Genomic DNA, 56,592 nt, shown 5'->3' with positions numbered 1-56,592 from the left:
AGGTCGGGGCGGCGCGCGGCCAGCTGCCAGGCGGTGAGGGCGCCCATGGAGTGGCCGATGAGCACGGCGGGGGAGAGGGCGAGCTGCTCCAGGGCGGCCTCGGCGTCGTCGACGTACGCCTCACGGGTGTAGGGGCCGTCGGCGGGCTTCTCGCTGCGCCCGTGGCCGCGCTGGTCGATGGCGACCGCGCGGTGCCGCTCGGCGAGCCAGCGGGCGGTGCCCGCCCAGTGCGAGGCCCGCCCCATGAGCCCGTGCAGCAACAGCACTCCGCCCCGCGGCTGCTCGGCCTCCCTGGACTTGGGAGGGTCGGCGTACTCCCAGGCCGCGAGGCTCACGCCGCCCGCGCCGGTCACGTCGATGCGCCGCACCATGGTCCCAGGCACCCCCCTTGGTTCCGCTTGGATCCGCTCGGGTTCTCAGCTCACGCTCCCCGGCACGCTATCGAACTATCATTCGAGAGCGGCCGTCTTGCCGCCAACACCCCTCGTTCGGGTGACCATGCTCAAGGATTGACCGCCGTCGCCGAGGGGAGATCTTCATCGGGAGGCGGGCCGCTCGGGGAGACCGGTCCGAGGGGAATGACCCTGGGAGCTCGGGGCTCCGGGTCAGCACAGGGGAGGACAGGCCCCGGCGCCGCGAGGTGCCGGGGCCCTCTGCTGCCCGGGGGTCGCGCTCCGCGTACCCCCGTCCACCAGGCGGGCACATCGTCTGTCCCCTCTCCGGCCGGGCGGTCCGGCCGTCCGGCCGGGACCCGGCGGCCACTCGGCCAAGTCCCGGCACCGGCGCGATCAAGAGCTCTCAGGTCATATGCCTCTCGCGACAGCGTCGCACGCAAATCGTCCCGGCGCTGCGATTCGGCACACTGGATCTTGGGCTCCGACACGTCTCGGACTCGCCTCAACCGCCGCTGTGGTAACGGCCGTTGACGCCCGTGCCGAGGCGGGCCGGAGCCCGGTGCGCCGGTCTCAGCGCTTGGCGACGAAGACGTGCGAGGCCACGTCCGCCGCCAGCTCGGCGGCTTCGCCGCTGCTGCCGACGAGCACGCCGCCCGCCGACTCCGTCACGCTCACCACGGAGCCGGGCTGCACGCCCGCGCGCCGCAGCGTGTACATCAGCTGCGCGTCCGTCTGGATCGGCTCGCCGATGCGGCGCACCACGACCGTCTTGCCGTCCGTGCCCGGGTCGAGGTCGATGAGGGAGACCATGCCCTCGTCCAGGAACGGGTCGGCGCCGTCCTTCTCGCCGAGCTCCTCGAGGCCCGGGATCGGATTGCCGTACGGCGACTCGGTGGGGTGGCGCAGGAGCTCCAGGACGCGGCGCTCCACCGCCTCGCTCATCACGTGCTCCCAGCGGCAGGCCTCGGCGTGCACCTGCTCCCACTCCAGGCCGATCACGTCGACCAGGAGGCACTCCGCCAGGCGGTGCTTGCGCATGACGCGCGTGGCCAGGCGGCGGCCCTCCTCGGTCAGCTCCAGGTGCCGGTCGCTCGCCACGGCCACCAGGCCGTCGCGCTCCATGCGCGCCACGGTCTGGCTCACCGTCGGGCCGCTCTGGTCGAGCCGCTCGGCGATGCGGGCGCGCATGGGGACGACACCCTCCTCCTCCAGTTCGAGGATGGTGCGCAGGTACATCTCAGTGGTGTCAATAAGCCCCGACATGGGTTGCCCCTCAGAATTCGCTCGTGCGCTGGCCCTGCCCTCAATTCTGACCCATACCACTGACAACCGGGTCGCGCCGGGTCGAAGAGGCGCTGTGAGTCCGTATTGACAGGGCGCTGGTTCAGACCGCACCGTGATCCGCGACACGACGGGACGCGGCGGGACGAAGGGGTTTCGCGGATGACCAACGGTACGCGGGACGGCGGCGCGGGCGGGACCGGTGGTGCCGGGCTCGCCGGACGGTACCTGGACGCCGCGATCGGGCTCCTGGAGCGGGTGCGCGACGAGGAGGCCGCCGCCATCACCGCCGCCGGTGAGCTCATCGCCGACGCCGTCGCCGCCGACGGGCGGCTCTTCGCCTTCGGCGCCGGGCACTCCTCGCTCGCCGCGCAGGACGTCGTCTACCGCGCGGGCGGGCTCGCCCTGATGAACCTGCTGTCCGTACCGGGCGTCGTCGGCGTGGACGTCATGCCCGCGACCCTCGGCTCCGCCCTGGAGCGGGTCGACGGCCTCGCGGGCGCCGTCCTCGACTCCAGCCCGGTGCGGCCCGGCGACGTCCTCGTGATCATCTCCCTGTCCGGCCGGAACTCGCTGCCCGTCGAGATGGCCGTGAACGCCCGCGCGCTCGGCCTGCGGGTCATCGGCGTGACGTCCGTGGCGTACGCGGAGGGGACGAGGTCGCGGCACTCCTCCGGCACGTTCCTGAAGGACCACTGCGACCTCGTGCTCGACACGAAGATCGCTGTCGGTGACGCGGAGCTGACCCTCGACTCCGTCGAGACCCCCTTCGGGCCCGCCTCCACGATGGTCGCGAGCGCGCTGATGCAGGCCCTGATGGCGACGGCCGCCGCGGGGCTCGCGGAGCGCGGGATCCAGCCGCCGTTGCTCCGCTCGGGGAACGTGGACGGGGGGCACGACTGGAACGGCCGCGTCTTCCAGGAATACGGCGACCGCATCTTCTACCGCCACTGACCCCCGGCTCCGCCGGGCGCGGAGCGCACCCGCCCGCCCGGCCGGGCCCCGACGCGGAGCGCTGCGGCTGAGCGGACAGCTGCCGCCGCTACCGCGGCGGTCTTTCCCACCCGCCCGCCCGAATCTCCGGAGCTTCGCCGGACTCGGCCCGGAGCGGAGCCCTGCGGATCCCCACCCCGGGGTGGGGGGCGGGTGGGCGGGACCACCCCGGCAGCGCGCAGCGCGGCCCCGATGCTGGGCCCTCGCGGGTGGCGGCCCCACGATCCCGTGCCCTCGGGTGGGGGCGGGCGGGTGGGACCGTCCCGGCGGCTTGCAGCCAGGCCCCGGCGCCGAGCGCACGCGCGTAGCGGCCCCGCAGCCGCGTCTCGGTACGGAGCGCTGAGGGTGGGCCCCATGCCCCCCGCTGTGGGCAATCGTCCCGCAGGGCGGGACGGGTGGGCACAGCCCCAGGCGCCGAGCAACCGTTGAGTAGGGGCCCGGACGTCGCAGATGCCCAGGCCGGGCCCGGGCCCGGGCCCGGCGGTGGCGGCGCGGCTCCGTGGTGGAGGCCTACGGGGGCCCTGCCCAGGTGGGCGGGACCGCCCCGGCAGCGGGCACCGCGGCTCAGCGACCGCCCCGACGGTGGACAGCCTGGCCCCGGGGGCGCCCGGGCCTTGGCGCGGCCCCGGTCAGTCGGGGAGGGTGGCTGCCAGGTCGAGGGCGGCGGCGATGCGGGCCGCCACGCTCTCCGCGTACACCGCGTCCGCCCGCTCGAACTGCGTCCGCGCCCCACCCCGCAGAAACGTCACGACGCCCACCGTGCGCCCCCGGCTGCGCAGCACCGCGCACAGGGCGTGCACGGAGGAGTCGGGCCACTGCCGGGCGGCAGCCCACTCGCGGGCCCGCTCGGGCGCCGCGAGCCCCGCGCTGGCCCGTACGGAGCCCGCGCGCTCCACGCACTGCGTGGCCGGATGCCCCTCCGGATAGCGCACGGGAAGCCCGGCCTTGTCGGCGGGCAGACAGGGCCCGGGGGCGCCGGCGGGCGTCGCCGCGGCCCGGACGAGCCGCACCGCGGGCTCGGCGGCGGTCAGGAGGTCGATCAGGGCGTGGTCGGCGAACCCGGCGAGGGAGAAGTCCAGCTGCACGGTGGCGGCCTCCATCGGGTCCTCGCACTCGGCGGCGGCCCGCGCGGAGCGGTGCAGCTGCTGCGAGCGGAAGCGCAGCTTCGCGGCCTCCTGCTCGGCCCGCTTGGAGTCCGTGACGTCCCGGAAGAGCCAGCCGACGCCCAGCGGCACCGGCTCCTCGGCGAGGGGCGAGCCGAGCCGCAGGAAGCCGCTGCGCCAGCACCGGCTCTCGGCCTCGCCGCCCTCGCCGCGCGTCGTCACCCACATCTCGGCGGGCGCGGGCGGCGCGCCCTCGGCCAGTACGTGTGCGAGAGCGCTCTCCAGCTCCTCGACGCCCTGGAGCAGCACCTCGCCGAGGGGCCGCCCGAGCAGCGCGGTGCGGCCGAGGCCGAGCAGCCGCGCCGCGTGTTCGTTGACGACGGCGGGCCTGAGGTCGGCGTCGACGAGGACGACGCCCCAGGAGGCGTGCTCGAACAGGGCCTCGCTGAGGGCGATGGACCGCTCCAGGTCGATCTGCGCGTGCACTTCGCTGAAGGCGCAGTACACCCCGGCGGGCTTGCCGTCGCCGCCGGGCACGGCCGCGGACTGGGTGCGGACGAGGACGCGCCCGCCGCCCTTGGTCAGGAGCGCGAACTCGTGCACCTGGCGGCCGGGGGCGTGCATGGCGGCCAGGAGCCGCTCCTCGACCTCCTCGGCGTCGGCGGGCCGCACGGCCCACCCGGCGAACCCGCGCCGCCCGACGGCCTCCGCGGCGGACCAGCCGAGGATCCGCTCCGCCTCGCGGTTCCAGTGCGTCACGACCCCGTCGGAGTCGAAGGCGCACAGCGCCGCGTCCATCCCGTCGAGGAGCGCCGCGAGCAGTTCGGAGCCGCCGGGCTCGGGCTCTTCCGGGCCCAGTTCGTCGGTCGTCCCGCTCTGTCGGGAAGCACTCACCTGGAACCCCCTGCAGGCCGCGTCGTCTTCCGCATGAGCTGAGTCTGCTGCACGTCAGATCATTCAACTCGAACGTGACGCGGACCACAGTAGGTTCCCGGAAGTTGAGGCAAATCGTTGTGAGTCCCGGCACGCGGAAAAACAGTTGAACGGCCGTGGCCCGCTTCCTAGGGTGAGTGTTACTTCGGAGAGGAGGTGGTTCGGCAGATGTATGGAAACCGGACGGAAGAGGTGGCTGCGGGCTAGCGGCCCGCCACCACATTCAGTGCGGTGCCGGACCAGCGCGTGAGACAGGCGCGCAGCCGGCCGGAATTCACAGCAGTCACCCGACCCGCGAGCCGCCGGTGCGTCCGGCCGGCTCCTCCCGCCCCCAGGGGCCAGGAGGACCAGGCTCGCGGGTTGCTGCGTTCCCGGGCCCCGCCGTGCGGTTCAGCCCCTGCTGACCGCCGTGAGGATCTCCGGCAGCCGCGCGGCCACGCGGGGCGCCGCGAGCCGCAGTCCGAGGGCGGTGACGGCGGCCCCGTACCCCGTGCCGACGGGCAGCAGCAGCCAGGACCAGGACTCGTGGCCCGAGGCGTGCAGCCAGATGGCGAGGGCGATGAGGGGCGCGCACAGGGCGGCGGCGCAGAGCATCCCGCCGAGGAGGGAGATCCAGACGAGGCCCCCCTGGCCGGGCGCCGCGTTCTTGTAGCCCTCCTGCGGGATGGAGTACGGGAAGCGGGCCGAGGCCCAGGCGCCGGTGGCCAGCATGGCGCCGAGCAGCGCGAAGGTGAGCCCGAGGGCTTCGGGCAGGCTGCGCCAGGCGCCGAGCAGCGCCGCGGTCATGACGGTCACGAGGGCCGCGTAGGGGAGCGTGACCACGAGGAGCGCGTAGGCGCGGCCCCGCAGTTCGTCGTAGGCGTCGCGCGTCGAGGCGATGGTCATGGCCACCATCCAGAAGGCGGACGTGTCCTGGCCGAACTGGTTGTACATCTGGATGCCGAGCATGCCCGCCGCGAAGCAGGCGATGTAGACGGAGCCGGTGCCCTGGAGGGCGTTGAAGAGCGGCACGATCAGACCGATGGCGAGCAGGGTGACCCAGGCGGCCTTCGTCTTCGGGTCGCGCCACACGTAGCGCAGGGTGCGTTCCATGACGGTTCCGGTGCGGCCTGGCGGGAGCAGTCCCGCGAGGCTGCCGCCGCGACGGGTGCGGGACGGCTCGGCCGCGGCGAGCGTGGAGCCGTCGGGGGTGGTCATCAGGCGGGTCAGGCTGCGCTGCCACAGGCGCAGCAGGAGCACCAGGGCCACCACGGAGAGGGCGAGTTGGGCGGCGGCGATCCCGTAGCGGGCCTCGCCGGTCTCGTGCACGGCGGACAGGGCGGAGGCGGGCGGGATCCAGCCGACGACGTCCGCCGCGGGGTCCAGCTCGCCCAGGCCCGCGTCGGAGGAACCGATGCGCTGCGCGCCGAAGTTGACGAGCTGCGCCCCGACGGCGATGACGAGGCCGCTGAGGACGGCGAGGTCGCGGCCCTTGCGGCTGGTGAGGAGGCGGATGTTCGCGGCGGCGACGGCGCGGGCGAGCGCGACGCACAGCAGCAGGACGAGGGGGACGGCCACCGCGCCCACCGCGACGGCCGCACCGCCCCGTGCGACCGCGATCGCGGTGCCGAGCGCCAGGCAGAGCGTGAACAGCGGCCCGATGCCCACGAGGGAGGACACGAGCAGCGCCCGCACCAGTGGGCGCGGGCGCAGCGGCAGCATCACCAGGCGGGTGGGGTCCAGGGTCTCGTCGCCGCTGGGGAAGAACAGCGGGAGCACGGCCCAGCCGAGCGCGAGGACCGCGACGAGGAGCACGGAGACCGTGGCGGCGTGCTCCTCGCCGCGCAGCAGGACCAGACCGAGCAGCTGGAGCGCGGCGACGAGCAGGGCGAACGCCGCGGAGGCGACGTACGCGGCGCGGCGCCCGCCGGACTGGCGCAGGCCGTTGCGCAGGAGCGACAGCTTCAGGCGTACGAAGACGGGGACCAGGCCGGTCGCGACGGGGGCCAGGGGTGCGGCGCCGGGGCCGGGCGCGGTGGTGGGCGGGTGCGTCATCGGGTCCCGCCGCCGAGCCAGTCGAGGTCGGAGCCGGTGTCGCGGCCGTTCGCGCCGACGAGTTCGAGGAACGCCTGCTGGAGGGTGGGGGCCTCGCCCCGGACCTCGGCGAGCGGCCCCTGGGCGCGGATGCGGCCCGCCGCCATGACGGCGACCCAGTCGCACAGGGACTCCACCAGCTCCATGACGTGGCTGGAGAAGACGACGGTCGCGCCGGAGGCGGTGTACCGCTCCAGGACGCCGCGGATGATCTGCGCGGAGACGGGGTCGACGCCTTCGAACGGCTCGTCGAGGAAGAGCACTTCTGGGTTGTGCAGGAGCGCCGCGGCGAGGCCGATCTTCTTGCGCATGCCGGTGGAGTAGTCGACGACGAGCTTGTGCTGGGCGCCCGCGAGGTCGAGCACGTCCAGGAGCTGGGTCGCGCGCTTGTCGACCTCCGTGCCGGGCAGGCCGCGCAGCCGTCCGGTGTACGCGAGGAGTTCGCGTCCGGACAGCCGCTCGAACAGGCGCAGGCCCTCGGGCAGGACGCCGATGCGGGCCTTGACCTCGGCGGGGTCCCGCCACACGTCCTGGCCGACGACCTCGACCGTGCCCCGGTCGGGCCGGAGGAGGCCGGTGACCATGGAGAGGGTGGTGGTCTTGCCCGCGCCGTTCGGGCCGACGAGGCCGACGAACTTCCCCGCCGGCAGGGTGAGGTCGACGCCCGCCACGGCGACTTGCCGGCCGAAGGCCTTCCACAGGTTCTCTACGCGTACTGCCGCCTGGGTCACCGGGGCCCCTTCGCCGTCGCCGTCGTCCGTGTGCGCACGATACGTCGGCGGGAACGGCGGGTCCTTCAGCGGCGGCGGGCCTCCCTGCCGCAGGCGTAGGCCAGGGGGGAGATGATTTCCTCCGCGTCCGGGAGCCAGCGGTTGGCCGCGGTGGGGCGGCAGGCCCACTGGACGGCTCCGGAGGCGCCGAAACGCGTGGGCGGCGCGGCCACGTACGCGCCTTCACCGAGGGTGACGAGGTCGAGGGTCGCGGGCGGCCAGCCGAGCTTGCGGACGAGATCGGGAACCTTCGCGATGGCCCCGGGAAGGACGAAGAACTGCATGCGCCGGTCGGGCGTGCACGTGACCGGGCCGAGCGTCAGCTCCATGCGCTCCATGCGGGCGAGGGCGAGGAACCCGGCGGTCTCGGGGACGTCGATGGCGTCGAACGTACGGCCCGTCGGAAGGAGGATCGAGGCGTTCGGCTGCTTCGCCCAGAGGCGCCTGGCGACGGTCGCACTACCGGTGGCCTGCGTGGGCCAGTCGTCGCGCACGGCGTGCGCGCCGGGCGCGGGGCAGCCCGCGTCGCCGCACGAGCAGCGCCACGTGCCGTCGACGGACTCGAGCCAGGCGCCGGGGAAGACGTCCCAGTGCCGTTCCTCCGCGTACCGTACGGCCGAATCCTGCAGGGCCTCTCCGCGCTGCTTCGGGATCTGCGCGGCTGACGTGACTCCGATGGTCTCTTCCACGGAGTCCTCAACTTCCCCTCGTCAGCTCCGGTTACGGCCCGTCATGTGCGCGGGGGAGGAGCATCGTTCCCGCTACGGGGCGCATGGGTGCACGAATGGGGGCGCGCATGGGCAAGGGGGTCCGGGCGCGGGTAGCCACGTCCAGGGGCAGTCGGAGTTCACCCAAGTTCACCCGGCTCGCTGACGTGTGACGCGTTGTGCCATGTTGCGATGTATTGCGATGCGTTGTAGCAGGGTGTGGTGCGTTTGTGGGTGTTTGTGGTGCATCTTCCGGTTGTTTCCCGGGCATTGATCATCTGGGCGGCTCGGACGGACCAGTCCGGGACCGTTCCTCATTCGTCATCCGACCCGAAGTACCAGATGGTCCACGGTGCACACAGGGGGTACGCCATGGCCGCCAGGCCACTCGTCGCGCGGCAGCCCAATGAACGGCTGCAAGCACTCATTCAGGAAGCCGGCTGCTCGAACGCCGGTCTGGCCCGCCGCGTCAACATGTGCGGGGCGGAGCACGGTCTCGATCTTCGATACGACAAGACGTCGGTGGCGCGCTGGCTGCGCGGGCAGCAGCCGCGCGGTCGCGCCCCCGGCATCATCGCGGAGGCGCTCGGCCGCAAGCTGGGGCGCACGGTCACGATCGACGAGATCGGCATGGCGAACGGCAAGAACCTCGCCTCCGGCGTCGGCCTGCAGTTCTCGCCCACCGTCCTCGGCGCGATCGAGCAGGTCTGCGAGCTGTGGCGCAGCGACGTGGGGCGCAGGGACTTCCTGTCCGGCTCCTCCGTGGCCGCGTCGGCGCTCGTCGAGCCGAGCCGCGACTGGCTGATCTCGTCACCGGACCCGCAGGTGGGCCGGACGGCCGGGCCGCGCGTCGGCCTGTCGGACGTGGCGGCGGTCAAGGCGATGACGGAGGCACTGACGCAACTGGATCACCAGTACGGCAGTGGACACGTGCGACCGGTCGTCGTGCACTATCTGAACTCCGTCGTCTCCGGGCTGCTCGCGGGCTCCTACCGGGAAGCGGTGGGGCGCGAACTGTTCGCGGCCGTCGCACGGTTGACGGAGCTCGCCGGGTACATGGCGGTGGACACGGGCCAGCCGGGTCTCGCCCAGCGGTACTACATCCAGGCCCTGCGCCTGGCCCAGGCCGCGGGCGACCGCGGGTACGGCGGCTACGTCCTGGCCGCGTCGATGAGCCATCTCGCGGCCCAGCTCGGCAACCCCCGTGAGATCGCCCAGCTCGCGCGGGCGGCGCAGGAGGGGGCGCGCGGGCGCGTGACCCCGCGCGCGGAGTCGATGTTCTACGCCGCCGAGGCCCGTGGGCACGCGCTGCTCGGCGACGCCCGGTCGACCCAGGCCGTCGCGGGCCGCGCGGTCGAGGCGATGGAGCGGGCCGTCGGCGGGGAGCGGTCCGGGGACGACCCGGTCTGGATCCGCCACTTCGACCAGGCCTATCTGGCCGACGAACTGGCGCACTGCCACCGTGATTTGGGCCAGGCGGACGCCGCGGCCAGGCGCGCCGAGGAGGCCCTCGCCGGGCATCCGGAGACCCGGGCGCGGCGGCGCGCGATCGGCCTCGTGCTGCTGGCCACGGCCCAGGTGCAGCGGCGCGACGTGGAACAGGCCTGCCACACAGGCCTGAAGGCCGTGGAGCTCCTCGGCACGCTCCGGTCCAACCGCGGCGCGGAGTACCTGGACGACTTCCAGCAGCGCCTGGAGCCGTATCGGGAGGAGCCGGTGGTGAGGGAGTTCGGCGCGCGCGTCGAGTTGCAGGCCGCGTGACGTCGGCGGGAGGCGCGCGTGGGGCGCCCGGTCACACGTGGTGTGGCCGTCGCGCCCCTTGAACAGCGTCTCCCGCGCAACTTCCGTTACTTCCGCGGCGTCTGTGACAAGGGCGTCGTCGGAGTGCTCTGAGCTGCGTGGCAGACGGCCACGGGGACCCGGTAGCGTGAGCCGACGTTCCGAAGGTCCCCCATAAGTAGGAGTCCCGGTGACGCAGCAGAGCGGTCAGGGCGCCGCGTCCTCCGACCCGCGGCAGCCCGCGGAGCGGCACGCCCACGAGGGCATCGTGCTGCCCGCGGACGGTGGCGAGCCCCTGATGCCCGGCGGCCACCAGGCGGCCCCGCCGGTCGGCAGCCCCTGGGGCGAGCCGTGGGGCCCGGAACCCACCCAGCCGCCGGCGGGCCCGGGCCAGGCCTGGGGCGACGCGGGGGCCGAGCCCCGCCCGGCGGGCGGCATGCCGCTGCCCCCCGAGGGCACGCCCCTGCCGCCCAGCGCGCCGCCGCAGCAGTCGTACGGGGGCGGGACGGGCGCGCTGCCGCCGGAGCAGCACGGTTCCCCGGGGCAGGGGCAGCCGCCCCTCGGCCGCGGCCGGCAGACGTACGGTGAGACGTTTCCGCCCGCCGCACCGGGCCAGCACTACGCGATGCCGCCCGTGGGCTCTCCGCCCGCCGAGCACACCCAGGTGCTGCGCCCCACCGGCGCGGGGCAGCCGCTGCCGCCCGTCGGGCACGACGCGTACCTCCCGTCGCCGGGACAGCCGAGCGGCCCGCAGGGCGGGCCCGACGCGCAGGCGACGCAGTACATACCCCCGGTCGCCCCCGGCGCGCTGCCGCCCGAGATGCCCACGGGGAGCACGGGGCACATGGGGCACACAGGACAGATGGGGCACCCGGGGGTCACGGGGCACGCGGGGCACACCGGGCAGGCGGGGGACGCCACGCAGTTCCTCGGCCGCGCCGACTCCACGCAGTTCCTGGGCCAGGCCGCGGACGTCGTACCCGAAGAGCCCGCCTTCCACGGGGACAACGCGCCCACGCAGTTCATCGCCCCCGTCACCGACGACGGTCCGCCCGCCGCGGCCGCCGCCGGGGGGTACGGCGAGCGGCAGCCGCCCGCCGAGTTCGACAACCTCTTCCGCCGCGAGCCCGAGGGCGCCTCCGCCACCCAGCAGATGCCCCGCGTCCCGGCGGCGCCCGAGCCGGTCCCGGCGCCGGAGCCCGTGCCGCGCCGCAGGGGGCGTACGGGATCCAAGACGCCGCTGCTCGTGGCCGTCGGCGTGGCCATCGCCGTGGTCGGCGTCGGCGCGGGGGCGATGCTCGCCGGTGGCGGCGGGGACGCCAAGGCGGAGAACACCGACAAGAAGGAGCCGCTGGCCTCGACCTCGTCGGAGGCCCCGGACGACAAGGGCAGCGCGAAGCCGTCCCCGTCGGCGGACCCCGCCAAGCGGCAGGCCGTCGCCCTGGACAAGCTCCTCGCGGACAGCAACGACAGCCGCGAGTCGGTGATCAGCGCGGTGCGCAACGTGGGCACGTGCAAGAACCTGCGGCAGTCCGCGGCCGATCTGCGCGACGCGGCCAAGCAGCGCAACGGCCTCGTCGGCCGTCTGTCGGGCCTGACCGTTGACAAGCTGCCCGCGAACGGACGCCTCACCGCCGCGCTCAACCGTGCCTGGAAGGCCTCCGCGTCGGCCGACAACCACTACGCCGCCTGGGCCGACCAGGCCGGGGGCAAGAAGGGCTGCCACAAGGGACGCGCCCGCACCACCGCGCAGACGGCGGCGGGCAACCGCGCGAGCGGCGAGGCCACGAAGGCCAAGCGGCAGGCGGCCGCCCTGTGGAACGCGATCGCCGACAAGCACGGCCTGACCAAGCGGAACCCGACCCAGCTCTAGGGCGTGTCCGATGGGTCGGCGCGGCGTCGCGACGCCTGGCACGCACGCTCGCCGCGTTGCCGAAATGTCCTAGTAGCTCCGCTACGAGAACATCCCGGCGCCTTGCGATCGCACGCACCAGACGCCGCTCCTTGCTCCACGCCGACCCATCGGACACGCCCTCGGCGGCCCCGCCGCCGCCTGGCTCAGCGGACGGACTCCAGGGTCTTCCGTACGTTGACGAACGACCTGCGCGTCACCACCAGGCGGCCGTCGCGCACCACCTGGAAGGTCACGTCCGCGTTCACCAGGCGCGGGTACTCACCGGCCGCGAGCATGTCGCCGAAGCGCCAGCTCAGCATCGGTGTGAGCCCGCCGGTGTCCACGCGCAGACCGCGGTCGAGGGCCTTGCGCAGGGCGCGCGACGTCACCTCGGCGCCGTTGAGCGACTCGACGGCCTGCCGCAGCACGGTGAACGCGATCCAGGTGGTCTGCACGCCCGCGTCCGAGGGGTCCACGCGGGTGTCGTCGAAGGCGTGCTCGCGGATCACCTCCCGCATCGGCTCCCAGCGCCTGTCGCTCTCGGCCGGGTACCAGCCGGTGACGTACGCGCCCTCGTACGGGCCTTCCGCGCCGCCGGTACGGTCGACGAGGGACTGGTCGACGCTGCCGAGCACGGAGGCGGTGCGCACCGCCGGGTAGCCGTCCTCGACGCGCCGGAAGGAGTCGAAGAACGTGTCCGTGCGGGTGCCGAGCGCCGCCGCCACACAGCCCTTCTTGCCGCCACGCGCGGAGTGGTCGAGCGCCTGCTCGGCCTGTGCGGTGTAGTCCGTGCCGTCCTCGGGCGCCCGGATGTCGGCGGGGGCGGCGCGGTGGTCCTGGGCGATGCCGGAGCCGAGGAGCTTGGAGAGGTTGTCGCCCGTGGTGGTGTCGGGCCGGACCAGGGACACGCGGTCGCAGACCCCGGCGAGCTGGCGTCCGTTGCCCGCGAGCAGCGCGGGCTGGCCGCCGTTGACCGGGTAGGACAGCGGGCTGGAGAACTCCTCGTCGGTGAGGCCGTAGCCGCCGATGTACGGGATGCCCGCGACCTCCAGCGGGGACATGAAGGACCGGCCGTACTGGCTGTACGAGCCGACGACCGCGGCCACGTCCCGCTCGGCGGCCTGCCGGGCGCAGCCCGCGGCCTCCACCGGGTCGTTGTGGTCGTTGCAGGTGATGACCTCGAGCGGGTGGCCGTCGAGGCCGCCGTTCGCGTTGACCCAGCGGGCGAAGGCCTTGGCCATCGCGGGCATGCCGGGCTTGTTGGTGGCCTTGGTGCCGTCGGGCGCCCAGGTCATGACGGTGATGGGGTCGTCCCCGGATCCCCCCGTGGTACCGGGGATGACCCCACAACCGGCCGCCAGGGACGCACACGCCACCAGAGCCGCCGCGCTGAGCACGGCTTTTCGCGCTCGGTGCGCGGTCTCGGCGGGGCGGGGGAGGAAGACGCGTCGCAAGGCGGCCATGGACCCGCACGATGCCGCGAGGGGAACAACCGGGGAGTGACGCCCCTTCAACGGATGGTGACGAACGCGTGAACGGGTGGGGCCCGGGAGGAGGGGAGGATGTGGGAACGTACGATCGATGACCGTGCAAGGTTCGGAGAACTCTTCCCGTCGTGGCCGTCGGTCAAGGACCATAGGCGCCATGCCAACGAACGACATGCCGTGGTGGCGCTGGCGCAGCAATGTGCGCTCGGCGCTGCACATGCTCTCGGACCAGGAGTTCCAGCGGGAGTGCTGGCTCGCGGGTCGCGAGGAGTACGGGGACGTGACGGACGCCGTGTACCGCCTTGTCGAGGATACGTGGCTGGACAACTGGTCCGCGGAGAAATACGTCGGGACGATCTTCCGCGACTCCCAGGAGGCGGCCCTCGTCGACTCGGCCGTGCTGCGGGTCCTGCGGATCATGCACGAGGTGGGCCCGGACGCCGCGGTCGCCGCGTATCTGGACCACCCCGGGTGGCCGGAGGCGGTGCGGGCGGCGCGGGACGCGCACGTACGGCTCGCGACCGGTGACAACGACGACCCGGACAGCGCGCCGCGCACCCTGGAGGTGCTGCGCATCCTCACGCGGTCGGCCTGAGCGGGTCCGGTACGCGGCCGGGGGGCCTGCCCGGATATGGGACCCTGGGCGGATGAACGAGCAGCCCGCCGCCGCGAGCGAGAAGCGCACCGACCGCACGACCGACCGCGCCGAGCAGTACGTCCTCACCCTCTCCTGCCCGGACAAACAGGGCATCGTGCACGCCGTGTCGAGCTACCTCTTCATGACCGGCTGCAACATCGAGGACAGCCAGCAGTTCGGCGACCACGACACCGGTCTGTTCTTCATGCGGGTCCACTTCTCGGCGGAGTCGCCCGTCACCCTGGACAAGCTGCGCGCGAGCTTCGCCGCGATCGGCGACTCCTTCCACATGGACTGGCAGATCCACGCGGCGGACGAGCGGATGCGGATCGTCCTGATGGTGTCCAAGTTCGGCCACTGCCTGAACGACCTGCTCTTCCGCTCCCGCATCGGCGCGCTTCCGGTGGAGATCGCGGCCGTCGTCTCCAACCACACGGACTTCGCCGAGCTGTCCGCCTCGTACGGGATCCCGTTCCACCACATTCCGGTCACGAAGGACACCAAGGCCGACGCGGAGGCGCGCCTCCTCCAGCTCGTCCGTGACGAGAACGTCGACCTCGTCGTGCTCGCCCGCTATATGCAGGTGATCTCGGACGACCTCTGCAAGCAGCTCAGCGGGCGGATCATCAACATCCACCACTCGTTCCTGCCGAGCTTCAAGGGCGCGCGGCCGTACCACCAGGCGCACGCGCGCGGCGTGAAGCTGATCGGTGCCACCGCGCACTATGTGACCGCGGACCTCGACGAGGGGCCGATCATCGAGCAGGAGGTCGAGCGCGTGGGGCACGAGGTGACTCCCGCGCAGCTCGTGGCGATCGGCCGGGACGTCGAGTGCCAGGCCCTCGCCCGGGCCGTCAAGTGGCACGCGGAGCACCGCATCCTCCTGAACGGCCACCGCACGGTCGTCTTCGCCTGACCTTCCCGGCGGGAGCGGGAGCCGGGGGCCCGGCCGACGGCCGGGCTACATGCGGCTCAGGGACGCGGCGGCGAAGAGGACGTCACGGATGGCCTCGCGGTCGCCGACCTGGCCCGCTGCCGCCTCCTCGGGGGACACGTGGCCCGCGGCGAGGCGGCAGAACTCCACCCCGTCGAGCGCCACGTGCGCGACCTCCAGATCGGCGGAGCCGCTGGCCCCGGGGGAGTCGAGGGGGGATCAGCCACTCGCCGCCCCCGACGCCCTCGACCTCCAGACGCAGGCTGCGCCCCGGCGCGCCCGCGGCGACCAGCTCCCGCGGCGGCCCCGCCCGCCCGGACCGCCGCCGCTCGGCGAGCGTCGCGGGCAGCAGCCGCGCCGCCAGGTCGATCATGTGGTGCAGATGCCGGGGCGCGGGCGGCTCGTACGGGTAGTCGACGGCCTGGGCGATGTCCTCCGCGTGGATCCAGCACTCGAAGGCCCGCTCCAGCATGGAGTCGCGCAGCGGGAGTTCGAACCGCCCGGCCGGGCCGCCGGGCGCGTCCGGCACGACCCCGTACGTCACCGCGAGCCGCCCGGACCCGCCGCCCGCGAACGACACCGTCCGGATCAGCTCGTGCGTCTGGTCCCGCCAGGGCCCGCGCACCGCCCGCGTGGGCGGGAACTGCGACGCGCGCCAGTACGCCTCCGTGCGCTCGCCCGGGTCGAGGCTCGGCGGCGCGCCGCCGCCCAGCGGGTCGTCGAGCCCGAGCGCGGTGCCGACCAGGCCGTCGACGGCGAGGAGGTGGGCGATCACTCCCGCGACGGTCGTCTTGCGGGTCACGGGGTGGTCGTCGTCGAACCAGCGCAGCCGCACCGGCGCGTGCCACTCGGAGTCCCCGATGTCCTGGAGCAGCGCGTCGAGCCGGGCGGTCTCCGCGTCGTACGGAGTGGCCCACTCCGGGAGCGGGATGCGGGGCGGGCGCCGTCCCAGGCAGCTCGCCAGGACGCGGGTGCGCAGACCGGGGTCGAGGTCGAGGCTCTCCTCGGGGTGGAGGAGCCCGACGGCGTCCCGCAGCCGCAGGGCCTCCTCCGCGCACGGCCCGCAGTCGCCGAGGTGCTCCTCGACGGCCCTCGACTCCGCGGCGGAGCAGGCGGCGAGCGCCCACGCGCCGAGGAGGGACTTGAGGACGTGGTGGTCGAGCACCAGCGGCTCGGGCGGCACGCCGGCGGGCTCCGCGTCGGGCAGGGGCGCGCCGGTGTCCTCCACGGACGCGCGCGGTGCCGGTATGCGCGGCTTGCCGACGCCGTCGCCCTGCCCGCGGCCCACGCCCTCGTCCCCGCCGTCGTACGGACCGGGGCGGCCCGGCCAGTTCACAGTGCTCTCCCGTACCCGTGCGCGCCGTGGTCCTGATCGGACGGGCCGTCGCCGGAGCCGGCGGCGGTGGCGTCGTGGGCGGTGGACAGGAGCTGCAGGCCGAGCCGGAGCCTGCGGCGGGCCTCGTCCTCGGTGACGCCGAGGTCGGCGGCGGTCTGGCGGTAGTCGCGCCGCTGGAAGTAGGCCAGTTCGAGCGCGGCGCGCAGCGGGGCGGGCATGGCCGTGACGATGTAGTCCGCGCGGGCGGCGGCGGAGGCGCGGCGCACCTTGCGCTCCAGGTCCTCCGTGGTGCCCGCGCCGCCGCGGGCCAGCGCGGCGGACTCGGTCTGGCGCAGGCGGCGCACGGCCTGCTGGTGGGCGAGCGTGGCGATCCAGGAGCGCAGCGGGCCCTGCTTGGGGTCGTACGCCTCGGGGTTCTCCCACACGTGCGTGAACACGTCGCGCGTGATGCGGTCGGCCGCCGCGACGTCGCCGAGCACCCGGTGCGCGAGGCCGTGCACGAGCGAGGCGAAGCGGTCGTACAGCTCTCCAAGGGCCGCCGCCTCCCCGTGCGCGAGCCGCTGTTGCATGCGGCGGTCCCAGCGACGCGGCGCGTCCTTCGGCATGCGGCCCCCTCGTGCGCTCGCCGTGCTCACCTTCACCGTTGAATCGAATGTAGTCGGCGACCCTGACGGCGCACCTCTCTTTCCCCGTGCTTTCCCGCTCTTTGCGGCAACGCGGGGCTTCGGGGCGCCGCGGATGATATTGACCGGCTCGTCCGCGATGCCCCCTTCACGTGCCGGGAAGGGCCTGGTGTTTCATGGAACGACGGTGGGGCAGCCGCGACGAAGAGGGACGGAAGGGTTCCGGTGGGTTCGGTGGACGAGAGGCGTGGCGCGTGACGCTGAAGGTTGCCGTCGGCGAGCAGCAGGGCTGGGCCGTGCTGCGGGTCTCGGGAGAGCTGGACCTGCTGACGTCGCCCGTGCTGCGCCAGCGGGTGCACGAAGCGGTGGCGGAGGGCCGCCGCAGCGTGGTCCTCGACCTGTCCGACGTGCTGTTCTGCGATTCCAGCGGCGTGGGCGTGCTGATCGCCACGCGCCGTCTGATGCGCTCGTGCCGGGGGCGCCTGCGGCTGATCCTGCCCGCTCAGGGCGCGGTCGACGGCTCGCACGTCAACCGGGTCCTGGCGGCCCTCGGCGTCCGGCGTCTGTTCGAGGTGTACGCGGACGCGGACCGGGCCGTCGACGACACCGCGGAGCCGCTGTCGGCCTAGGGCGTGTCCGACGCGCGGAAGGCAGCGTGAAGACAAGCGGAACCCCGTCTACCCGTCAAGATCGGCTTGCTGATACAACCGTTCCGAGCGGATGCCACCGTCGGCGCCACCGCCGGGCCCGGAGCGCGTCCGCGACACGCCCTTGTCGCAGAATTCCCTCGGTCTTGGCACAAGCGTCGCTTTTCTGCCTCCCGGCGGCCGACGGCGTCGTACGCTCGCTGAACAGATACCTGAAGGATGTCCGGCTCGGCCCCCGGCCGCGTCGGAAGACTCCACCGCATGAGAGTGAGGCGGCCCGACCACCATGGACAGTGCCGAGTACGAGCGTAAGATCGCGGCCCGTTTCGCCACCTTCGACCAGGACGGCAACGGCTACATCTCCCGTGAGGACTTCAGCACGGCGGCCGCGGCGCTGCTCGCCGAGTTCGGGGTGACCGCGCGGTCCGAGAGGGGCCAGGCCCTGTACATCGGGGCCGAGGCGTTCTGGCAGGGCATGGCCGGGATCGCCGACCGCGACGGGGACCAGCGGATCACCCGGGACGAGTTCGTGGGCGGGGCCGTGAAGCGGCTGCGGGACAACCCGGCGCGGTTCGCGGAGATCGCGCGGCCGTTCCTGCACGCGGCCCTCGCCCTGGCGGACGGCGACGGGACCGTGCGGGGGGCGGACGTGGAGCGGGCCCTGCGGGCCCTGGGGGTGCAGCGGGAGATCGCGTCCCTGGCCGCGCAGTCTCTCGGTCCGGTGACCGAGGATCAGGTGCTGGCTGCCTTCGCCGCGTACTTCACTGTTCCTGAGTAGGGGGCCCTGTGCCGCCGCTTCGCGGCGGATTTCTCCCACCCGCCCACCCGTGGCTCCTGGCTTCGTCGGCCGGGCCCCGGCGCGTAGCGCTTTCCCGCCGTTGTCAGGTGGCGTAGCGCTGGCGGAGTTTGTACTTGAGGATCTTGCGCAGCGCGTCGTTGCGCGGGAGTTCGTCCACCAGCTCCAGTTGTTCCGGGAGCTTGTGGGCGGACAGGCCCGCGGCGCGCAGGTGTGCCGTCGCCCCGGCGAGGGTGAGGTCGGGGGTGTGGGGGGCGCGTTCCACGACGGCGCAGACGCGTTCGCCGCGGGTGGGGTCGGGCAGGCCGATCACCGCCACGTCGGCCACGGCGGGGTGACCGTGCAGCAGGTCCTCGACCTCCTTGGCGGAGATGTTCTCGCCCTTGCGGATGATGACGTCCTTGGCCCGGCCGGTGAGCACCAGGTGCCCGGAGGCCAGGACGTGGCCGAGGTCGCCGGTGCGCAGGAAGCCGTCGGCGTCGAAGGCCTCGCGGGTCGCCGCCGCGTCGAGGTAGCCCTGGCAGACGGCCTCGCCGCGCAGCCGCACCTCGCCGTCCTCGCCGGTGGGCAGCTCCCGGCCCGCGGCGTCGGTGACGCGGATCTCCATGCCCGCGGGCGGGCGCCCCTCGGTGGTGGCGAGGTGCTCGGCGGTGTCGTCGGGGGAACCCATGGTGATCATGGGTACTTCGGTCATGCCGTAGCCGTGGGTGAGCGCGCAGCCCAGCTCGCGGACCACGGCGTGGTACAGCTCGGGCGGCTTGGGGGCGCCGCCGCCCGCGAGCAGCCGGAGGGTGGGGACGAGGGGCCGCGCGGGGTCCTTGCGCTGTTCGGCGAGAAACATCGAGTAGAAGGCCGTGGAGCCGCCCGCGACGGTCACGCCGTGCCGCCGGTAGCCGTCGAGGGCGTCCGGCAGGGCGAACCGCTCGAACATCACGGCCGGGAAGCCGTACAGGAGCAGCATCACCGTGTAGTCGGGCCCCGCGATGTGCGCGAACGGGAAGGCCATGGAGCCGACGTCCTTCGGTGAGGGCTTCAGGGCGTGGGCGAGGCACGCGCCGCCCGCGAGCAGCGAACGGTCCGTGTGCAGTACGCCCTTGGGGTCGGACGTCGTGCCGGAGGTCCAGTAGATCCAGCGCACCGCCGTGCCGTCGCGCGGCGGCTCGGGCAGCACGCCCGGGTCGCCGTCGGGCAGCTCGTCGTACGCGGTGAAGACGGACCGCGCGCCGAGGCGGCGGGCCATCTCCGTGTGGTCGTGGCCCCGCCACACCCCGGGCACCGCGAAGAACTCCGCCTTCGACTCGCGCAGCGCGAAGCCGACTTCGCGGTCGCGGTAGAACGGGATGACGGGGGACTGGACGGCCCCGAGCCGGGCCAGGGCGAAGGAGAGCACCGCGGTCTCGATGCGCGTGGGCAGCTGCCAGGCGACGACGGTGCCGGGCCGTACGCCGCGCTCGTACAGGCCCGCCGCGACCCGCTCGCAGCGCTCCCGCAGGCCGCCGAAGGTGAGCGTCCGGTCGTCGCCGGGGTCGTCGGCCGCCTGGATCAGGGCCGGGGCGCGGGGGGTGAGGGCGGCGCGCCGCTCGATCAGTTCCCACAGGGTGCGGCAGGCGGCGAGCGCGTGGGCGGTGTCGGTCACGGGGTGCCCCCTTAGGCGGCCGGACGACGGAACGGCCCGACGCCGTCCATTGCTGACGGCTCGTCAGATCGTGCGCAGAGCGTAGGGCGCCACGCCTTGTCGGTCCAGGGGTGCGGGGCTAGCCTGCCATCTGACAGGCCATCAGAAACGGTTGAGGCGGGTGCTCCCGATGGACCTCTCGTACACCGATGAGGAAGAGGACTTCCGCGCCCGCCTGCGCGACTGGCTCGCGGAGGTGCTGCCCAAGCTGCCGGAGCGCCCCGACCCGCTCGACTGGCCGGGCCGGCGCGCGTACGACTCCGGCTGGCAGCGCGCGCTGTACGACGCCGGGTACGCGCACGTCCACTGGGAGGCCTCGCCCACGCTGCGGATGATCTTCCTGGAGGAGAGCGAACGCGCCGGGGCGCCGTACGTGGGCGCGAACTTCGTCGGGCTGCTGCACGCCGGACCGACCATCGCCGCCGAGGGCACCCCCGAGCAGCGGGCGCGCTGGCTCCAGCCGATCCTGCGCGGCGACGAGATCTGGTGCCAGGGCTTCAGCGAGCCGGACGCGGGCTCCGACCTGGCGTCGCTGCGCACGCGCGCGCGGCGCGAGGGCGACCACTACGTGGTGACCGGGTCCAAGGTCTGGACCTCGCACGCCGAGGTCGCCGACTGGTGCGAACTCCTCGTGCGGACCGACCCGGAGGCGCCCAGGCACCGGGGCCTCAGCTGGCTCGCCCTTCCGATGGACGCGCCGGGGATCACGGTGCGGCCGCTGCGGACGCTCGCCGGGTCCGCGGAGTTCGCGGAGGTCTTCCTCGACGAGGTGCCGGTGCCCGTCGCCAACAGGGTGGGCGCCGAGAACGACGGCTGGCGCGTGACCACGGTGACGCTGTCCTTCGAACGCGGCACCGCCTTCGTCGGCGAGGTGGTCGGCTGCCGCCGCGTGCTCGGCGAACTCGCCCGCGAGGCCCGCGCGAACGGCCGCTGGGACGACGCGGTGCTGCGGCGCAGACTCGGGCGCCTGAGCGCCGAGTTCCAGGCCCTGTGGCGCCTCACGCAGCGGAACGTGAGCGAGGCCCAGCGCACCGGCGGCGTGCCCGGGGCGGGCGGTTCGGTGTTCAAGCTGCGCTACTCGCACGCGCGTCAGGAGCTGTACGACGCCGCCGCCGACGTGCTCGGGGACGGCGGCCTCGACCTGGGCAACGCCTGGGCGCGGGAGCGGCTCTCCTCGCTGTCGTACACCATCGCCGCGGGCACCTCGCAGATCCAGCGGAACATCGTGGCCGAGCGGATCCTCGGACTGCCGAAGGGGCGGTGACGGCCGGCGTGGACCTCCAACCGGACGACGACCAGCGGGCGTTGCGCGACGGCTTCAGGGCGCTGCTAGCCCGCCGCTTCGGGCGCGACGCCCTGCGAGCCGCCGTGTCCGCGCCCGGCCTCGACCGGACGCTGTGGCGGGCCGTCGGTGACGCCGGGTTCTTCGCCCTGCGTGTTCCGGAGGCGCGCGGCGGCCTCGGCCTCGGCGCGGTGGAGGCGGTGCTCGTGTTCGAGGAGGCCGGGCGGGCGCTGCTGCCCGGGCCGCTGGTCGCCACGTTCCTCGCGGCGGGCGAGGTCGAGGGGGCGGCGACCGGCGAGACGGTCGTGACCGCCGTGGACGGCACGCTCGTGCCCTGGCTCGACGAGGCCGACGTCGTCGTGGGGGACGCCGCGGGGGCGACGCCCCTGCGGTCCGTGGACCCGCTGACGCCGCTGCACCGCGTTCCCGGCGCGTGCGCGAGGGAGCCCCTGGCTTCGCTGCTGCTGGCCGCCGAACAGCTCGGGTCCGCCTGCGGCACCCGCGACATGGCCGTCCAATACGCCCGCGAGCGCGAGCAGTTCGGGCAGCCGATCGGCGCCTTCCAGGCCGTCAAGCACCTCTGCGCCGAGCTGCTCGTGCGCACCGAGGTCGCCCGTGCCGCCGTGTACGCGGCCGCCGTCACGGGCGATCCGGGCGAGGTGGCCGGGGCCAAACTCCTCGCCGACGAAGCCGCCGTGCGCAACGCCCGCGACTGCCTGCAGGTGCACGGCGGCATGGGGTTCACCTGGGAGGCGGACGTGCATCTGCACCTCAAGCGGGCCTGGGTGCGGGCCGGACTCGGCACGACGGCGGCCCGCGCCGAGGAGGAACTGGCCGCCGCGCTGTGACGGCACGGACGCCCGTGGCGTCCCGGGGCGCGGGCCACGCCGTGGGGCCGCTTTCGCTCGTTGGGGTCGCTTCGTCACGCAGCGCTGGCGGACGGCTTGATCGGCTTGAGAAACTCGGAACGGCGCGAAGGCTACTGAGCGTCGATATCGGGTTGTGTCCTACGCGTGACTCGTCGCGACGCGGAGTCGGCGTCCGGCTCCGGTACCTTGTGTGAGATGCGAGTGGTCCTGATGCCGAGCCGCGCCGGTGTTGCCCCCGAGGCAGCTCCGTGCCTGGTAGCGCGCTCCGCTCGCCGCACAGGACGCGGCCGAGCGCCCGCCTGTTCGACCCCCTGCGGCGCGCGTCGCACAGTATGCCGCACGCGTACTCCTTCGCGCTGGAATATGCCCGAAGCGCTTGTTGGGGTGACTGTACGTCAACCATGCTGTCTCCTCAGGGGCTCACGTTCCGTGACCCTGGGGCGTCACGAGGCGTTGTGTCCGCCGGTTCGGATGGTGTGAGCGGTGCAGGTGCTTCAAGTTCAGCTGGAAGTCGAGCCGGACCCCGCGGAAGTGGGCCGGGCCCGCAGATGGGCGCGGTCACGGCTCGCCGGGTCCGGCATAGCGGCGGACGAGCCGCTGGCCGAGACGCTCATCCTGCTGATCTCGGAGCTCGTCACCAACGCCGTTGTGCACACGGGCTGTCCGGCCGTCCTGCACATGCTGCTCCCCGGTGTGCCGACCGGTGAGCCGGGCACGGTGCGCGTCGAGGTCGCGGACCGCTGCGCGCGGCCGCCGCGGCCCCGGCACGCCGAGGGCGACGAGACCAACGGGCGCGGGCTCGAACTCGTGGACGGGCTCGCGGATCGGTGGGGGTGGCAGCCGGAGGGGGGCGGCAAGCGGATCTGGTGCGAGGTGGACCGGTGCGTGGGCGCTGCCGCTTCGGCTTCGCGGTATTCAGAGGTTGCTCTCGGGGTGCGCTGAGGGTTTTGTCGGCCTTCGGCCTTGTCCTCAAACGCCGGACGGGCTTGATGGGGCCGTCGTGGCTTGTCGCAGAAATGCTTGATGGTGCCCGTCGTGGCTTGTCGTCGAATGCTTGGTGGTGCCCGTCGCCGCTTGTCGTCGAATGCCTGGTGTGCCCCTGGCGTGCTGGCGCGTGCGCCGTCGCGTGCCACGGTGCGCGGCCGTGCGCGTGCGGTGCAAAACCGGCATAGTTCATAAATCCCCGGACGGGTGTTGACGTACCGTACTCGGCTGATCACGCTGGTGTGCAGCGATTCGCCGCGAGGGGACGTCGAGGGACGGTGGCGCCTGTGGCCCGGTCCTCGGCGAGGTGCGGTTCGCGATTCGGCGTCGCGCTCCTTCAGGGCAGAAGGGGGGCGGGGCTCGTACGCCGGAGCCGGATGGCGGCGCGCGGTCACGCGCTCGGGGCGGGGCGCCGACGCGCCGCCACCCGAACTCCGTACGGGGTCAGAAGACGGCGACCGGTGCCACCGGGGTGCCCGTCGCGCCCGTGAACGGCTCGGGCATCGCCACGAGCAGGAAGCTGTGGCGCCGCTCCTCTCCACAGGCTGTGGACAACTCTTCGAGATTCCAGTTCTGGCCCTGGAGCATGCCCATCTCCACCAAGTGGAGGGCGTGCACCGGCAGCCAGAGGTTCTCGATCTCCGGCGGGAAGATCTCGAAGGTGAGCGTGTCGTTGGCGACGGCTGCCACGTCCCGCGCGTGGAACCACTCCGGGGTGCGGCAGGAGAGCCCGGGGGACGGCATCGCGTACGCGTTCTTGTCGCCCGCCAGATAGAGCCGGACCTGGCCCGTGCGGATCAGTACGACGTCCCCGGCGCGCACCGTGACGCCGCCGAACTCCGCGGCGAGGGCCAGGTCTTCGGGGGTGACGGCGTGATCGCCGGGCAGCCGGTCGAGCCCGTGGGCGCGCGCCACGTCGAGCAGGACGCCGCGCGAGACGACGTGCGGGATCTTCTCGATGCCGCTGAAGCGGGCGCCCTCGTGGGCCGTGACGCTGTCGGCGGGGCGGCCGTTGTAGAGCAGGCCCGAGTGCGAGACGTGCGGGAGCGCGTCCCAGTGGGTGGCGGCCTGTAGGCCCATGGTGACCGCGTCGTCGCTGGTCGCGACCGTGCCGGGGCCGAAGAGGCGCTGGTTGATCTGGACCATCGTGTGCAGCGGGTTGACCCGGCCCGGGATCAGGCCCGCCTGGACGCCGTCGTGGCGCAGCGGCAGCGCGAGCGGGACGCGGCGGCCCGTGCGCACGGTGGCCGCGGCCGCGCGCACCACCTCGTCGGTGATCAGGTTCAGGGTGCCCAGTTCGTCGTCGGCGCCCCAGCGGCCCCAGTTGTTGACGCGCTCGGCGAGCTCGTGGAACGCGGGCGGCATGGCCGGCAGGTCCGGTCCGCGCAGCGGAGCCGACATGGGTCCTCCCCGGGGCTTGTCTCACCGTGTCTGACGGGTCATAGAATCTAACGGTCCGTCAGAAACCGCGGGAAGGGGCCGGTGTGGGGAACTTCTTGGCAGGCAAGGTGGTCGCCGTGACGGGCGCCGGGCGCGGCATCGGCAGGGCGGTCGCCTTCGCCGCGGCGGCCGAGGGCGCCAAGGTCGTCGTCAATGACTACGGGGTGTCGGTCGAGGGCGGTGAGCCCGCGAGCGAGATAGCCGACGCCGTGGTCAAGGAGATCGAGGCGGCCGGGGGCGAGGCGGTCGCCGTCGCCGACGACATCTCCACCATGGCGGGCGGGCAGCGCGTCGTCGACGCGGCCAGGGAGGCGTACGGGCGGCTCGACGGGGCCGTGTGCGTCGCCGGGATCCTGCGCGAGCGAATGCTGTTCAACATGACCGAGCGGGAGTGGGACCCGGTCATCGCCACTCATCTGAAGGGCACCTTCACCGTCTTCCGGGCCGCGTCCGCCGTGATGCGCGCACAGCGCTCCGGCACCCTGATCGGCTTCACCAGCGGCAACCACCAGGGCTCCGTGTCGCAGGCCAACTACAGCGCGGCCAAGGGCGGCATCATCTCCCTGGTGCGCAGCGCCGCGCTCGGTCTGCACAAGTACGGCGTGACCGCCAACGCGGTGGCGCCCGTGGCGCGCACCCGGATGTCCGCGAACGTCCCCATGGAGCTGACGGAGATCGGCGAGCCGGAGGACGTCGCGGCGCTCGTGGTGTACCTGCTCAGCGACCGGGCCCGGGACGAGCGGATCACCGGGCAGGTGTACACCGTCGCCGGACCCAAGATCGCGGTGTGGGCGCAGCCGCGCGAGCTGCGGGCCGCGTACGTCGACGGCGGCTTGACGCCGGAGCGGATCGCGGACCAGCTGCCCACCGCGGTGGGCACCGACCCGATGCCGCTCCTGGAGCGGGTGGAGGCGATGGCGCGGGCGGCGGCGCGGGGGGCCAGGCCCAACGCGGCGCCGACCGCCCCGCCCGACGCCCCGCCCGGCCGGTCCCCGTCGGGCCCCACCGCCTAGGCCCGGCCGTGGACTTCGCATTCGGGCCCGCGGACGAGGCCTTCCGCACCGAGGCGCGGGAGTGGCTCGACCGCCATCTGACCGGCGGCTTCGCGGCGGCCGCGGGGCACGGCGGGCCCGGGGCCGAGCACCAGGACCCGGCCCTGCGCAGGGACTGGGAAAGGGAGTTGGGGCGCGGCGGCTGGATCGGCATCGGCTGGGACACGGCGCCGGGCGCGTACGGCAACCGTACGGCCTCGCTCACGCAGCAGGTCGTGTGGGCCGAGGAGTACGCGCGCGTGCGGGCGCCGGGACGCTGTGGCCACATCGGCGAGAAGCTGCTCGCGCCGACCCTCCTCGCGTACGGGAACCAGGAGCAGCGCGACGAGTTCCTGCCGTCCATCGCGCGCGGGGAGACCCTGTGGTGCCAGGGGTACAGCGAGCCGGGCGCGGGCTCCGACCTCGCGGGCGTCCGCACGGTCGCCGAGCGCGACGGGGACGCGTACCGGATCAGCGGTCAGAAGATCTGGACCTCGCTCGCGCACGAGGCCGACTGGTGCTTCGTGCTCGCGCGCACCGGGGGCGCGGGGGCGCGGCGGCACGAGGGTCTCTCGTTCCTGCTCGTGCCGATGGACCAGCCGGGGCGGATCGAGGTGCGGCCGATCCGGCAGCTGACCGGGACGGCCGAGTTCAACGAGGTCTTCTTCGACGGGGCACGCGCGCGCGTGGGGCACGTCGTCGGCGGCGAGGGCGCGGGGTGGCGCGTCGCGATGGGGCTGCTCGGCTTCGAGCGCGGGGTGTCCACGCTCGCCCAGCAGATCGGCTTCGCGGCGGAACTGGCGGCTGTCGTACGCGACGCCGTGCGCGGCGGGGCCACGGGCGACCCGGTCGTGCGGGACCAACTCATCGCTCTGTGGGGTGAGTTGCGGGTCATGCGGTGGAACGCCCTGCGGACCCTGGGCGGCGGGGACCCGGGCGCGCCCAGCGTCGCGAAGCTCCTGTGGGGCGGCTGGCACCAGCGGCTCGGGGAGCTGGCGGTGCGGGTGCGCGGGGCGCTCGCCGCGGCGGGCCCCGGCGACTGGTCCGCGGACGCTCCCTACGAACTCGACGCGGCCCAGCGGCTCTTCCTCTTCTCGCGCGCCGACACGATCTACGGCGGCTCCGACGAGATCCAGCGGAACATCATCGCCGAGCGGGTGCTCGGCCTGCCGAGAGAGGCCGAGGGGCCTCGGTGAGGGGTGTGCGATGAGGGGCGTGGTGTTCGACGGGCGGAGCGTGGAGGTCGTCGACGACCTGGAGGTGCGGGAGCCTGGGCCCGGCGAGGTCCTGGTGGCCGTCGCGGCGGCCGGGCTCTGCCACAGCGATCTGTCGGTGCTCGACGGGACGATCCCGTTCCCGGTCCCCGTGGTGCTCGGGCACGAGGGCGCGGGCGTCGTGGAGGCCGTGGGGCCCGGCGTCACGCACGTCGTGCCCGGTGACCACGTGGCCCTGTCCACGATCGCGAACTGCGGGGCGTGCGCCGAGTGCCACCGGGGGCGGCCCACCATGTGCCGCAAGGCGATCGGGATGCCCGACCGGCCGTTCGCGCGGGGCGGCACGCCGCTGTACCAGTTCGCGGCGAACTCCTCCTTCGCCGAGCGGACCCTGGTCAAGGCCGTGCAGGCCGTGCGGATACCCAAGGAGATCCCGCTGGCGTCCGCCGCCCTCATCGGGTGCGCGGTGGTCACCGGCGTCGGAGCGGTCCTCAACCGGGCCGAGGTCGCGTACGGGGACTCCGTCGTCGTCATCGGCACCGGGGGCGTCGGGCTCAACGTGCTCCAGGGCGCGCGGATCGCGGGGGCGCGGCCGATCGTGGCCGTCGACGCGAACCCGGACAAGGAGGCGGTGGCACGGCAGTTCGGCGCCACGCACTTCCTGCCGTCGGCCGAGGGCGTGGCCCAGGCCCTGCCGACCGGCGCGGACCACGTCTTCGAGTGCGTGGGCCGGGTGGAGCTCGCCCGGCAGGCCGTCGACCTCCTGGACCGGCACGGGCAGGCGGTGCTCCTCGGGATGCCGCCGGCCGCCGCCGAGGCGTCGTTCGTCGTCTCGTCGCTGTTCCTGGACAAGTCGATCCTCGGCTGCCGGTACGGGTCGTCCCGGCCGCAGCGGGACTTCGCGCTGTACGCGGAGCTGTATCTGGCGGGGCGCCTGCTGCTCGACGAACTGGTGACGCGGACGTACGGGGTGGAGGACTTCGCCCGGGCCCGTGCGGACGCCGAGGCGGGCCGGGTGGCACGGGCGGTGATGGTGTTCTGAGACGTCCGCTCACCGGGCGGTGTGGACCGCCCCCTCCCAGCCGGCGCGCCCGACCATCCCTCACAGAGAGCGGACCCCCTCCATGGCCGACCCCCGCATCCACCACTCCACCAGCCACCACGTCACCTGGATCACCCTCGACCGGCCCGATGTGCGCAACGCGCTCGCGCCGGGCGACCGGGACCGTCTCGTCGGGCTGCTCGACGAGGCCTCCCGCGACCCGGCCACGCGGGCCGTCGTGATCACCGGTAGCGGTGGCGCCTTCTGCGCGGGAGCCGATCTGCGCGGCGCCTCCGGCGGGGGCGAGCGCGTCGCGGGGGACATCGCCCGCACGCTGCGCGAGGGGGCGCAGCGGCTGATCACCGGGGTCCTCGACTGCGAGAAGCCCGTCATCGCCGCCGTGAACGGCACCGCCGCGGGGCTCGGTGCCCATCTGGCGCTCGCCTGCGATCTGGTCCTGGCCGCCGAATCGGCCGCGTTCATCGAGGTGTTCGTCCGCAGGGGCCTGGTCCCGGACGGCGGCGGGGCGTATCTGCTGCCGCGGCTCGTCGGGCCCCAGCGCGCGAAGGAGCTGATGTTCTTCGGCGACGCGCTCGCCGCCGCCGACGCGGAGCGGCTCGGCCTCGTCAACCGCGTCGTGGCGGACGCCGACCTGGAGAAGACCGCCCGCGCCTGGGCGGAGCGCCTTGCCTCCGGGCCCACCCGGGCTCTCGCTCTCACCAAGCAGCTCGTCAACGCGTCCTTGGAGTCCGGGCGTGCCGCCGCGCTGGCCGCGGAGGCTGCCGCCCAGGAGATCAATATGGGTACCCGTGACGCGCGGGAGGGCGTTGCCAGCTTTTTGGAGCGCCGTTCCCCCACCTTTGAGGGGCGTTGAGCGCTTTGCTGGGTGTGCGTCTGCGGGTTCGTCGTGGCTGGTCGCGCAGTTCCCCGCGCCCCTTTGGGGGCGCTCCCCCAGGGACCGCCTCTTCCAATCTGATGGGCCGTCAGCTTCAATGGGGGACGTGATGGGACACGCGGGAATGGCGGCCACGGTCGTGCGCTACCTCAGGTCGGTGGGGGCCCCTACGGCGGTGGCGGTCGATGCCGTGCCGCGGCCCCGGCTGCGGGCCGTCCGTGAGGGTGAGCGCGCGCCGCTCGACGCGGCGGAGTTCCGCCGTGTCCTGGGCACCTTCGCCACCGGCGTCACCGTGGTGACGGCCCCGGCCGAAGGCCGCCGCGGCCCCGCGGGGTTCGCCTGTCAGTCGTTCTCCTCGCTCTCCCTCGATCCGCCCCTGGTCTGCTTCATGGTGGCCCGTACGTCCACGACGTGGCCGCGCATCGCCCGCGCGGGCGTCTTCTGCGTGAACGTGCTCGGTGCGGATCAGGCGGAGCTGTGCCGGGCGTTCGCGGTCAGCGGGGCCGACAAGTTCGCGGGGGTCTCCTACGACGCCGCGCCCGTCACGGGCTCCCCGCGCCTCGCGGGCGCGCCCGCGTGGATCGACTGCACCGTGCACGCGGTGCACACCGGCGGCGACCACCTCATCGTGGTCGGCCGGGTGGAGGCCCTGGACGCCACGGACCGGGAGGCGGCCCCGCTCCTGTTCCACCGCGGCCGCCTGTCCTGAGGCCCGCCCGGGCTCACGCCGGGAGTTCCGCGTCCCGGCCGGTGCGCCGGATCACGAGGGACATCAGGGCCGCGGCCGCGCACAGGCCGCCGGACGCGTACCAGACCACGTCGTACGACCCGAAGACGTCCCGGGCCACGCCGCCGAGGAAGGCGACGAGCGCCGCGCCGACCTGGTGCGAGGCGAGCACCCAGCCGAAGACGATCGCGCTGTCGGCCCCGTAGTGCTCCCGGCACAGGGCGAGCGTGGGCGGCACGGTGGCCACCCAGTCGAGCCCGTAGAAGACGATGAAGAACAGCATCGGGACGTGCACGCTGGGCGCGAGGAGGATCGGCAGGAACACCAGCGAGACGCCGCGCAGCGCGTAGTAGACGGCGAGCAGCCGCCGCGCCTCGAAGCGGTCCGTGAGCCAGCCGGAGGCGATCGTGCCCACGACGTCGAAGACGCCGATCACAGCGAGCAGCGAAGCCGCCGCGGTGACGGGCATGCCGTGGTCGTGCGCGGACGGCACGAAGTGCGTGCGCACCAGGCCGTTGGTGGACGCCCCGCAGATGGCGAAGGTCCCCGCGAGCAGCCAGAACGGGCCGGTCCGCGCCGCGTCGAACAGCACCCGCAGGGTCCGCGCGGCGGCGCCCCGCGTCGGCTCCGGCTTGGGTGTGAACGCGCCGCCGTACGGGGCGAGTCCGACGTCGGCGGGGTGGTCGCGCAGGAGCAGCCACACGAACGGCACCACGGCGAGCGCGGCGAGCGCGACCGTCACGGACGCGGGCCGCCACCCGTGCTCGTCCACGATCCACGCGCACAGCGGCAGGAACACCAGCTGCCCGGAGGCGCCCGCCGCCGTCAGGATGCCGGTGACCAGGCCGCGCCGCTCGACGAACCAGCGGTTGGTGACGGTGGCGGAGAAGGCGAGCGCCATGGACCCGGTGCCCAGGCCGACCAGGAGGCCCCAGTAGAGCATCAGCTGCCAGCTCGCGGTCATCCACACGCTGAGCAGCGCGCCCGCCGCGACCAGGCCGAGGGCGCTCACGACGACCTTGCGGATGCCGAAGCGGTCCATGAGCGCGGCGGCGAACGGCGCGGTGAGCCCGTAGAGCGCCATGTCGATGGAGACCGCGAGGCCGATCTCGCCCCGGGACCAGTCGAACTCCTCGTGCAGGGGGTCGATGAGCAGGCCGGGCAGGGAGTTGAAGGCGGCGCCGCCGATGATCGTCACGAAGGTGACGGCCGCGACGAGCCAGGCGCGGTGGACGCGCGGCGCGCGCCGCCCCCGGCCGCGCGGGGACTCGGTGCCGTCCGGCCGTGCGGAGCTCTCGGTTGTCTGGGTCACGTCAGCCAGGATCGGGCCGGGCCCCGGCGCGATCGAGTGGCCGGGGGGACAGCGTTCGCTAGGATCGGGCCATGGACGGGCAGCGGGCGCGCAGGGGCGGGCGGGGGCGGCGGGCACCGGTCCCGCACCGCGTCGCCGTTCTCGTCATGGACGGTGTCATCCCCTTCGAGCTGGGCATTCCCCAGCGCATCTTCGGCCGCGCGCGGAGCGCCGACGGACGGCGCCTGTACGAGGTCGTGACCTGTTCCGTGCGGCCGCCGGGGCCGGTCCGCACCGACGCCGACTTCGACGTCGTGGTGGAGCACGGGCCCGAGGCGCTCGCCACGGCCGACACGGTCGTGGTGCCCGCCTCGCACGAGCTGGGGCCCGTGTACGAGGAGGGCCGCCTCACCGACGAGCTGGCCGCCGCCCTCGCGCACGTACGTCCCGGCACCCGCATGGTGTCGATCTGCACGGGCGGCTACGTCCTGGCGGCCGCGGGCCTCCTGGACGGCCGCCCGGCGACCACGCACTGGGCGCACGCGGAGCACTTCCAGCGGCTCCACCCGCGCATCGAGGTCGACGCGGACGTGCTGTTCATCGACGACGGCGACGTGCTCACCTCCGCCGGGGTCGCCGCGGGGCTCGATCTGTGTCTGCACGTGGTGCGCCGCGACCACGGCGCCGCCGTCGCCAACGAGGTGGCCCGCTCCACGGTCGTACCGCCGCACCGCGACGGCGGTCAGGCGCAGTACGTCCAGCGCCCGGTGCCCGAGCCGCAGCTGGCGACGACGACCACCGCGCGGGCCTGGGCGCTCGGCCGCCTCCACGAGCCGCTCCAGCTGCGCGACCTGGCCGAGCAGGAGGCGATGTCGGTGCGCACCTTCACCCGCCGCTTCCGCGAGGAGGTCGGCGTCAGCCCCGGCCAGTGGCTCACCCGGCAGCGGGTGGAGCGGGCCCGCCACCTCCTGGAGTCCACGAGCCTGTCCGTCGACCGGGTCGCCCGCGAGTCCGGCTTCGGCACGGCCCAGTCGATGCGCCAGCACCTCCAGTCGGTCCTGGGCGTGACGCCGACGGCCTACCGCCGCACGTTCCGGAACGCGGACGAGGGCTGACCCCGGCGCCCGCTCACCCGCAGCGCGCGAGGGCGTCCAGGGCCACCGCCCCCTGGCCGCGGCCGAGGACCATCAGCGGGTTGATGTCCAGCTCCGCCAGCTGCCCCTCCAGTTCGAGGGCCATCCGCTGGACCCGCAGGACGACCTCGACGAGGGCGTCCAGGTCGGACGGTGGTGCCCCGCGCACGCCGTCCAGGAGGGCCCGGCCGCGCAGTTCGTCGAGCATCGCGCGGGCCTGGTCCTCGCCGAAGGGCGGCACCCGGACCGAGGTGTCGTGCAGGACCTCCACGAGCACCCCGCCGAGCCCCACGGTCACGGTGGGGCCGAACAGCGGGTCCTGGCTGACGCCGACGACCATCTCGACGCCGCGCTCCACCATCTGGCAGACCAGGACGCCGTCCAGGTCGATGTCCTCGTAACGGGCGATGTCGGTGAGGTCGCGGTAGGCGTCGCGGACCTGGCTCGCGGAGGTCAGGCCGATCCGGACGAGGCCGAGTTCGGTCTTGTGGGCGATGCGCGCGCCGGAGGCCTTCATGACGACGGGGTAGCCGACCTGCCCGGCGGCGCGCACGGCCCCGGCCGCGCTGGTGACGAGCTGCTCGCGCGGCACGCGGATGCCGTACGCGCGCAGGAGCTGCTTCCCGGCGTGCTCGCTGAGCAGCTGGCCGGGGCGCATCAGGGCCTCGGCCTTGCGGGAGGAGGGCGAGGCGGTGCGCGGCGCCTCGTCGAAGGGGGAGCGGTAGGCCGTGGTGAAGCGGTGGTGGTCCACGTACGCGCGCACGGCCGTGACGCAGTTGGCGAAGGTGCGGAAGGTGGCGACGCGGGACGAGCCGAGCAGCGTGGAGCGGTAGGCCTCCTCCGTGCCCACCGGGGAGCCCCAGACCACGCAGATCAGCTTGTCCGTCTCCTCCGCCGCGGCGACCAGGTCCTCGGCGAGGCGGTCGCTCATCGGCGGGAACGGACCCGTGATGGGGCAGATCAGGACGCCGATCGCGGGGTCGGCCAGGATCGCGTCGATGATCTTGCGGCCGCGCCAGTCGCCGACGGGGTGGCCGCCGTTGTCGATGGGGTTGGAGACGTTCAGATAGTGCGGGATCCACTGGTGGAGCTCGGTCTGCTTCGGCTCCGCGAGCGTCGGCAGACTGAGGCCCGCAGCCGTCGCGAGGTCGGCGAAGTGCGCGCCCGTGCCGCCGGAGATCGAGTAGACGGCCACGCCGTCCGCGCGGGGCGGCCGGGCACGGGCCAACAGGGCCGCGGTGTCCTGGAGTTCGTCGAGCCCGTCGACGCGTATCACGCCGAACTGCCGCATCGCCGCGTCCACGACGGTGTCGGCACCGGTCAGCTTGCCGGTGTGGGACGCGGCCGTGCGGGCGCCGGTCTCGGTGCGGCCGACCTTGACGGCGACGACCGGGACGCCGCGCCGGGCGGCCCGGTCGGCGGCGAGCAGGAAGGCGCGGCCGTCCTTGAGGCCCTCCACGTACGCGGCGATGGCGCCGACGTCCGGCTGCTCGGCGAAGTACGAGACGAAGTCGGCGGTCTCCAGATCGGCCTCGTTGCCGGTGGGCGCCCAGTGGGAGAGGCGGATGCCCAGCTCCTGGAGGGTGAACAGGGGGCGGCCCTGGTGGCCGGACTGGGTGATGAGGGCGATGGCGGGGCCTTGGAGGTCCTCGCGGAACTCCTCGAAGGCGTTGAGGTTGGTGTTCGGGCCGAGCAGGCGCAGGCCCGAGCGGCTCACGGCGGCGGCGAGCCGGGCCTGCGCGGCGGCGCCCGCCGCGCCGGTCTCGGCGAAGCCGGAGGCGAAGACGACCGCGAAGCGCGCCTTGGCCTCGGCGAGTTCCTCGACGACGGGCAGCGGGTCGCGCACCAGGACGACCGCCACGTCGACGGGGCCCGGCAGGTCCGCGACCGAGCGGGCGCAGGGGATGCCGAAGACGGCGGGCCGGGTGGGGTGCACCGGGTACAGACGGGCGCCGACGCGCCCGGCCCAGTCGACGAGCTTGCGGGTGATGCCGGTGTGGGGCCGCCCCTCGGCGTCGGACGCGCCGATGACGGCGACGGTTTCCGGCCGGAAGAAGCGGTCGAGATCGGGGGCGTCGGCGTACAGCGGGCGCCCGCTGACGTCCAGGTCTCCGGGGGTGGCGGCACGGCCGTGGACGGTGGCGGCGGGGAGGTTGCCGCAGGCGACGGCGCGTGCGCGGCGGGGGTCGGAGGTGAAGGTGCCGTACGTCGATCCAAGCATCGGTACGCCCGCTCCTGTGTGACAGCGACGACTGGGCCGGCCGGGCCCCGGTGGACGGGGGCCGCGGGCGGCTGCGACAGTGCCGGGACTCGTAACTGACGCTTAGTCAGATTACTGAACTGACGGCCTGTCAGGAATGGGGCTGCGGGCAAAGTCCGTGGCGGGCGGCGGGCTCCGCGACCGGCGCGCGGCAGGGCTCCGCCCGGCGGGGCGCGTGGGGCCGCTGCGGCGGTTGCGCACCCGCCCTTCCACCGAACCGTACGAACCACCGCCTGCCAAGAGCGCCTCGGGCAACTGGCCGGTTGCGTACGGGTGCCCGGGGCCAGGCCTAGGCCGCGGACCGCGCCACTGCGCGGGCGATCCGGCCCGCGTCCCTCGCCAGCTCCCGCAGCATTCCGCTGATGGGGTTGGTGAAGCCGGTGAAGTACAGGTCCGGGGCCTCGGGGGCGGTGCGCGGGCCGTGCGCGCGGGGGCGGCCGCGCGCGTCGAGGACGCCGAGGTGGCCGAGGAGGGGCTCCAGGGCGCGGCGGTAGCCGGTGGCGGCGATGACGGCGTCGGGCCCGACGCGGCTGCCGTCGGCGAGGAGCACCTTGCCGCCCTCGAAGGACTCGACGGCGGCGACGGGTTCGACCCGGCCCGCGCGCACCGCGTCGATGAGCCCGACGTCCTGCACCGGGATGGCGCCGTCTCGGGCGCGCGAGTACAGGCCGGTCGCGGGGCGCGGCAGGCCGTGCGCGGACAGGTCGGGCACGCTGACGCGGGCGATGGCGCGGCCGAGCCGGTCGACGACCGGCACCGGCAGCCTGCGGCACAGGATGCCGGAGCGCTGCGCGGGCCAGCCCGCGGTGGAGCGGCGCACGATGTGCGGCGCGGTGCGCACGGCGAGGCGGACGCGGGCGGCGCCGCCCTCCGCGAGGTCGACGGCGATCTCCGCGCCCGTGTTGCCGACGCCGACGACGAGGACGTCCTGGCCGGCGTAGGGGGTGGGGTCGCGGTAGGCGGAGGCGTGCCGGAGGTCGCCGGGGAAGGTGTCGGCGCCGGGCCAGTCGGGGACGTGCGGGGTGTGGTTGTAGCCGGTGGCGACGATCACCGCGCGGCCGGTCAGCTCGCGCCCTCCGGTGGCCCGCAGGAGCCAGCCGTCGTCGTCGGCCGTGCGCTCCAGGCGGGTCACCTCGACGCCGGTGACGACGTCCAGTTCGTGGTGCTCCGCGTACTTCTCCAGATAGCGGACCACGTCGTCCCTGCGGACCCAGCGGCCGAACGAGCGCGGCATCGCGAGGCCGGGCAGCGCGGAGAGGCGGCGCGTGGTGTGCAGCCGGAGGCGGTCGTAGTGGCCGCGCCAGGACGCGCCGACGCGGTCGGACTTCTCAAGCACCACGGCGCGTACGCCGCGTGCGCGCAGCGCGGCCGCGACGGCGAGGCCGCCGGGGCCGCCGCCGATGACGTACACGGGGCGGACCGGCCCTGGTCTCTCCGGGAGGGGCCGGTCGGTGCTGGGGGGCGGTGGGTTCGAGTCGGCCATGACGGGAGAGTAGCCACGCCGTCACTTGATGGGTGACGGACAAGTCCGAAACCGGTTGCGAATTGATCACGTACGACGGCCTCTTGCGCGCGGCCTGACCGTTGCGCTGAACTGACACCCCATCAGTTACGCCTCTTCGGCCCCGCTGATCAGGAGAGATTCCCGCATGGACACCCACCGCCCCAGCGGCACCGCACGCCCCGGCCGATGACGGGCGACGGACGACCCCGCTCCGACCTCCCCGAAGTTGACGCCTTCACCCGGACCTACTGGGACGCGGCCGCCGAGGGGCTGCTGCTGATCCGCCGCTGCCGCGCGCCCGGCTGCGGGCGCGCGCACCACTACCCGCGCGAGTTCTGCCCGCACTGCTGGAGCGAGGACGTCACCTGGGAGCCGTCCCGCGGCCGCGCCACGCTCTACACCTGGTCCGTCGTCCACCGCAACGACCTGCCGCCCTTCGACGCGCGCGTGCCGTACGTCGCCGCCGTCGTCGACCTCGCGGAGGGCCCGCGGATGATGACCGAGGTCGTCCGCTGCCCGGAGCGGGACCTGCGGATCGGCATGGAGCTGCGCGTCGCCTTCCGCGAGGCGGCGGAGGGCCTGGCGGTGCCGGTGTTCGAACCGGGCTGAATTCAGCCCGTCCGGGGCCGGACGGGCCGGCAGGGCTCCGGCGCGGGTCGGCCGTCCCGTGTCGGCCCGCGGACAGGGTCCGGTCCGCACTGGCGCCATTCAGCCCGTCCGGCGCTTGAGGACGAGGCCGAAGGCCGATGAGGCCGGTCCGCAGCCCGGTGGCTACGGCGCGGCGACCTGTTTCACATAGCGGTGGCACGGGACGCGGATGGGTCCTGTGGCGCTCGCGGCCAGGTATTCGAAGAGGCCCTCGTCGCGCCAGCCGTGGCGTTCGTAGAAGCGCCGCGCGCGGGCGTTGCCGTCGACGACCGCGAGCCAGGCGCGCCGGTGGCCCTTGGCGGCGACCACGCGCTCGGCCTCGGCGAGCAGGGCCGCGGCCACGCCCGTGCCCCGGTGCGCGGCGGCCACGTAGACCTGCTCGACCTCGTCGTCGACCACCATCACGAACCCGGCGTGCACCCCGCCGACGAGCGCGACCACCGTGTCGTCGACGCGGCGCGGGGCGCGCAGCACGAACGACTGCGGGGTGCGGACCGTGAGGAGCGCCTCCGGCACGTGCCCCAGATGGCCGTCGCTCCAGCCCGCGTGCCAGATCGCGGCGACCGCGGCGGCGTCCTCCGCGCGGGCGGGGCGCAGCACGGGACCGGCGCCTTCTCCGGTCAGGCCTTCCTCTTCGGTCACGGCCACAGCAACTCCCTCAGCCAGCCCCCCTGTTGGTCCCCCGCCCGGTACCGGAGGCGTACGTGCCGCCGTCGGGCGTCCCCTTGGAAGAACTCCACCTCATCGGGGGCCAGTACGTACAGTGTCCAGCTCGGCGCGTCGGCGTCCGGTCGCTCCGCCGCCCGCTCCCAGGCGGCCTCCGACGCCCGCGTCAACTCGGCGCGCGAGCCGAGGACTTCGCTCTGGTGTCCGACGAGCGCCGCGGCGAGCGCCCCCGTCGTCCGGGCGTGCAGGTCCGCGAGGGCCTCGGCGTGCGGGGCGACGGCGACCGGGCCGCGCAGCCGGATCTGGCGGGCCTGGGCGGGCCAGTAGAAGTGCAGGGCCGCGTGCGGCACGCGCGCGAGCTGGCGGCCCTTGCGGCTGATGTCGTGCGAGGCGAAGTGCCAGCCCGCGGCGTCGGCGTCGTGCAGCATGACGGTGCGCGCGTCGGCGCGGCCCGCCTCGTCCGAGGTCGCCAGGGTCATGGTGTGCGGCTCGGCCTGTCCCGCGGCCACCGCCTCGGCGAACCAGCGGTGGAAGAGGCCGAGCGGTGCGTCGGGTGCGGCCGCCGGGTCGAAGACGGGGAGTTCGGTGTCCCACACCTTCTGGGATCTGAGCAGGTCGCGAAAGCCGTCCGTCGTCGTCATGGCTCGATTGTGCGCCCACGGGCCCCTCGATCACCTCCCCCCTCCCGATACGCCGGCCGCCTCCGCAGGCTCTGCGGTGCCTTGCCGTCGATCGCCTGCGGGTTCGTCCTGGCTGGGCGCGCAGTTCCCCGCGCCCCTTCGGGGCGCTCCCGTCCGGCCCGCTCAGTCGCGGCCTAGGACCACCGTTCCCGATGAGCAGAACCAGCCGCCTGTGCCCGATGCCACCGCCAGTTGGGGGAGGCGGCCGTTCGGGCCCCGGACCTGGCGGGCCTCGCCCGCGTCGCCGCGCAGCTGCCGCACCGCCTCCACGAGCAGGAACAGGCCGCGCATGCCGGGGTGCTGGGCGGAGAGCCCGCCGCCGTCGGTGTTGGTCGGCAGCTCGCCGCCCCGCAGAAGGCGCCCCTTCTCCACGAACGCGCCGCCCTCGCCCTTCGCGCAGAACCCGAGGTCCTCAAGCGTCACCAGGGTCATATAGGTGAAGGCGTCGTAGATCTGCGCCACGTCGATGTCGGCGGGCCGCACCCCGGCCCGCTCGAAGGCGAGCCGCCCGCTGACGGCCGCGGGGGAGACGGTGAAGTCCCGCCACTCGGACATGGCGGTGTGCGAGACGTGCTCGCCGGTGCCGAGGACCCAGACGGGCCGGGGCGCGCAGTCGCGCACGAGGTCCTCGGCCGCGAGCAGGACCGCGCAGCCGCCGTCGGAGCGCAGACAGCAGTGCAGCCTGGTGAACGGGTCGGCGATCATGGGCCCGCCGAGCACGTCGTCGACCGTGATCGGCGCGCGGTGCATCGCCTCCGGGTTGGTCGCCGCGTTGGCCCGCGCCTGCACGGCCACGGACGCGAGCTGCTCGAGCGTGGTGCCGTACTCGTGCATGTGGCGCCGGGCCGCCATCGCGTACTTGGCGATCAGCGAGTGCCCGTAGGGGACCTCGAACTGGAGGGGGCCGCGCGCCCCGAAGGACAGGTTGCCCGTGCGGCGGCCCGCCCTGACGTCCGCGCGCGCCGTCGAGCCGTACACGAGCAGGACGGCGTTGGCGTGCCCCGCCGCGATCGCGTCCGCCGCGTGCGCCGCCATGACCTCCCAGGTGGCGCCGCCCACGGCGGTGGAGTCCACCCAGCGCGGGCGGAGGCCCAGATACTCCGCGACCTCGACGGGTGCGAGCGTGCCGAGGCCCGCGGAGGCGAGCCCGTCCACGGCGTCCCGGCCGAGCCCGGCGTCGGCGAGCGCGCGCCGGGCGGCCTGGGCGTGCAGGGCGTAGGGCGTGGCGTCGTCCACGCGGCCGCAGTCGGCGAGGGCGACCCCCACGACGGCGACCTTGCGGGTTCCTGTGCGCGAGGGGCTCGGCATGGATCTGACGGTACATCAGACGACCCGGGCGGCGGGAGGCCGTCGCGGGCCTGGGCATCTGTCCCTCGCGGTCCTAACATGTCGGCCCGTCGCCGCACGTGACGGTTCGTCAGATACGGGTGTGCCGCCCGGGGAGGAGCCCGCCGATGGACGCCGCCTGCACAGTGGAGCAGGACGAGATCCGCCGCGCCGTGCGCGAGGTCGTCACCAAGCGCCGGGCCGCCGACGGGGTCCGCGCCGCCGTACGCACCCCCGCCGGGTACGACGCCGCGCTCTGGGGCGCCCTCGCGGGGCGGCTCGGCCTGTCCGGGCTCGCGCTGCCCGAGGAGTACGGCGGTGCGGGCTGCGGGGTCACCGAACTCGCCCTGGCCGGGGAGGAGCTGGGCCGGACGCTCGCCCCGTCGCCGCTGTTCGCCACCGCCGTGCTCGCCGCGCCGCTGCTGCTCCGCCTCGGCACCGATGGGCAGCGCGCCGCGCTCCTGCCCCGGGTCGCGTCCGGCGACCTCACGGCCGCCCTCGCCGTGCCCGGGGCGGCGCTCGGCGCCGCGCTCGGCCTCACCGGCGACAACGGCGGCGCCTGGGCGGGCGGCGGCCGCGCGGGCGGCGTCCAGGCCACCGCCGCCACCGGCTCCTGGCGGCTGTACGGACAGGTGGACCAGGTCCTCGACGGGCACAGCGCGGGGCTGCTGCTCGTCGCCGCGCACACCGGCGGCTTCGCCCGCTCGCGGACCCTGCTGTTCCTCGTACGCGGCGAAGCCCCCGGGCTCGTCCGCACCCGGCGGACCGCCCTCGACGAGACGCGCGCCCGGGCCCGTCTCGAACTCCGGGACGTAGAGGCGGAGTTGCTGGGTGAAGGCGCGGGCGACGACGTGCTCCCCGCCCTCGCGGACGTGGGGGAGCGGGCCGCCGCGGTGCTCGCCGCCGAGGCCGTCGGCGCCGCGGACGAGGCGCTCGCGCGCACCCTCGGACACGTCAAGGAGCGCGAGCAGTTCGGCCGCCCGGTCGGATCGTTCCAGGCGGTGAAGCACCGCCTCGCGGACGTGTACGTGGCGGTGTGCGCGGCGCGCTCCGCGGCGTACTACGCGGCGTGGGCGGCGGGCGCGGCGGTTCCGCCGGGCCTGGAGGGGGTGACGCCCGAGCCCGTCGCGGGGATCGCGCTCGCGTGTGCCCTCGACGCGCTGCGGACGGCGGCGTCGGAGGCCGTCCAGCTGCACGGCGGGATCGGCTTCACCTGGGAGCACGACGCGCACCTGTTCTTCAAACGGGCGTCGGGCGACGAGCTGCTCTTCGGCCCCGCGCACCGGCTGCGGGCGTACGCGGCCGAACGCGCCGGACTGTTCACGGGGCAGGCCGACGCCGTGGCGTCCGCGCGGGTGGCGGTCTGATGGCCGCGCCCGGCGTCCGGTTCGTACGGAGGGTGTCGGCGACCCGCGCCTTCGCCCGGGTCGCCCCGCACGTGGTGCCCGCCGTGGACCGCGCGGTGCACCGGCTCACGCGCGGAAGGGTGCTGCTGAGCGCGCGCATGCTGCCGGGGCTCGTGCTCACGGCGCGGGGTGCCAGAAGCGGACTCGCGCGGCGGACGCCGCTGGCCTGTGTGGAGTGGCGGGAGGGCGGTTGGCTGCTGGTCGGCTCCAACTTCGGGCGCCCCGCCCACCCCGCGTGGACCGCCAATCTGCTGGCCCACCCGGAGGCGGAGATCAGCTGGCGGGGCCGGGACGTGCCGGTGCGGGCCCGGCTGCTCACGGGCGACGAGCGGGCCCGCGCCTGGGCGGCGGCCCTGGAGTTCTGGCCGCCGTACGCGGCGTACCAGAAGCGGGTGGACCGGGAGATCCGGATATTCCGCCTCGAACGCCGGACGGAAGGCCCGTCCGGCGGGTGAGGTCGAGGCGCGAGGCGCCGAGAACGGAGGCAAGGGGAAAGGGGGCGCAGCCCCGTGCGGCGCGGCCCGGTGTGACCGCGCCGGGGTGACAGGACGTGAGGGGCCGCGGCCGTTACTTCGTGGGCTTCTTGCCCGTGACGCCCATATGGACCAACACGGCCAGATTCGGCTTCAGTTCGGCCTGTTTGACGCCCCATGTCTGGAATCCGCGCTGATGGGACGCCACCGCGGCGAGCATCGCCACCAGCGAGCCGGCCATCGCGGCGGGGCTCACGTCCTTGTCGACCTTGCCCTTGGACTGGAGCTCCTTGACGGTGTCCGCAAGGGAGTTGTTCACCGAGTTCAGGATCTTCATCCGGATCTTGTAGAAGCGCTTGTCGCCCTCGGCGGCGCCCAGGTCGACCACCCGGAGGATCGCGTCGTTCTTCCGCCAGAACTCCAGGAAGCCGTCGACGAGGTCCTGCGACGTCTGCAAGGCTGCCTTGCCGACCCAGGAGCGGCCCTCCAGGAGGTGGGTCAACTCCGCGCCCTCGGTGGCCATTTGCTCGGCGATCTCCAGGACCGCGCCTTCGACGTCCGGGAAGTACTGGTAGAACGTCGCCGGTGAAGTGCCCGCCTTCCGGGCGACATCGATGACCTTCACGTCGCGGTAGGGGGAGGAGCTGAGCATCTCGCTCAGGCAGTCGAGCAGTTTCTGACGTGTCGCCTGACCGCGTCGACCGGCCACTCGGCCGTCGACGGTTCGTACCTGTCCTGTCATGCCGTCAGCTTACCGAGGGGTGATCGGAGCGCGATTCGACCGAGTGCAAATGGGGTTGGAGCGGTGGCACAGGGGCGCTGGAGAGGGTTCTGAGTGCGCCGGAGGGCGCCCGTGAGGGGAGGTGCGCGCCGTCCGAAATGAATGGGACGCATGTTCGATTCGATGGGCTGCGCGGTCCCGGCCGTGCGGTTAGCTTGACTGTGACGGAAGCCATAGGAAGGCCTTCCGGGCGGGCCGACGGCAAGCGCCGCGGCAGGAGCTGAGGAAACGGTTCTATGGAATTCGCGGAAGGCGTCCCCTGCTGGGTGGACGCGATGCTGCCCGACGTGGAGGGCGGCAAGCGTTTCTACGGTGAGCTCTTCGGGTGGACCTTCGACGAGGGCGCGGGCGCCGAGTACGGGCACTACACCCAGGCGCTGCTCGACGGTGAGCCGGTCGCCGCGCTCGCCGCCAAGCCCGACGGCCGCATGCCGACCACCTGGACGGTCTATCTGGCGACGCCCGACGCGGCCACGGCCGCCGCCCGGGTCACGGCCGCGGGCGGGCAGGTGATCACGGAGCCGGTGCCGGTGGGTCCCTTCGGCACGATGGGGCTCGTGACCGACCCCGAGGGCGCGGTCTTCGGCCTCTGGCAGGCGGGGAGCCACCACGGCTTCGGCAGGCTCCGGGAGCCGGGCGCCTACTGCTGGACCGAGGTGTACGTACGCGACAAGAGTGCCGTGGACCCGTTCTACGAGTCCGTCTTCGCGTACGGCGTCGACGACGTCGAGGTCGGCGGCGATGTCGGTGGCGAGGTCGGCAGTGAGGAATTCCGCATCTGGTCGCCGGAGGGCGCCGAGGCCGGGCCCGGGACCGCGGTCGGGGGCCGCGCCGTGATGTCGGGCGCCGTGCCCGCGGAGATGCCCGCGCACTTCCTCAGCTACTTCAGCGTGGCGGACTGCGACGCGACGGCCGCCGCGGCACGACGTCTCGGCGGGCGGGTGCGGACCGAGCCGTTCGACATGCGGTACGGCAGGGTGGCCGTGCTCGTCGACAACCAAGGGGCGACATTCGGCATCCTCCAGGACTGAAGTCCCCCATCCAGTACCCTTGCGCGGCTTTTGTCCGTAAACATCCCGATGTTGCCCCGGGTTCGCAACCATCGCCCGGGACAGGAAGAATCAGGGTGCGTGCCGCCCGAGCGGCTCGGTGGTGAGACGCTGCACGAGGCCGCTGTGGAACGGCGGCCGGGTACGGGGAGGTGGCAGGCAAGTGGTGGACCAGCTGACGCAGCACGATCCGCGGCGGATCGGCCCGTTCGAGGTCCTTGGGCGGCTCGGTGCCGGCGGCATGGGGCTCGTATATCTCGCGCGCTCCGCGTCCGGACGGCGCGTGGCGATCAAGACGGTGCGGACGGAGCTCGCCGAGGACCAGCTGTTCCGGGTCCGCTTCACGCGCGAGGTGGAGGCCGCGCGCGCCGTCTCCGGCTTCTACACGGCCGCGGTGGTGGACGCCGACCCGCGCGCCGCCGTGCCCTGGCTCGCCACGGCGTACGTGCCCGCGCCCTCGCTCGAAGAGATAGTGAACGAGCACGGGCCGCTGCCCACCCAGGCCGTGCGCTGGCTCGCCGCGGGCGTCGCCGAGGCCCTGGAGTCCATCCACGGCGCGGGCCTGGTGCACCGCGACCTGAAGCCGTCCAACGTCCTCGTCGTCGAGGACGGCCCCCGCGTCATCGACTTCGGCATCGCGTCCGGCGTCTCCAACACTCGTCTGACCATGACGAACGTCGCGGTCGGCACCCCCGCCTACATGTCGCCCGAGCAGGCGAAGGACTCCCGCAGCGTCACCGGCGCCAGCGATGTCTTCTCCCTCGGCTCCACCCTCGTCTTCGCCGCCACCGGGCACGCGCCGTTCCACGGCGCCAACCCCGTCGAGACCGTCTTCATGCTCCTTCGCGAGGGCCCCGACCTGGAGGGCCTGCCCGACGAGCTGCGGCCGCTCATCGAGTCCTGCATGCAGATGGACGCCACGCTGCGGCCCAGCCCCGCCGACCTCCAGGCCCAGCTCGCCCCGCACCTGTTCGCCTCCGAGAGCTCCGGCGACGACAGCGGCACCGCGTCCGCCTGGCTGCCCGAGCGGGCCGTGGCCCTCATCGAGGCCCGGCGCGGCGGACGGCCGCCCGCGCGCGCCGCCGCCACCGCGGGCTCCGTGGGGCGCAACAGCCGCGCCGGGGCCGCGTCCGCGCCCGTGTCCATGCCGCCCCCGCCGCGGCAGGCGCCCGCCATGCCCGCGCACGCCCCGTCGCAGGCGGCCCCGTCCGCGCCCTCGCACGCCGCGTCGCGCGCCCCCTTCCACGGCGGCGCGCCCGACCTCCACGGGGGCCTGCCCGACGCCGGGCCCGTGCAGCTCGCGGGCGCCCCGGTGCCGATCGGGCCCGGGCCCCGGGTCGCCGAGGCCCGCGCCGCCGCCGCGCCGCAGCCCTCCGGGCTCGCCGGATCCTGGTCCCGCTCCGCGGCGCCCGCCCCGGCGCAGCCGCGCGCCAACGGCACCGGGCCCGCCGCCGCGCCCACCGGCGCCGGGGCCGCCGCGGGCGGCTCCTGGCGGCCCTGGCGGTTCCGCATGTCGAACGACGTGTGGGGCACGCCCGCCGTCGCCGGGAACCTCGTCTACGTCACCTCCTTCGAGGTCCACGCCCTCGACGTGGGCACCGGGCGGCGCAGCTTCAAGACCCGCGACGTCGCCTGGTCCATGGCCGTCGCGGACGGCCGCATCCACGCGTCCGACGGGCCCACCCTCTACGCCCTCGACGGCTCCGACGGCACCGACCTGTGGCGCCTGTCCACCGACGCCTGGGTGTACGCCCTCCAGGCCGACCGGGGCACCGTCGTCACCGCCACGCGCGGCGGCGGCGTCCAGGGCTGGGAGGCCGCCAACGGCGAGAAGCTCTGGGAGATCACCGGCGCCCAGACCGAGTTCGAGACGCCCGAGGCCGCGCCCGTCATCCGCGACGGCACGGTGTACGTCTGGAAGGACGCCCGGCTCCGCGCCGTCGACGCCCGCAGCGGCATCGAGCGCTGGTCGTACCCCATCGGCGACGCCGCGTCCTGCGGCGGCGTGCCCGTCCGCGTGACCCAGGCCGACGACGGCTTCGTGTACGTGGCCGCGGGCACCCGCGTCCTCGCCCTGGACGTCGCGGCCGGACATGTGCGCTGGCACTTCGAGGCGCCCGCCGCGTTCCTCTCCCCGCCCGCCTTCGCGCCGGGGCCCGCCGTCACCGGGGGCGGCGTCTACCTCGCCGACTACCTGGGCACCGTGTACGCCCTCGACGCCACGGACGGCCGCGACCGCTGGCGCATCGCCACCGAGTCCCGCTCCTCCGTCGACCCCGTCCTGGTCGCCGACGGGCATGTCCACGTCGGCAGCGGCAAGGGCCTCTACACCCTCGACGCCGTCACCGGCACCCCCAAGTGGCGCTTCCAGGCGGGCGGCGAGGTCGTCGGCTCCCCGGTCGTCGCCGACCGCCGCATCCACTTCGGCGCCACCGACCACCTCCTCTACACCCTCAAGGCCGACGACGGCCGCCTCCGCTGGAAGCTCGCCACCGGTGGTGAGATCACGGGGGCGCCGGTGGTGCGGGACGGGGTGGTTTATGCGTGCAGCAAGGACCGGTGCGTGTACGCGCTCGACGCGGAACGAGGCACAGCCACAGCCCGCTAACCCCCCGACCCCAGCCTTGGCCCCACCCCGGCCCCAGCCCCAGCTCCGGCCTTGGCTCCGGCTTCGGCCTCGGCCCCGGCCCGGCCTTGGCCCCGCTCCGCTTCCGCCCCGGCCCCGGTTCGCCCTTGGCCTTGGCCCCGGCTCTGGCTCAGCCTGGGCTTTGGCCCCGCCGTGGCTCCGAATCCGCCCCGCCCCGACTTCGGTTCCGTCCCTGCCCCGGCCTTGGCTCCGGCCCCGCCCCAGCCCTGACTTCGGTTCCGTCCCGGCCTTGGCCCCGGCTCCGGTCCCGGCCTCCGCCCTGGGCCCAGCTCCGTGCCGGGGTCGCGCTGCGCGCGCCCGGGGCAGTCCCACCCACCCGCCCTGAGCTATGGCCTTGCCGAAGCCCACCACCCATCGGGGCCTGGGCCTGCCCGCCAGGGTCCGCCCAACCGACAAGGGTCGGACTGCCCCAGCGAGGCCGCCCACTTGGGTTCGGCCTGCCCGCCATGGCCAGGTTCACGACCGCTCACCCCCGTGCCATCGCCCCCCAGGCCACCAACGGCAGGCAGCAACCTTGCTCCCACCCGGAACACGGGCCACAGCGACAGCGCTTCACCCCGCCCGGTGCACCCACACACACGCCCGGGGCAGTCCCGCCCCCAAGGCACGGGCCCAACGACAGCGCTCCGCGCCCTCGGAACGCTCCCGCTGGGGGCGAGAGCCCGCAGGGCGGCAGCCGCAGCGCTTCGACAAGGAGCCGTGTCCCCCAGGCCCGGGACGGTCCAGCCCCGTGCCCTGCCTGGAACCCAGCGGCCGCGCTCCATGTGCCCGGGGGCCCCGGCCTCATTGGGGTCGCAAGGCGCAGGCCGACATCGGCGGCGCCCCGAGCCAGGCCACGCTCGAACAGCTTGGCGCGGTCCCGCCACCCGCCCCCGCCAGGGCACACCGGTTCACGGAACGCCATCGGCAGCGCCCCCAGCTCGAGCCTCTGTCAGGCTTCACGCGCCGGGGACGGCCCCCCCCGGCAAGCCGCAGGGCAGCAGCCGCAGCGCCCCGAGCCCGGCCCCACCTGGAGCACGGCCTCAGCGGCAGCGCCCCAACCCGAGCCGTGCTCAACGAGCTTGGCGCTGTCCCGCCACCCGCCCCCGCCGGGCTCCGTTCGCCCGGCCCCGGCGCGGAGCGCCCCTGCCGCTACCGCAACGGCGTTGTCCGCCCCGGCTGCGCAAGGCCCGGCCTGAAGTGCCACTCGGCGGGGGTGGGGGGGGCGGGACCATCCCGGGCATGCGGAGTGAAGCTCAGGCTTGGGTCGTTGCGGGTAGCGGGACTACCCCGGCACGTGGTGCTCGGCTCGGACTTGGGGTGCTGCCGCTGGGGCCTGTGTCCCAGAGGGCTGTCCCGCACGTGACCCCGGCGCAGCTGTCGTCGGGCTCGTGCCCCAGCGGGGCAGGTGGTGGGGCCGTTCCGGGCTGTGGCATGCGGCTCACGCCCGGGGCGCGGGTGGGGCTGCTCTCGGCGTGAGGTGCCTGGGGGCGGGTGCTGAGCGGGGGCGGATGGTGGGGGTGCCCTTGGTACTTGGAGCGTGGCTGCGGCTTGGTGGAGGGGAGCCCGGCTGGGTGCCCGGGGCGGGGCAGGTTGGGCGCCGGGGCTGTCCGGCGCGGAGAGGCTCGGTGTGCCCTGTGGTCGGGGCGGGCGGGTGGAGCGCGGCTCGGGGCTGGAGAGGGTGGCGCTGGGCCCGGGTGGGGGCGGGTGGGTGGGACCGTGCCAAGCGGTTCGGGCGCGGCCCCCGCCACGGAGCTGGGGCCCGGGTGGGTGGGAGCGCCCCGGGTGCACGGAGCGCGGCTTTGGTCCAGGCGCACCAGTGTGGCCAGGCCCGGCGCACGGGGCACAGGCGTGGCAGGCCCAGCGCACGGGGCACAGGCGTGGCAGCCCCAGTGCGCCGGCCGGCCGGGGCTCGTGGGGTCAGCGGAGGTCGTAGGTGTGGGGGCGGGTGGTGAAGAGGGTCGTCTGGTGGGCGGGCGGGGCGTTGCCGAGGGTGATGAGGTGGGGAGCCAGGGGGAGGGCCCCCGCCCGGGCCGCCGCCTTGGTGGACCAGAGCGCCCGCACCGTGCCCTGCACGGCCTCGGTGGGGAAGGAGGCGACGGTCGCCGCCGCCCGGAGGGCCGCCGGGAGCAGCCCGTCGCCGGGGCACAGCTCGGAGACGAGCCCCACCTCGTACGCCCGCTGCGCGGACATCCGCTCGGCCGCCCCCATGAGGGCCATGCGCGCCACCTCCCCGAACGGCATCCGCTGCGCCATGTGGATGGTCTCGTACGCGCTGACCATCCCGTACGTCGTATGCGGATCGAAGAACGTGGCGTGCTCGGCGGCGAGGACGAACTCCGCCTCGCCCAGCAGATAGAAGGCCCCGCCGCAGGCCATGCCGTTGACGGCGGCGAGCACCGGCTTCCACAGGTCGTTGGCCTTGGGCCCGACCGTGAGCAGCGGGTCGTCGAGGGAGTAGGGCGATGACGGCTGCGGCACCTCGGCCCCGCGGTCGATGCCCGTGCAGAACGCCCGGTCGCCCGCGCCGGTGAGGACCACGGCCCGGACGGTGTCGTCGTAGCGCAACTGCCGCCAGGCGGAGGCGAGTTCGGCCGCCATGGGGAGATCGATAGCGTTGTGGCGGGCCGGGCGGTCCAGGGTGACGACGGCCACGCCGGTGTCCTGGTCCCGCTCCACCCGCAGGCCCGCGGACGCCGCCGTCACGGTCGCTCCAGGACCCAGCGCGGCACGACGACGCCGCCCTGGTCGGCGAAGACGACCTGGACCCGGGCCCCGACGCGGACCCTGCCCGGCGGCACGGAGTCCAGCGGCGCCCCCGCCCGCGCGACGAGGTTGCCGACGAGCCGGACGAGCGGGGCGTCGGCGAGCTCCACGACGACCGGGTGGTAGGGGACGAGCGCGGCGTACGCGGGCAGGAGCGGCGGGTGCGGGACGACGTACGACCAGATCCGGCCCTTGCCGCTCATCCGGCGCCAGCTCGTGGCGAAGGACCCGCAGTGCGGGCAGCAGGGGCGGGGCGGGAAGCGGAGTTGGCCGCAGCCGTCCGCCGCGCAGGCCTGGACGCGCAGCTCGCCGCGGGCCGCGTACTCCCAGAAGGGGGCGCCGTCGTCGTCGACGACGGGGGTCAGCAGGGGTTCGTTCATGGGGATCACAGCTCCTCGGTAGCTCCTCAGTTGCGCAGGAGCACCGCTGACGTCGGCACCCCCTCGCCCGCCGTGACCAGGCACGTCGCCGCCCCGGGCACCTGTGCCGTGCTCGCGCCCCGCAACTGCCGTACGCCTTCCGTGATCAGGTTGAAGCCGTGCACGTACGCCTCGCTGAGGCCGCCGCCCGCCGTGTTGAGGGGGAGGCGGCCGCCGATCTCCAGGGCGCCGCCCTCGGTGAACGCGCCGCCCTCGCCCCGGTCGCAGAAGCCGTAGCCCTCCAGGGAGAGCGGGACCAGGGCGGTGAACGCGTCGTAGATCTGGGCGACGTCGACGTCCTCGGGGCCGAAGTCGGCGTGTTTCCACAGGTGTCGGGCGGCGGTCCAGGCGGGTCCGGAGAGCGGGTCGTCGTTCCAGTAGTTGACCATGCCGTGGTGCTGGGCGGGCAGCCCCTGGGCGGCGGAGTGGACGTACACGGGCCGGTGGCGGCAGTCGCGGGCGCGGGCGGCGGAGACGAGGACGCAGGCCAGCGCCCCGTCGGTCTCCAGGCAGTTGTCGAAGAGGCAGAGCGGTTCGCTGATCCACCGCGAGGTCATATACATGTCCCGGGTGAGCGGACGCTCGTACATGATCGCGGCGGGATTCTGGTTGGCGCGATTCCTGCAGGCCAGGGCCACGTTGAAGAGGTGATCGCGGCTCGCGCCGTACTCGTGCATATAGCGGCGGGTGAGCATCGCTATCTCGTCGACAGGACGAAGGAGCCCGAAGGGCCGGGTCCACTGGGCGGGGGTGGGGAGTTGGGTCGTGGTGTTCTTCCAGGGGCGGGGTCCGCTGCCGCGCTTGCGGGACCGCCAGGCGACGCCGACCGTGGCCTGCCCCGTGGTGATCGCGGCGGCGAGATGGGCGAGCGTGGCGCAGGAACCGCCGCCCCCGTACCCCGCTTTGCTGAAGAAGGTCACGTCACCGGCGCCGATGGCCTTCGCCACCTCCACCTCGTCGGTCTCCTCCATGGTGTACGAGGCGAAGGCGTCGACCTCGGCGGGGGAGATGCCCGCGTCGGCGAGGGCGGCCAGGACGGCACGGCACGCCAAGGCCTTCTCGCTCTCGGGGAGTTGCCGGGCGAAGGGGGTCTGCCCGATGCCGACGATCGCCGTGGCGTCCTTGAGGGAGGCCGTTCCCTCGGGCCTTCTGACACGACCCGTGGGCCGTGCGGCCCTTCCGGTGGCCGCGGGTCCTGTGGAACCGTCGGTTGTCCGAGGTTTTCTGGGGGAAGTCATCCGGGTACCTCCACACGCCTGAGCGGTGCACCACGCTGCTGACAGCGCGCCAGGCTACAGCTAATCTGACGGATAGTCAGCTACGTGGCGGAGGGGGATGGGTGAGCATGCGCGGTGACCTGGAGTGGGGCAGCGTCCCGGGCCTGGTCCGGGCGGCGGTGCGGCGCTTTGGCGACCGGGAGGCGGTCGTGGAGGGCCGTACGCGCGTGACGTACGAGGAGCTGGGCGAGCGCGTCGAGCGGGCCGCGGCCGCGTGTCTGGCGCGCGGGGTGCGGGCCGGGGACCGCGTCGCCGTCTGGGCCCCCAACACCCTCGACTGGATCGTGTCGGCCCTCGGCGCGGTCAGCGCGGGCGCCGTGCTCGTGCCGATCAACACCCGCTTCAAGGGCACGGAGGCGGCCTACGTCCTGCGCCGCTCGCGCGCCCGGCTGCTCTTCGTCACCGGCACCTTCCTCGGCACGTCGTACGTCGCCTCGCTGCGGCGCGCGGCCGGTGACGGCACCGGCGACGGGCCGCTGCCCGGCCTGCCGCACCTGGAGGAGGTGGTGGTGCTCGCCGACGACGCCCCCGCCGACTTCCGCACCTGGAAGGACTTCCTCGCGGGCGGCGACGCGGTGCCGGGCGCCGAGGTGCGGGCCCGCGCGGAGGCCGTCGAGTCCACCTGGCCCTCGGACATCGTCTACACCTCGGGCACCACGGGACGCCCCAAGGGCGCGGTGATCACCCACGCCCAGACCCTGCGCTGCTACGAGATCTGGAGCGACCTCGCGGGCCTGCGCGAAGGGGACCGCTATCTGATCGTGAACCCCTTCTTCCACACCTTCGGCTACAAGGCCGGGATCATCGCCTGCCTGATGCGGGGCGCCACGATGATCCCGCAGCCGGTGTTCGACGTGGACGCCGTCCTCGCGAACGTGGCCGCCGAGCGCGTCTCCGTCCTGCCAGGGCCGCCCACCCTGCACCAGGCGCTCCTCGACCACCCCGCGCGCGGCGCCCACGACCTGTCCGCGCTGCGGCTCGTGGTGACGGGCGCCGCGGTCGTGCCGCTGCGCCTGGTGGAGCGGCTCCGCACCGAGCTGCGCATCGCCACCGTCCTGACGGCGTACGGGCTCTCCGAGGCCAGCGGCATCGTCACCATGTGCCGCCGGGACGACCCCGGGGAGGTCGTCGCCTCGACGTCCGGCCGTGCGATACCCGGCACCGAGGTGCGGATCGTGTCGCCGGCGGGGGAGACGCTGCCGCCGGGCAGCCCCGGCGAGGTCCTGGTGCGCGGTCACCACGTGATGAGCGGGTACTACGAGGACCCGTCCGAGACCAAGAAGGTCCTGACCGGCGACGGCTGGCTGCGGACGGGTGACGTGGGCGTCCTCGACGCGGACGGCAACCTCCGCATCACGGACCGGATCAAGGACATGTTCGTCGTCGGCGGCTTCAACGCCTACCCCGCCGAGATAGAGCAACTCCTCGGCGTCCACCCCGACGTGGCCGACGTCGCCGTGGTCGGGGTCGCGGACGCGCGCCTGGGCGAGGTCGGCAAGGCGTACGTGGTGCGCCGTCCCGGCGCGACGCTCACCGCCGACGACGTGATCGCCTGGTCGCGGCGGGAGATGGCGAACTACAAGGTGCCGCGGCAGGTGGAGTTCGTGCCGGACCTGCCCCGCAACGCGAGCGGCAAGGTCCTCAAGGGCGAGCTGCGCCACCGCGGCGCCACGGGCTGACCGGGCCCCGGCTCAGCCGCCGGTCGCGGCCCGTTCGGCCGCGCTGCGCTCCACGCAGAACTCGTTGCCCTCGATGTCGGCCAGGGTCACCCAGCCGAGCCCGTCGGGCCTCCGGTGGTCGGCGAACACCGTCGCCCCCAGTTCCAGGAGCCGCTCCACCTCCTCGTCGCGGGAGCGCTCCTGCGGCTGGAGGTCGAAGTGGACGCGGTTCTTCACGGTCTTGGCCTCGGGCACGGTGATGAACAGGAGCGTCGGCCCGGCGGGCGTGCTCACCAATACCTCCGGGTCCCCCGGAGAGTCGTCGTCCGCCAGCGATCCCTCCAGGACCTCGGCCCAGAAGGACGCCAGCTTGTAGGCGTCGGAACAGTCGACTGTGACGTGGCGCACCAGTGTGGTCATGCGCCGGACTATGGGCCACGACGCCCGCCCTGTCCAACGATTTCCGCCCCTTCCCGCCCCCCGGAACGGCTCCGGGGCCGAGCGGGCGGCTCGGCCCCGGGGGCGCTCAGTTCCGTGGTGTGGACGGCATCTGGCCATCACCGGGCGGCGCCGGGAAGTGTCCGTCGCCCAGCGGGGTGACCACTCCGTGGCCCTCCTTGTGCGGTGCCACCGGGCTGTGGCTGTCGGCGAAGGCGGGCGCGGACGCTCCCGCCGAGGCTGCGGCTACCACGGCCAGCGTGACGAGGATCTTTCTGGATTTAGTCATTCCAACTCCTTGGAGGGGGCAGACTTTCACTGACGACTCTAGCCGCATATGGGAGCTTTTGTTCGAACAACTCCCGGTAAATCCCTCTGTGTTACTGCGCAAGCAAGCAGGTCCGGATACGCCTCGGCCGCGGCGGCTCCCCCTCCGCGCCGCCGCGGCCGATCCCCGTCAGGATGAAAGTCTCAGGCGTCCTTCGTCGGCGGCGCCGGCATGTGGCCGTCACCCTTCGTGGTCGCGCCGCCCTTGGGAGGGGTGGGCATGTGACCATCGCCGGTCGGGACTATCGGTCCGTCCTCAGGCGGTGCGGGCATGTGCCCGTCCCCCATGGGCTTGAGGACTTTCTTCTTCTTGTTGTCGCTCATGCGTGACTCCAGCTTGGTGCGGGGCTCCGGGACTAGACCGCCCGCTCGGCAACTCCCCCGAGGGTCGCCGAGCGGGCGGTCCAGGGCCGCTCACGATAGCTGTGGGGCCCACGCGACCCGTCTGCCCCCCGACGCGACGGATCGTTGTAATAAGAGAGTGGCAGCCCGTCATAAACGTTCGATGAACGTGCTCGAAGAAGGCCCTACGCGGCCGCGACCGGACGCAGCAGGACGCGCACCTCGTCCGCCTCCGGCGCCCCGGTCTGCTCGTGCAGGGCCAGGGCCTTGCTCCAGCAGGCCCGGGCGCGGTCGATCTGCCCGAGGGTGTCGAGCGCCCTGCCGAGCACGGTGAGGACGTTGGCGCGCATCCAGTCGCCGCCGACGCAGCCGGTGGCGAGGGCCTGCTCGGCGTGTTTCGCGGCCTGTGCCGGGCGGCGCGCCGCCAGGTGGGTCTGGGCGATGCGGTAGTGCGCGGTGCCCTCCCACAGCCGCTGGCGGTTCTCCGCGAAGACCCGGTGGGCCTCGGTGAGCTGGGCGAGCGCCTCCGCGTGACGGCCGGCCTGGCTGAGGCTGATCCCCAGCGCGTAGCGGGCGTTGGCGACCCGGAAGCTGAGCCCGAGTTCGTCGTAGAGTTCCACGCCCTGGCGGGCGAGGTCGATGGACTGGTCGGTGCGCCCCATCATCGCGAGGACGCGGGACCAGTTGCACAGGGCGCTCGCCTCGCTGTGGCGGTTGCCGTCGAGCCGGAAGGCCTCGATGGCGCGCAGGACGTGCGTCTCGATGGTCTTGAGCACGTGCGGCTCGCTGCCGGAGTGCTGGTTCATGCAGCCCACGGCGATGGCCAGCTCGTTCGCCGCGTTGCCCCGCGTCCAGGGGTCCTCGGTGGTCTCGGCGTGGTCCGCGACGCGCTGCAGTTCCACGGCAGCCTGCTCGAAGGAGCCGAGCTTGTTGAGTACTTGGCCGAGGGTCACGCGGGCCCGGCCCTCGGCATGGGCGTCCTCGGCCCGGTGGGCGGCGTCGCAGGCCGCCCGGGTCACCAGCTCGAAGCGGTGCGAACTCGCCCCCGACTCCACCAGGTCCTTGGCCGCGAGCAGCAGGTCCACCGCGCGCCGCAGCCCGGCGTGCCCCAGGGACTGCTGTACGCAGGCCAGGATGCAGGCCGCCTCCGCGTGCAGCCAGTCGAGGGCCTTGTCGTCTTCCGCGAAGCCGCGTACGGGGTGGTCGACGGACTCCAGGTGATCAACTGTCCGGTCACCGGGACGTTCGATCGCGTACACCCGGGCTGCCGAGGCCAGGTAGAAGTCCAGGAGGCGGGAGAGCGCGGCCTCGCGTTCGCTGGGCGGGAGCTCGTCGCGTTCGGCGCAGGCGCGGGCGTAGAGGCGGAGGAGGTCGTGGTAGCGGTAGCGGCCGGGGGCGGCGGACTCCAGGAGGGAGGTGTCGACCAGGGACTCCAGGAGGTCCTCGGCGTCCTCCGGCGGGAGGTCGAGCATCGCGGCGGCGGCGGTGAGGGAGATGTCGGGGCCGTCGGCGAGGCCCAGGAGGCGGAAGGCGCGGGCCTGGACGGGCTCCAGCTGGCCGTAGCCGAGTTCGAAGGTGGCCTCGACGGCGAGGTCGCCCGCCTGGAGCTCGTCGAGGCGGCGGCGCTCGTCGGCCAGCTTCGCGGCCAGGGTGGAGACGGTCCAGGTGCGGCGGGCCGCGAGCCGTGAGGCCGCGATGCGGATGGCCAGGGGCAGGAAGCCGCAGGCGGCGACCACGTCGAGGGCCGCCTCCCGCTCGGAGGCGACCCGCTCCTCGCCGACGATCTTCGTGAAGAGCTGGAGTGCCTCGTCGGGGGACATCACGTCCAGGTCGACGAGGTGGGCCCCGGCCAGGTCCACCATGCGGGTGCGGGACGTGACCAGGGCGGCGCAGCCCTCCGTGCCGGGCAGGAGGGGCCGGACCTGGGCGGCGTCGCGGGCGTTGTCGAGCAGGACGAGGACGCGGCGGCCGTCCAGGACGGAGCGGAACAGGGCGGCCCGCTCCTCCAGGGTGTCCGGGATGTCGGGGTCGGCTGTGCCGAGGGCGCGCAGGAAGGCGCCGAGGACCGTCTCGGGCTCGGCGACTCTGGGGCCCGCGCCCTGGAGGTCGACGTACAGCTGGCCGTCGGGGAAGTGCGGGCGCGCGGCGTGCGCGACGTGCACGGCGAGGGTGGTCTTGCCGACGCCGCCGATGCCCGCGAGGGCCGAGACGGCCATGACGCGGCCCTCGGCCGTGGAGAGGATGTCGCTCAGCTCCTTGACGAAGGAGACGCGGCCGGTGAAGTCCTGCACGGTGGCGGGCAGTTGCGCGGGCCGGATCACCCCGGCGGACGGCTCGGCGGCGGGGGCCGAGGGCTCGGCGAGGGCCGGGTCGGCCTGGAGGATGCGCTGCTGGAGCTCCTGGAGGCCGGGGCGCGGGTCGACGCCGAGCTCGTCGGCGAGCAGGCGGCGGGTGTCGGCGTAGACGGCGAGGGCCTCGGCCTGGCGTCCGGAGCGGTAGAGGGCCAGCATCAGGAGTTCGCGCAGGCGCTCGCGCAGCGGGTGCGCGGCGGTGAGGGCGGTGAGTTCGGAGACGGACTCGGCGTGGCAGCCCTGTTCGAGGTCCATGTCGAGGCGGGCCTCGACCAGTTGCAGGCGCCACTCCTCCAGGCGGGTGCGCTGGGCGTCGGCGTACGGTCCGGGGACGTTCGCGAGGGGCTCGCCGTCCCACAGGGACAGGGCCTGGTTGACGAGGGCGCGGGCCTGGCACAGGTCGCCCTGGGCGCGGGCCCGTTCGGCGGCGGTCCACAGGGTCTCGGCCTCGGCGAGGTCGAGCGCGCCGTCGGCGGCGCGCACGGCGTAGCCGCCGGACTCGCTGACCAGGGCGCCGGTCGGGAGCACCTTGCGCAGCCGGGACGCGTAGGTGCGGATCGCGGCGAGGGCCTGGGACGGGGGCTCCTCGCCCCAGATGGCGTCGATGAGTTCGGAGGCGGTGGCCGTGCGGCCGTCGCGCAGGAGCAGGGCGGCGAGCAGCGCGCGCTGCTGCGGGGACCCGGTGGACAGCGACTCGTCGCCGAGCCAGGCCCGGACGGGCCCCAGCACGCTGAACCGTGCGGTTGGCTGAACCCCACCCCCGCCCGAGCCCACCGCGCCCGCGGCCCCCGCTGTGCCTGCGGCCCCCGCTGTGCCTGCGGCACCCGCGGCACCCGCCGAGACCGCTGCGCTTGCCGTGCCTGCGGCACCTGCCGTGCCTGCGGCACCCGTCGGGCCCGCGGTGCCCGCAACACCCGCGGTGCCTACCGCGCCTGCGGCACCTGCTGCACCCGCCGCGCCCGCGGTACCCGCCGCGCCTGAGGCACCTACCGCACCTGCCGTGCCAGAGGCACCAGCCGCACCCGCGTTGTCCACCGCGCCGGCGGCGAGAGGCCCCGCGGCCAGGCCCTTCTTGCCTCGGCCGCCGCGCGTGGGGCGGCCCGGGGCAGGGGTGGGCCCGTGGGGCGTGGCAGGTGGGGGCCCGGCCGGGCCCGTGCCGGGGTCCGGCTCCTGGCCCGCGCCAAGCGAAGCGCTTCCCGCCGCCGGACGCCGCTGCTCCGGAACCCGCGGTAGACCGTCCATCGCTCCCCCTGCTGCCCTGCCGCACGCAGTTGCCTATGTCTGATCAAATACGCCCAACTGTGCCCGGCTGTGCCCGGTTCGTGCCTGCTGTGCCTGATACGGGCCTGCCCTGCCCGTACGACGTGTTGCGGTGCACAGTTTGCCTTGTCGAGGGCGAATGCGTCAGCCGTGCGAGACGGCTCTCACAGGGTCATCGCACCAGTGACGGGATTCGGACAACTGACGGATCGTCAGATACGCGCTACCGTGGTCGGCATGGAGACCGTGGAGAACACTGCGGAGAGCACCCGGGACGCCGCCGTCACCAAGCCCCCGTTCCCCCGGATCATCTCGGTGGACGACCACACGGTGGAGCCCCCGCACGTCTGGCGGGACCGGCTGC

47 protein-coding genes and 1 pseudogene (2 of these 48 only partly in view) are annotated in these 56,592 nt (G+C 74.2%); 23 read left to right on the top strand and 25 right to left on the bottom strand.

The window, feature by feature from the left end:
- Window positions 1–371, bottom strand: the start of a protein-coding gene (locus CP982_RS19490; RefSeq protein WP_150511724.1) for an alpha/beta fold hydrolase. The gene continues 496 nt to the left of window position 1, outside the view; only the first 371 of its 867 coding nucleotides appear in the window; the start codon lies at window positions 369–371; its stop codon lies off the left edge, out of view.
- A 594-nt stretch (window positions 372–965) separates the two neighbouring features.
- On the bottom strand, window positions 966–1,658 hold the full coding sequence (locus CP982_RS19485; RefSeq protein WP_030361523.1) for an iron-dependent transcriptional repressor DtxR: 693 nt from the start codon (window positions 1,656–1,658) through the stop codon (window positions 966–968).
- 180 nt (window positions 1,659–1,838) lie between these two features.
- Between CP982_RS19485 and CP982_RS19480 the strand changes: the two genes are divergently transcribed.
- A complete protein-coding gene (locus CP982_RS19480; RefSeq protein ID WP_150511723.1) occupies window positions 1,839–2,630 on the top strand; it encodes an SIS domain-containing protein in 792 nt (263 codons plus the stop codon).
- A 668-nt stretch (window positions 2,631–3,298) separates the two neighbouring features.
- On the opposite strand, the gene CP982_RS19475 is transcribed toward CP982_RS19480, so the two are convergent.
- The 4 genes from CP982_RS19475 to CP982_RS19460 all read right to left on the bottom strand — a co-directional run bounded on the left by CP982_RS19475 (window position 3,299) and on the right by CP982_RS19460 (window position 8,237).
- Window positions 3,299–4,666 carry a PAS domain-containing protein gene (locus CP982_RS19475; RefSeq protein ID WP_150511722.1) on the bottom strand — a complete coding sequence of 456 codons (1,368 nt, stop codon included), beginning with the start codon at window positions 4,664–4,666 and terminating at the stop codon, window positions 3,299–3,301.
- A gap of 429 nt (window positions 4,667–5,095) precedes the next feature.
- Window positions 5,096–6,739, bottom strand: coding sequence for a transporter (locus tag CP982_RS19470; RefSeq protein ID WP_150511721.1), 1,644 nt, complete (start codon window positions 6,737–6,739; stop codon window positions 5,096–5,098).
- Window positions 6,736–7,509 carry an ABC transporter ATP-binding protein gene (locus CP982_RS19465; protein WP_150511720.1) on the bottom strand — a complete coding sequence of 258 codons (774 nt, stop codon included), beginning with the start codon at window positions 7,507–7,509 and terminating at the stop codon, window positions 6,736–6,738. The genes CP982_RS19470 and CP982_RS19465 overlap by 4 nt, the downstream gene beginning before the upstream one ends.
- Window positions 7,510–7,574: 65 nt before the next feature.
- Entirely contained in the window at window positions 7,575–8,237 is a 663-nt protein-coding gene (locus CP982_RS19460) for a bifunctional DNA primase/polymerase (RefSeq protein ID WP_150511719.1), read from the bottom strand.
- A gap of 390 nt (window positions 8,238–8,627) precedes the next feature.
- On the opposite strand from CP982_RS19460, the gene CP982_RS19455 reads away from it, so the two are divergent.
- Window positions 8,628–10,016: an NsdA family TPR-like regulatory protein gene (locus CP982_RS19455; protein ID WP_150511718.1), complete on the top strand. Its 1,389-nt coding sequence runs from the start codon at window positions 8,628–8,630 to the stop codon at window positions 10,014–10,016.
- A gap of 316 nt (window positions 10,017–10,332) precedes the next feature.
- Window positions 10,333–11,907 carry a hypothetical protein gene (locus tag CP982_RS19450; RefSeq protein ID WP_229879450.1) on the top strand — a complete coding sequence of 525 codons (1,575 nt, stop codon included), beginning with the start codon at window positions 10,333–10,335 and terminating at the stop codon, window positions 11,905–11,907.
- A 185-nt stretch (window positions 11,908–12,092) separates the two neighbouring features.
- On the opposite strand, the gene CP982_RS19445 is transcribed toward CP982_RS19450, so the two are convergent.
- Entirely contained in the window at window positions 12,093–13,391 is a 1,299-nt protein-coding gene (locus tag CP982_RS19445) for an ABC transporter substrate-binding protein (protein ID WP_150511716.1), read from the bottom strand.
- A gap of 118 nt (window positions 13,392–13,509) precedes the next feature.
- On the opposite strand from CP982_RS19445, the gene CP982_RS19440 reads away from it, so the two are divergent.
- Window positions 13,510–14,010 carry an SCO4402 family protein gene (locus tag CP982_RS19440; protein ID WP_144004034.1) on the top strand — a complete coding sequence of 167 codons (501 nt, stop codon included), beginning with the start codon at window positions 13,510–13,512 and terminating at the stop codon, window positions 14,008–14,010.
- 52 nt (window positions 14,011–14,062) lie between these two features.
- Complete coding sequence (gene purU / locus CP982_RS19435; protein ID WP_150511715.1) at window positions 14,063–14,968, top strand: formyltetrahydrofolate deformylase; 906 nt, start codon at window positions 14,063–14,065, stop codon at window positions 14,966–14,968.
- 45 nt (window positions 14,969–15,013) lie between these two features.
- Here purU and CP982_RS19430 read toward each other — a convergent pair.
- Together CP982_RS19430 and CP982_RS19425 are read right to left on the bottom strand one after the other, a co-directional pair.
- Window positions 15,014–16,322: pseudogene (locus tag CP982_RS19430) on the bottom strand (MDMPI N domain containing protein).
- Window positions 16,319–16,927 (bottom strand): sigma-70 family RNA polymerase sigma factor, encoded by a 609-nt coding sequence (locus CP982_RS19425; RefSeq protein WP_150511714.1) that lies wholly within the window; start codon window positions 16,925–16,927, stop codon window positions 16,319–16,321. Before CP982_RS19425 ends, CP982_RS19430 begins: the two are co-directional and overlap by 4 nt.
- 272 nt (window positions 16,928–17,199) lie before the next feature.
- Between CP982_RS19425 and CP982_RS19420 the strand changes: the two genes are divergently transcribed.
- Together CP982_RS19420 and CP982_RS19415 are read left to right on the top strand one after the other, a co-directional pair.
- Window positions 17,200–17,574, top strand: coding sequence for an STAS domain-containing protein (locus tag CP982_RS19420; protein ID WP_150511713.1), 375 nt, complete (start codon window positions 17,200–17,202; stop codon window positions 17,572–17,574).
- Between the two features lie 304 nt (window positions 17,575–17,878).
- On the top strand, window positions 17,879–18,370 hold the full coding sequence (locus tag CP982_RS19415) for an EF-hand domain-containing protein (protein WP_150511712.1): 492 nt from the start codon (window positions 17,879–17,881) through the stop codon (window positions 18,368–18,370).
- A 103-nt stretch (window positions 18,371–18,473) separates the two neighbouring features.
- Here CP982_RS19415 and CP982_RS19410 read toward each other — a convergent pair whose 3' ends face one another.
- Window positions 18,474–20,024, bottom strand: a complete 1,551-nt coding sequence (locus tag CP982_RS19410) for a class I adenylate-forming enzyme family protein (protein ID WP_150511711.1) — start codon at window positions 20,022–20,024, stop codon at window positions 18,474–18,476.
- A 169-nt stretch (window positions 20,025–20,193) separates the two neighbouring features.
- Between CP982_RS19410 and CP982_RS19405 the strand changes: the two genes are divergently transcribed.
- The 3 genes from CP982_RS19405 to CP982_RS19390 all read left to right on the top strand — a co-directional run bounded on the left by CP982_RS19405 (window position 20,194) and on the right by CP982_RS19390 (window position 23,156).
- Window positions 20,194–21,327: an acyl-CoA dehydrogenase family protein gene (locus tag CP982_RS19405; RefSeq protein WP_150511710.1), complete on the top strand. Its 1,134-nt coding sequence runs from the start codon at window positions 20,194–20,196 to the stop codon at window positions 21,325–21,327.
- 8 nt (window positions 21,328–21,335) lie between these two features.
- Window positions 21,336–22,193, top strand: coding sequence for an acyl-CoA dehydrogenase family protein (locus CP982_RS19400; protein ID WP_150511709.1), 858 nt, complete (start codon window positions 21,336–21,338; stop codon window positions 22,191–22,193).
- 504 nt (window positions 22,194–22,697) lie between these two features.
- Entirely contained in the window at window positions 22,698–23,156 is a 459-nt protein-coding gene (locus tag CP982_RS19390; RefSeq protein WP_150511707.1) for an ATP-binding protein, read from the top strand.
- A 486-nt stretch (window positions 23,157–23,642) separates the two neighbouring features.
- Here the strand turns inward: CP982_RS19390 and CP982_RS19385 are convergent, their stop codons facing one another.
- Entirely contained in the window at window positions 23,643–24,599 is a 957-nt protein-coding gene (locus CP982_RS19385) for a cyclase family protein (RefSeq protein ID WP_150511706.1), read from the bottom strand.
- 83 nt (window positions 24,600–24,682) lie between these two features.
- Here CP982_RS19385 and CP982_RS19380 point away from each other — a divergent pair, with 83 nt between their 5' ends.
- The 5 genes from CP982_RS19380 to CP982_RS19360 all read left to right on the top strand — a co-directional run bounded on the left by CP982_RS19380 (window position 24,683) and on the right by CP982_RS19360 (window position 29,529).
- Window positions 24,683–25,651, top strand: a complete 969-nt coding sequence (locus CP982_RS19380; RefSeq protein ID WP_150511705.1) for an SDR family NAD(P)-dependent oxidoreductase — start codon at window positions 24,683–24,685, stop codon at window positions 25,649–25,651.
- Window positions 25,652–25,659: 8 nt separating this feature from the next.
- Entirely contained in the window at window positions 25,660–26,865 is a 1,206-nt protein-coding gene (locus CP982_RS19375) for an acyl-CoA dehydrogenase family protein (protein ID WP_150511704.1), read from the top strand.
- Between the two features lie 10 nt (window positions 26,866–26,875).
- Complete coding sequence (locus tag CP982_RS19370) at window positions 26,876–27,925, top strand: alcohol dehydrogenase catalytic domain-containing protein (RefSeq protein ID WP_150511703.1); 1,050 nt, start codon at window positions 26,876–26,878, stop codon at window positions 27,923–27,925.
- Between the two features lie 82 nt (window positions 27,926–28,007).
- Window positions 28,008–28,799, top strand: a complete 792-nt coding sequence (locus CP982_RS19365) for an enoyl-CoA hydratase/isomerase family protein (protein ID WP_150511702.1) — start codon at window positions 28,008–28,010, stop codon at window positions 28,797–28,799.
- 130 nt (window positions 28,800–28,929) lie between these two features.
- Window positions 28,930–29,529, top strand: a complete 600-nt coding sequence (locus CP982_RS19360) for a flavin reductase family protein (RefSeq protein ID WP_150511701.1) — start codon at window positions 28,930–28,932, stop codon at window positions 29,527–29,529.
- Window positions 29,530–29,542: 13 nt separating this feature from the next.
- Here CP982_RS19360 and CP982_RS19355 read toward each other — a convergent pair whose 3' ends face one another.
- On the bottom strand, window positions 29,543–30,859 hold the full coding sequence (locus tag CP982_RS19355; protein WP_150511700.1) for an MFS transporter: 1,317 nt from the start codon (window positions 30,857–30,859) through the stop codon (window positions 29,543–29,545).
- Between the two features lie 71 nt (window positions 30,860–30,930).
- Between CP982_RS19355 and CP982_RS19350 the strand changes: the two genes are divergently transcribed.
- On the top strand, window positions 30,931–31,953 hold the full coding sequence (locus tag CP982_RS19350; protein ID WP_150511699.1) for a GlxA family transcriptional regulator: 1,023 nt from the start codon (window positions 30,931–30,933) through the stop codon (window positions 31,951–31,953).
- Between the two features lie 13 nt (window positions 31,954–31,966).
- Here CP982_RS19350 and CP982_RS19345 read toward each other — a convergent pair whose 3' ends face one another.
- A complete protein-coding gene (locus CP982_RS19345) occupies window positions 31,967–34,192 on the bottom strand; it encodes an acetate--CoA ligase family protein (RefSeq protein ID WP_150511698.1) in 2,226 nt (741 codons plus the stop codon).
- A gap of 328 nt (window positions 34,193–34,520) precedes the next feature.
- Window positions 34,521–35,714 (bottom strand): flavin-containing monooxygenase, encoded by a 1,194-nt coding sequence (locus CP982_RS19340; RefSeq protein ID WP_150511697.1) that lies wholly within the window; start codon window positions 35,712–35,714, stop codon window positions 34,521–34,523.
- 207 nt (window positions 35,715–35,921) lie between these two features.
- On the opposite strand from CP982_RS19340, the gene CP982_RS19335 reads away from it, so the two are divergent.
- Window positions 35,922–36,344: a Zn-ribbon domain-containing OB-fold protein gene (locus tag CP982_RS19335; protein ID WP_150511696.1), complete on the top strand. Its 423-nt coding sequence runs from the start codon at window positions 35,922–35,924 to the stop codon at window positions 36,342–36,344.
- A gap of 162 nt (window positions 36,345–36,506) precedes the next feature.
- Here the strand turns inward: CP982_RS19335 and CP982_RS19330 are convergent, their stop codons facing one another.
- From CP982_RS19330 to CP982_RS19320, 3 genes are all read right to left on the bottom strand, one after another.
- A complete protein-coding gene (locus CP982_RS19330; RefSeq protein WP_229879425.1) occupies window positions 36,507–37,025 on the bottom strand; it encodes a GNAT family N-acetyltransferase in 519 nt (172 codons plus the stop codon).
- Window positions 37,022–37,690 (bottom strand): pyridoxine/pyridoxamine 5'-phosphate oxidase, encoded by a 669-nt coding sequence (locus tag CP982_RS19325; protein ID WP_150511695.1) that lies wholly within the window; start codon window positions 37,688–37,690, stop codon window positions 37,022–37,024. The genes CP982_RS19330 and CP982_RS19325 overlap by 4 nt, the downstream gene beginning before the upstream one ends.
- 162 nt (window positions 37,691–37,852) lie before the next feature.
- Window positions 37,853–39,037, bottom strand: coding sequence for a thiolase C-terminal domain-containing protein (locus tag CP982_RS19320; RefSeq protein ID WP_150511694.1), 1,185 nt, complete (start codon window positions 39,035–39,037; stop codon window positions 37,853–37,855).
- Between the two features lie 146 nt (window positions 39,038–39,183).
- On the opposite strand from CP982_RS19320, the gene CP982_RS19315 reads away from it, so the two are divergent.
- Window positions 39,184–40,422, top strand: a complete 1,239-nt coding sequence (locus CP982_RS19315; protein WP_150511693.1) for an acyl-CoA dehydrogenase family protein — start codon at window positions 39,184–39,186, stop codon at window positions 40,420–40,422.
- Window positions 40,422–40,916: a nitroreductase/quinone reductase family protein gene (locus CP982_RS19310; RefSeq protein WP_150511692.1), complete on the top strand. Its 495-nt coding sequence runs from the start codon at window positions 40,422–40,424 to the stop codon at window positions 40,914–40,916. Before CP982_RS19315 ends, CP982_RS19310 begins: the two co-directional genes overlap by 1 nt.
- Window positions 40,917–41,028: 112 nt before the next feature.
- Here the strand turns inward: CP982_RS19310 and CP982_RS19305 are convergent, their stop codons facing one another.
- Window positions 41,029–41,676: a TetR family transcriptional regulator gene (locus CP982_RS19305; RefSeq protein ID WP_144004003.1), complete on the bottom strand. Its 648-nt coding sequence runs from the start codon at window positions 41,674–41,676 to the stop codon at window positions 41,029–41,031.
- Between the two features lie 275 nt (window positions 41,677–41,951).
- Here CP982_RS19305 and CP982_RS19300 point away from each other — a divergent pair, with 275 nt between their 5' ends.
- Together CP982_RS19300 and afsK are read left to right on the top strand one after the other, a co-directional pair.
- Window positions 41,952–42,746: a VOC family protein gene (locus CP982_RS19300; protein ID WP_150511691.1), complete on the top strand. Its 795-nt coding sequence runs from the start codon at window positions 41,952–41,954 to the stop codon at window positions 42,744–42,746.
- Window positions 42,747–42,927: 181 nt separating this feature from the next.
- Window positions 42,928–45,372 carry a protein serine/threonine kinase AfsK gene (gene afsK / locus CP982_RS19295; protein WP_150511690.1) on the top strand — a complete coding sequence of 815 codons (2,445 nt, stop codon included), beginning with the start codon at window positions 42,928–42,930 and terminating at the stop codon, window positions 45,370–45,372.
- Window positions 45,373–47,310: 1,938 nt separating this feature from the next.
- Here the strand turns inward: afsK and CP982_RS19285 are convergent.
- The 3 genes from CP982_RS19285 to CP982_RS19275 are packed head-to-tail and all read right to left on the bottom strand — an operon-like array spanning window position 47,311 to window position 49,813.
- On the bottom strand, window positions 47,311–48,096 hold the full coding sequence (locus CP982_RS19285) for an enoyl-CoA hydratase/isomerase family protein (protein ID WP_229879429.1): 786 nt from the start codon (window positions 48,094–48,096) through the stop codon (window positions 47,311–47,313).
- Complete coding sequence (locus CP982_RS19280) at window positions 48,093–48,524, bottom strand: Zn-ribbon domain-containing OB-fold protein (RefSeq protein ID WP_150515573.1); 432 nt, start codon at window positions 48,522–48,524, stop codon at window positions 48,093–48,095. The genes CP982_RS19285 and CP982_RS19280 overlap by 4 nt, the downstream gene beginning before the upstream one ends.
- 38 nt (window positions 48,525–48,562) lie before the next feature.
- A complete protein-coding gene (locus CP982_RS19275) occupies window positions 48,563–49,813 on the bottom strand; it encodes a lipid-transfer protein (RefSeq protein ID WP_229879431.1) in 1,251 nt (416 codons plus the stop codon).
- 107 nt (window positions 49,814–49,920) lie between these two features.
- Between CP982_RS19275 and CP982_RS19270 the strand changes: the two genes are divergently transcribed.
- Window positions 49,921–51,531, top strand: a complete 1,611-nt coding sequence (locus tag CP982_RS19270) for a FadD3 family acyl-CoA ligase (protein WP_150515571.1) — start codon at window positions 49,921–49,923, stop codon at window positions 51,529–51,531.
- A gap of 12 nt (window positions 51,532–51,543) precedes the next feature.
- On the opposite strand, the gene CP982_RS19265 is transcribed toward CP982_RS19270, so the two are convergent.
- The 4 genes from CP982_RS19265 to afsR form a co-directional block, all read right to left on the bottom strand.
- On the bottom strand, window positions 51,544–51,930 hold the full coding sequence (locus tag CP982_RS19265; RefSeq protein WP_150511689.1) for a VOC family protein: 387 nt from the start codon (window positions 51,928–51,930) through the stop codon (window positions 51,544–51,546).
- Between the two features lie 106 nt (window positions 51,931–52,036).
- Window positions 52,037–52,237, bottom strand: coding sequence for a hypothetical protein (locus tag CP982_RS19260; protein WP_150511688.1), 201 nt, complete (start codon window positions 52,235–52,237; stop codon window positions 52,037–52,039).
- A 182-nt stretch (window positions 52,238–52,419) separates the two neighbouring features.
- On the bottom strand, window positions 52,420–52,599 hold the full coding sequence (locus tag CP982_RS19255; RefSeq protein ID WP_150511687.1) for a hypothetical protein: 180 nt from the start codon (window positions 52,597–52,599) through the stop codon (window positions 52,420–52,422).
- Window positions 52,600–52,802: 203 nt separating this feature from the next.
- On the bottom strand, window positions 52,803–55,697 hold the full coding sequence (afsR, locus tag CP982_RS19250; protein ID WP_229879435.1) for an SARP-family global regulator AfsR: 2,895 nt from the start codon (window positions 55,695–55,697) through the stop codon (window positions 52,803–52,805).
- A gap of 768 nt (window positions 55,698–56,465) precedes the next feature.
- Between afsR and CP982_RS19245 the strand changes: the two genes are divergently transcribed.
- On the top strand, window positions 56,466–56,592 hold the beginning of the coding sequence (locus tag CP982_RS19245) for an amidohydrolase family protein (protein WP_150511685.1). The gene runs 1,151 nt beyond the window's last position; 127 of the gene's 1,278 nt are visible here — the first part of the coding sequence; its start codon is at window positions 56,466–56,468; the stop codon falls past the right edge of the window.

Origin of the sequence: Streptomyces spectabilis (genome assembly GCF_008704795.1) — a bacterium.
Classification (GTDB): Bacteria; Actinomycetota; Actinomycetes; order Streptomycetales; family Streptomycetaceae; genus Streptomyces; species Streptomyces spectabilis.
The sequence above is the reverse complement of the archived record's forward strand: the minus strand, read 5'-3'. Positions and strand labels throughout refer to the sequence as shown.

What these genes read in the sequence shown, in the direction of transcription:
- CP982_RS19485 (WP_030361523.1), bottom strand. Translation starts at nt 1,658, where the DNA reads ATGTCGGGGCTTATTGACACCACTGAGATGTACCTGCGCACCATCCTC.
- CP982_RS19480 (WP_150511723.1), top strand. Translation starts at nt 1,839, where the DNA reads ATGACCAACGGTACGCGGGACGGCGGCGCGGGCGGGACCGGTGGTGCC.
- CP982_RS19470 (WP_150511721.1), bottom strand. Translation starts at nt 6,739, where the DNA reads ATGACGCACCCGCCCACCACCGCGCCCGGCCCCGGCGCCGCACCCCTG.
- CP982_RS19455 (WP_150511718.1), top strand. Translation starts at nt 8,628, where the DNA reads ATGGCCGCCAGGCCACTCGTCGCGCGGCAGCCCAATGAACGGCTGCAA.
- CP982_RS19450 (WP_229879450.1), top strand. Translation starts at nt 10,333, where the DNA reads ATGCCCGGCGGCCACCAGGCGGCCCCGCCGGTCGGCAGCCCCTGGGGC.
- CP982_RS19445 (WP_150511716.1), bottom strand. Translation starts at nt 13,391, where the DNA reads ATGGCCGCCTTGCGACGCGTCTTCCTCCCCCGCCCCGCCGAGACCGCG.
- CP982_RS19440 (WP_144004034.1), top strand. Translation starts at nt 13,510, where the DNA reads ATGACCGTGCAAGGTTCGGAGAACTCTTCCCGTCGTGGCCGTCGGTCA.
- purU (WP_150511715.1), top strand. Translation starts at nt 14,063, where the DNA reads ATGAACGAGCAGCCCGCCGCCGCGAGCGAGAAGCGCACCGACCGCACG.
- CP982_RS19425 (WP_150511714.1), bottom strand. Translation starts at nt 16,927, where the DNA reads ATGCCGAAGGACGCGCCGCGTCGCTGGGACCGCCGCATGCAACAGCGG.
- CP982_RS19415 (WP_150511712.1), top strand. Translation starts at nt 17,879, where the DNA reads ATGGACAGTGCCGAGTACGAGCGTAAGATCGCGGCCCGTTTCGCCACC.
- CP982_RS19405 (WP_150511710.1), top strand. Translation starts at nt 20,194, where the DNA reads ATGGACCTCTCGTACACCGATGAGGAAGAGGACTTCCGCGCCCGCCTG.
- CP982_RS19385 (WP_150511706.1), bottom strand. Translation starts at nt 24,599, where the DNA reads ATGTCGGCTCCGCTGCGCGGACCGGACCTGCCGGCCATGCCGCCCGCG.
- CP982_RS19370 (WP_150511703.1), top strand. Translation starts at nt 26,876, where the DNA reads ATGAGGGGCGTGGTGTTCGACGGGCGGAGCGTGGAGGTCGTCGACGAC.
- CP982_RS19365 (WP_150511702.1), top strand. Translation starts at nt 28,008, where the DNA reads ATGGCCGACCCCCGCATCCACCACTCCACCAGCCACCACGTCACCTGG.
- CP982_RS19360 (WP_150511701.1), top strand. Translation starts at nt 28,930, where the DNA reads ATGGGACACGCGGGAATGGCGGCCACGGTCGTGCGCTACCTCAGGTCG.
- CP982_RS19350 (WP_150511699.1), top strand. Translation starts at nt 30,931, where the DNA reads ATGGACGGGCAGCGGGCGCGCAGGGGCGGGCGGGGGCGGCGGGCACCG.
- CP982_RS19345 (WP_150511698.1), bottom strand. Translation starts at nt 34,192, where the DNA reads ATGCTTGGATCGACGTACGGCACCTTCACCTCCGACCCCCGCCGCGCA.
- CP982_RS19340 (WP_150511697.1), bottom strand. Translation starts at nt 35,714, where the DNA reads ATGGCCGACTCGAACCCACCGCCCCCCAGCACCGACCGGCCCCTCCCG.
- CP982_RS19335 (WP_150511696.1), top strand. Translation starts at nt 35,922, where the DNA reads ATGACGGGCGACGGACGACCCCGCTCCGACCTCCCCGAAGTTGACGCC.
- CP982_RS19325 (WP_150511695.1), bottom strand. Translation starts at nt 37,690, where the DNA reads ATGACGACGACGGACGGCTTTCGCGACCTGCTCAGATCCCAGAAGGTG.
- CP982_RS19320 (WP_150511694.1), bottom strand. Translation starts at nt 39,037, where the DNA reads ATGCCGAGCCCCTCGCGCACAGGAACCCGCAAGGTCGCCGTCGTGGGG.
- CP982_RS19315 (WP_150511693.1), top strand. Translation starts at nt 39,184, where the DNA reads ATGGACGCCGCCTGCACAGTGGAGCAGGACGAGATCCGCCGCGCCGTG.
- CP982_RS19310 (WP_150511692.1), top strand. Translation starts at nt 40,422, where the DNA reads ATGGCCGCGCCCGGCGTCCGGTTCGTACGGAGGGTGTCGGCGACCCGC.
- CP982_RS19305 (WP_144004003.1), bottom strand. Translation starts at nt 41,676, where the DNA reads ATGACAGGACAGGTACGAACCGTCGACGGCCGAGTGGCCGGTCGACGC.
- CP982_RS19300 (WP_150511691.1), top strand. Translation starts at nt 41,952, where the DNA reads ATGGAATTCGCGGAAGGCGTCCCCTGCTGGGTGGACGCGATGCTGCCC.
- CP982_RS19275 (WP_229879431.1), bottom strand. Translation starts at nt 49,813, where the DNA reads ATGACTTCCCCCAGAAAACCTCGGACAACCGACGGTTCCACAGGACCC.
- CP982_RS19270 (WP_150515571.1), top strand. Translation starts at nt 49,921, where the DNA reads ATGCGCGGTGACCTGGAGTGGGGCAGCGTCCCGGGCCTGGTCCGGGCG.
- CP982_RS19265 (WP_150511689.1), bottom strand. Translation starts at nt 51,930, where the DNA reads ATGACCACACTGGTGCGCCACGTCACAGTCGACTGTTCCGACGCCTAC.
- CP982_RS19260 (WP_150511688.1), bottom strand. Translation starts at nt 52,237, where the DNA reads ATGACTAAATCCAGAAAGATCCTCGTCACGCTGGCCGTGGTAGCCGCA.
- CP982_RS19255 (WP_150511687.1), bottom strand. Translation starts at nt 52,599, where the DNA reads ATGAGCGACAACAAGAAGAAGAAAGTCCTCAAGCCCATGGGGGACGGG.